General features: G+C 60.6%; 47 protein-coding genes (1 of these 47 running past the window's edge). 23 read left to right on the forward strand and 24 right to left on the reverse strand.

All coding sequences use genetic code 11. From position 1 onward, the window contains the following. Nucleotides 1–39: 39 nt before the first annotated feature. A complete protein-coding gene (locus ACM64M_RS12750) occupies nt 40–429 on the reverse strand; it encodes a hypothetical protein (protein ID WP_416229084.1) in 390 nt (129 codons plus the stop codon). A gap of 228 nt (nt 430–657) precedes the next feature. Here ACM64M_RS12750 and ACM64M_RS12755 point away from each other — a divergent pair, with 228 nt between their 5' ends. Genes ACM64M_RS12755 through kynU form a run of 3 tightly spaced genes read left to right on the forward strand, consistent with a single transcriptional unit; the run spans nt 658 to nt 3,478 of the window. Then, entirely contained in the window at nt 658–1,611 is a 954-nt protein-coding gene (locus ACM64M_RS12755; RefSeq protein WP_416229085.1) for a tryptophan 2,3-dioxygenase, read from the forward strand. Continuing rightward, nucleotides 1,608–2,255 carry an arylformamidase gene (gene kynB / locus ACM64M_RS12760; RefSeq protein ID WP_416229086.1) on the forward strand — a complete coding sequence of 216 codons (648 nt, stop codon included), beginning with the start codon at nt 1,608–1,610 and terminating at the stop codon, nt 2,253–2,255. Before ACM64M_RS12755 ends, kynB begins: the two co-directional genes overlap by 4 nt. Beyond that, entirely contained in the window at nt 2,243–3,478 is a 1,236-nt protein-coding gene (kynU, locus tag ACM64M_RS12765) for a kynureninase (protein ID WP_416229087.1), read from the forward strand. Before kynB ends, kynU begins: the two co-directional genes overlap by 13 nt. On the opposite strand, the gene ACM64M_RS12770 is transcribed toward kynU, so the two are convergent. Next, nucleotides 3,471–3,884, reverse strand: coding sequence for an ATP-binding protein (locus tag ACM64M_RS12770; protein ID WP_416229088.1), 414 nt, complete (start codon nt 3,882–3,884; stop codon nt 3,471–3,473). The two genes, kynU and ACM64M_RS12770, sit on opposite strands and share 8 nt — an antisense overlap. 37 nt (nt 3,885–3,921) lie before the next feature. Here ACM64M_RS12770 and ACM64M_RS12775 point away from each other — a divergent pair, with 37 nt between their 5' ends. Both ACM64M_RS12775 and ACM64M_RS12780 read left to right on the forward strand, forming a co-directional pair. Continuing rightward, complete coding sequence (locus tag ACM64M_RS12775) at nt 3,922–4,356, forward strand: FecR family protein (RefSeq protein WP_416229089.1); 435 nt, start codon at nt 3,922–3,924, stop codon at nt 4,354–4,356. Beyond that, nucleotides 4,353–4,955: an OmpA family protein gene (locus ACM64M_RS12780; protein WP_416229090.1), complete on the forward strand. Its 603-nt coding sequence runs from the start codon at nt 4,353–4,355 to the stop codon at nt 4,953–4,955. The genes ACM64M_RS12775 and ACM64M_RS12780 overlap by 4 nt, the downstream gene beginning before the upstream one ends. A gap of 19 nt (nt 4,956–4,974) precedes the next feature. Here the strand turns inward: ACM64M_RS12780 and ACM64M_RS12785 are convergent, their stop codons facing one another. The 3 genes from ACM64M_RS12785 to ACM64M_RS12795 are packed head-to-tail and all read right to left on the reverse strand — an operon-like array spanning nt 4,975 to nt 8,396. Further along, nucleotides 4,975–7,089 (reverse strand): CHASE2 domain-containing protein, encoded by a 2,115-nt coding sequence (locus ACM64M_RS12785; RefSeq protein ID WP_416229091.1) that lies wholly within the window; start codon nt 7,087–7,089, stop codon nt 4,975–4,977. Continuing rightward, nucleotides 7,064–8,029, reverse strand: a complete 966-nt coding sequence (locus tag ACM64M_RS12790) for an MBL fold metallo-hydrolase (protein ID WP_416229092.1) — start codon at nt 8,027–8,029, stop codon at nt 7,064–7,066. The genes ACM64M_RS12785 and ACM64M_RS12790 overlap by 26 nt, the downstream gene beginning before the upstream one ends. Before the next feature lie 22 nt (nt 8,030–8,051). Next, a complete protein-coding gene (locus ACM64M_RS12795) occupies nt 8,052–8,396 on the reverse strand; it encodes an STAS domain-containing protein (RefSeq protein WP_416229093.1) in 345 nt (114 codons plus the stop codon). 515 nt (nt 8,397–8,911) lie between these two features. Here ACM64M_RS12795 and ACM64M_RS12800 point away from each other — a divergent pair. From ACM64M_RS12800 to ACM64M_RS12825, 6 genes are all read left to right on the forward strand, one after another. Next, nucleotides 8,912–10,699: a ShlB/FhaC/HecB family hemolysin secretion/activation protein gene (locus tag ACM64M_RS12800; RefSeq protein ID WP_416229094.1), complete on the forward strand. Its 1,788-nt coding sequence runs from the start codon at nt 8,912–8,914 to the stop codon at nt 10,697–10,699. Nucleotide 10,700: 1 nt separating this feature from the next. After that, a complete protein-coding gene (locus ACM64M_RS12805) occupies nt 10,701–18,410 on the forward strand; it encodes a hypothetical protein (RefSeq protein WP_416229095.1) in 7,710 nt (2,569 codons plus the stop codon). A gap of 16 nt (nt 18,411–18,426) precedes the next feature. Further along, entirely contained in the window at nt 18,427–21,474 is a 3,048-nt protein-coding gene (locus tag ACM64M_RS12810; protein ID WP_416229096.1) for a CHAT domain-containing protein, read from the forward strand. 78 nt (nt 21,475–21,552) lie between these two features. After that, on the forward strand, nt 21,553–23,655 hold the full coding sequence (locus ACM64M_RS12815) for a CHASE2 domain-containing protein (RefSeq protein ID WP_416229097.1): 2,103 nt from the start codon (nt 21,553–21,555) through the stop codon (nt 23,653–23,655). Between the two features lie 43 nt (nt 23,656–23,698). After that, nucleotides 23,699–24,400, forward strand: a complete 702-nt coding sequence (locus ACM64M_RS12820) for a hypothetical protein (RefSeq protein WP_416229098.1) — start codon at nt 23,699–23,701, stop codon at nt 24,398–24,400. A gap of 276 nt (nt 24,401–24,676) precedes the next feature. Then, nucleotides 24,677–25,840 carry an alpha-hydroxy-acid oxidizing protein gene (locus tag ACM64M_RS12825; RefSeq protein ID WP_416229099.1) on the forward strand — a complete coding sequence of 388 codons (1,164 nt, stop codon included), beginning with the start codon at nt 24,677–24,679 and terminating at the stop codon, nt 25,838–25,840. Nucleotides 25,841–26,147: 307 nt separating this feature from the next. Here ACM64M_RS12825 and ACM64M_RS12830 read toward each other — a convergent pair whose 3' ends face one another. Beyond that, complete coding sequence (locus ACM64M_RS12830) at nt 26,148–27,599, reverse strand: NAD-dependent succinate-semialdehyde dehydrogenase (RefSeq protein WP_416229100.1); 1,452 nt, start codon at nt 27,597–27,599, stop codon at nt 26,148–26,150. Nucleotides 27,600–27,896: 297 nt separating this feature from the next. Between ACM64M_RS12830 and ald the strand changes: the two genes are divergently transcribed. Further along, a complete protein-coding gene (gene ald, locus ACM64M_RS12835; RefSeq protein ID WP_416229101.1) occupies nt 27,897–28,979 on the forward strand; it encodes an alanine dehydrogenase in 1,083 nt (360 codons plus the stop codon). Here ald and ACM64M_RS12840 read toward each other — a convergent pair. From ACM64M_RS12840 to tsaD, 8 genes are all read right to left on the reverse strand, one after another. Beyond that, nucleotides 28,976–29,986: a fumarylacetoacetate hydrolase family protein gene (locus ACM64M_RS12840; protein WP_416229102.1), complete on the reverse strand. Its 1,011-nt coding sequence runs from the start codon at nt 29,984–29,986 to the stop codon at nt 28,976–28,978. The two genes, ald and ACM64M_RS12840, sit on opposite strands and share 4 nt — an antisense overlap. Further along, complete coding sequence (gene maiA / locus ACM64M_RS12845; RefSeq protein ID WP_416229103.1) at nt 29,983–30,627, reverse strand: maleylacetoacetate isomerase; 645 nt, start codon at nt 30,625–30,627, stop codon at nt 29,983–29,985. Before maiA ends, ACM64M_RS12840 begins: the two co-directional genes overlap by 4 nt. A gap of 13 nt (nt 30,628–30,640) precedes the next feature. Further along, nucleotides 30,641–31,816, reverse strand: a complete 1,176-nt coding sequence (locus ACM64M_RS12850) for an acyl-CoA dehydrogenase (RefSeq protein WP_416229148.1) — start codon at nt 31,814–31,816, stop codon at nt 30,641–30,643. A gap of 132 nt (nt 31,817–31,948) precedes the next feature. Then, on the reverse strand, nt 31,949–32,482 hold the full coding sequence (locus ACM64M_RS12855; protein ID WP_416229104.1) for a helix-hairpin-helix domain-containing protein: 534 nt from the start codon (nt 32,480–32,482) through the stop codon (nt 31,949–31,951). A gap of 101 nt (nt 32,483–32,583) precedes the next feature. After that, nucleotides 32,584–34,314, reverse strand: coding sequence for a vWA domain-containing protein (locus tag ACM64M_RS12860; protein WP_416229105.1), 1,731 nt, complete (start codon nt 34,312–34,314; stop codon nt 32,584–32,586). Nucleotides 34,315–34,416: 102 nt separating this feature from the next. Further along, nucleotides 34,417–35,997, reverse strand: a complete 1,581-nt coding sequence (locus tag ACM64M_RS12865) for a lipopolysaccharide biosynthesis protein (protein ID WP_416229106.1) — start codon at nt 35,995–35,997, stop codon at nt 34,417–34,419. Continuing rightward, the gene (locus ACM64M_RS12870) at nt 35,994–36,983 is read right to left on the reverse strand and encodes an NAD(P)H-dependent glycerol-3-phosphate dehydrogenase (protein WP_416229107.1); all 990 of its coding nucleotides are present in this window, start codon (nt 36,981–36,983) and stop codon (nt 35,994–35,996) included. The genes ACM64M_RS12865 and ACM64M_RS12870 overlap by 4 nt, the downstream gene beginning before the upstream one ends. After that, the gene (tsaD, locus tag ACM64M_RS12875; protein ID WP_416229108.1) at nt 36,980–38,062 is read right to left on the reverse strand and encodes a tRNA (adenosine(37)-N6)-threonylcarbamoyltransferase complex transferase subunit TsaD; all 1,083 of its coding nucleotides are present in this window, start codon (nt 38,060–38,062) and stop codon (nt 36,980–36,982) included. The genes ACM64M_RS12870 and tsaD overlap by 4 nt, the downstream gene beginning before the upstream one ends. A 44-nt stretch (nt 38,063–38,106) precedes the next feature. Between tsaD and hemC the strand changes: the two genes are divergently transcribed. The 3 genes from hemC to ACM64M_RS12890 are packed head-to-tail and all read left to right on the forward strand — an operon-like array spanning nt 38,107 to nt 40,755. After that, nucleotides 38,107–39,057, forward strand: coding sequence for a hydroxymethylbilane synthase (gene hemC / locus ACM64M_RS12880; protein ID WP_416229109.1), 951 nt, complete (start codon nt 38,107–38,109; stop codon nt 39,055–39,057). Further along, nucleotides 39,058–39,735, forward strand: a complete 678-nt coding sequence (locus tag ACM64M_RS12885) for a uroporphyrinogen-III synthase (RefSeq protein ID WP_416229110.1) — start codon at nt 39,058–39,060, stop codon at nt 39,733–39,735. 48 nt (nt 39,736–39,783) lie between these two features. Beyond that, nucleotides 39,784–40,755: a hypothetical protein gene (locus tag ACM64M_RS12890; RefSeq protein WP_416229111.1), complete on the forward strand. Its 972-nt coding sequence runs from the start codon at nt 39,784–39,786 to the stop codon at nt 40,753–40,755. 15 nt (nt 40,756–40,770) lie between these two features. Here the strand turns inward: ACM64M_RS12890 and ACM64M_RS12895 are convergent, their stop codons facing one another. Then, nucleotides 40,771–41,985, reverse strand: a complete 1,215-nt coding sequence (locus ACM64M_RS12895; protein ID WP_416229112.1) for an FAD-dependent monooxygenase — start codon at nt 41,983–41,985, stop codon at nt 40,771–40,773. A gap of 132 nt (nt 41,986–42,117) precedes the next feature. Here ACM64M_RS12895 and ACM64M_RS12900 point away from each other — a divergent pair, with 132 nt between their 5' ends. Then, the gene (locus ACM64M_RS12900) at nt 42,118–44,121 is read left to right on the forward strand and encodes a protein-disulfide reductase DsbD family protein (protein WP_416229149.1); all 2,004 of its coding nucleotides are present in this window, start codon (nt 42,118–42,120) and stop codon (nt 44,119–44,121) included. Here ACM64M_RS12900 and ACM64M_RS12905 read toward each other — a convergent pair. The 6 genes from ACM64M_RS12905 to uvrB all read right to left on the reverse strand — a co-directional run bounded on the left by ACM64M_RS12905 (nt 44,118) and on the right by uvrB (nt 48,990). Further along, the gene (locus ACM64M_RS12905) at nt 44,118–44,654 is read right to left on the reverse strand and encodes a hypothetical protein (RefSeq protein WP_416229113.1); all 537 of its coding nucleotides are present in this window, start codon (nt 44,652–44,654) and stop codon (nt 44,118–44,120) included. The two genes, ACM64M_RS12900 and ACM64M_RS12905, sit on opposite strands and share 4 nt — an antisense overlap. 65 nt (nt 44,655–44,719) lie before the next feature. Then, complete coding sequence (locus ACM64M_RS12910; RefSeq protein WP_416229114.1) at nt 44,720–45,538, reverse strand: class I SAM-dependent methyltransferase; 819 nt, start codon at nt 45,536–45,538, stop codon at nt 44,720–44,722. A gap of 103 nt (nt 45,539–45,641) precedes the next feature. Further along, nucleotides 45,642–45,926, reverse strand: a complete 285-nt coding sequence (locus ACM64M_RS12915) for an addiction module antidote protein (protein WP_416229115.1) — start codon at nt 45,924–45,926, stop codon at nt 45,642–45,644. Beyond that, a complete protein-coding gene (locus ACM64M_RS12920) occupies nt 45,907–46,272 on the reverse strand; it encodes a type II toxin-antitoxin system RelE/ParE family toxin (protein ID WP_416229116.1) in 366 nt (121 codons plus the stop codon). Before ACM64M_RS12920 ends, ACM64M_RS12915 begins: the two co-directional genes overlap by 20 nt. Next, a complete protein-coding gene (locus tag ACM64M_RS12925; protein WP_416229117.1) occupies nt 46,269–46,739 on the reverse strand; it encodes a hypothetical protein in 471 nt (156 codons plus the stop codon). The genes ACM64M_RS12920 and ACM64M_RS12925 overlap by 4 nt, the downstream gene beginning before the upstream one ends. A 58-nt stretch (nt 46,740–46,797) precedes the next feature. Beyond that, nucleotides 46,798–48,990, reverse strand: a complete 2,193-nt coding sequence (gene uvrB, locus ACM64M_RS12930; protein ID WP_416229118.1) for an excinuclease ABC subunit UvrB — start codon at nt 48,988–48,990, stop codon at nt 46,798–46,800. 98 nt (nt 48,991–49,088) lie between these two features. Here uvrB and ACM64M_RS12935 point away from each other — a divergent pair, with 98 nt between their 5' ends. The 7 genes from ACM64M_RS12935 (at nt 49,089) to ACM64M_RS12965 (ending at nt 55,503) form a co-directional block, all read left to right on the forward strand. Continuing rightward, a complete protein-coding gene (locus ACM64M_RS12935; RefSeq protein ID WP_416229119.1) occupies nt 49,089–49,646 on the forward strand; it encodes a DUF3617 domain-containing protein in 558 nt (185 codons plus the stop codon). 133 nt (nt 49,647–49,779) lie between these two features. Then, nucleotides 49,780–50,565, forward strand: coding sequence for an esterase/lipase family protein (locus ACM64M_RS12940; protein WP_416229120.1), 786 nt, complete (start codon nt 49,780–49,782; stop codon nt 50,563–50,565). 53 nt (nt 50,566–50,618) lie between these two features. After that, nucleotides 50,619–52,070 (forward strand): circularly permuted type 2 ATP-grasp protein, encoded by a 1,452-nt coding sequence (locus ACM64M_RS12945; protein WP_416229121.1) that lies wholly within the window; start codon nt 50,619–50,621, stop codon nt 52,068–52,070. A 16-nt stretch (nt 52,071–52,086) separates the two neighbouring features. Further along, nucleotides 52,087–53,031 (forward strand): alpha-E domain-containing protein, encoded by a 945-nt coding sequence (locus ACM64M_RS12950; RefSeq protein ID WP_416229122.1) that lies wholly within the window; start codon nt 52,087–52,089, stop codon nt 53,029–53,031. Next, nucleotides 53,028–53,879 carry a transglutaminase family protein gene (locus ACM64M_RS12955; RefSeq protein ID WP_416229123.1) on the forward strand — a complete coding sequence of 284 codons (852 nt, stop codon included), beginning with the start codon at nt 53,028–53,030 and terminating at the stop codon, nt 53,877–53,879. Before ACM64M_RS12950 ends, ACM64M_RS12955 begins: the two co-directional genes overlap by 4 nt. A 61-nt stretch (nt 53,880–53,940) precedes the next feature. Continuing rightward, complete coding sequence (locus tag ACM64M_RS12960; protein ID WP_416229124.1) at nt 53,941–54,708, forward strand: peptidase; 768 nt, start codon at nt 53,941–53,943, stop codon at nt 54,706–54,708. Nucleotides 54,709–54,879: 171 nt separating this feature from the next. Beyond that, nucleotides 54,880–55,503, forward strand: a complete 624-nt coding sequence (locus ACM64M_RS12965; RefSeq protein WP_416229125.1) for a response regulator transcription factor — start codon at nt 54,880–54,882, stop codon at nt 55,501–55,503. Nucleotides 55,504–55,639: 136 nt separating this feature from the next. Here the strand turns inward: ACM64M_RS12965 and ACM64M_RS12970 are convergent, their stop codons facing one another. From ACM64M_RS12970 to ACM64M_RS12980, 3 genes are all read right to left on the reverse strand, one after another. Beyond that, a complete protein-coding gene (locus ACM64M_RS12970) occupies nt 55,640–56,359 on the reverse strand; it encodes an extensin family protein (protein ID WP_416229126.1) in 720 nt (239 codons plus the stop codon). Between the two features lie 145 nt (nt 56,360–56,504). After that, nucleotides 56,505–56,894, reverse strand: a complete 390-nt coding sequence (locus ACM64M_RS12975) for a VOC family protein (protein ID WP_416229127.1) — start codon at nt 56,892–56,894, stop codon at nt 56,505–56,507. A 66-nt stretch (nt 56,895–56,960) separates the two neighbouring features. Next, nucleotides 56,961–57,671, reverse strand: the 3' portion of a protein-coding gene (locus ACM64M_RS12980; RefSeq protein WP_416229128.1) for a cytochrome c biogenesis CcdA family protein. The gene runs 9 nt beyond the window's last position; the window shows 711 of its 720 coding nt (coding positions 10–720); its start codon lies beyond the right edge, outside the window; its stop codon occupies nt 56,961–56,963.

Here is a 57,671-nt window from a genome sequence, read left to right on the forward strand (position 1 = left end):
ACTACGCCATGCTGGACGATACCGCCATGGCAGCATAACTTAAACCAAATGGCCTCCGGCAATCCCGGGGCGGTTCAGAGTGTGGTAGGCGGCATTGGTTAGGATACGCTTGGACTTCTTTGGATCTACGCCGGATGACTCGAGATGGCGAGACATCAAATAGAAGCAAGCGATCACCCAAAACGACACAGTATGGTCCAAAGCGACGCCATGTCGGGTTAGCACTTCGGCAACCTCGTGCTCGGTCACGAACCTGCTATCGTTTAGTTTGAGCGCAGCAAGCTCGCCATACATCCGGTATTCTTCGGCCCGTTCCAGCAATTCCCGCAAGTGAACATATGCGTTCCCATAACCCGGCGACAAAAGATCATATGGGAAAACAGGCCTCTCATCGGCGGGTTCCGGGGGTTCCTCATCAGACATTGCCATTGCAATTGGCAAAGAACAGGCAGTTTTCCCACTACTTTCCCATACCTATGGGAAATGGACGCGGAGAGCGGTTCGCAGCTGACTACCCGCTCCGCCAGCCGCCATTTTCCGATCCAAATTGCATTGCGGACGCGCGTCAGAAATCTGACGCCGGTTTACAAGAGCTTGGCTGACCTGCCATGGCAGGCCTTGGAATAAAGTGAGCGATTGCGGTGTATCGGATTGACGATGAAAGACCACACAGAAACTGAGAATCCGCCGATCCGGCGCTTTGTCGAACGCGGGGTCGAGACATTCGAGGCGACAATCGAAGGCGAGATAATCCGCTGGGATCGCGGTTTGACTTACAGCAGCCACCTGCAAACCGCTCAATTGCTGTCCAGCCAGACACCGGTTTCGGACAAGCCGGATGAGATGCTGTTCATCATCATGCATCAGACCATGGAACTGTGGATCAAGCTGATGCTGCATGAAGTGCGCGAAGCGATGGACGCACTGCGAGCGGACCGGCTGGATCAGGCGGGCAGGACGCTCGACCGGACCGCCACTATCATGCAGCACATGATCCATTCGTGGGAGGTGCTGGCGACGCTCAGCCCGCCCGAGTTTCTTTCCTTTCGCGGGTTCCTGAGCAAAGCATCGGGGTTTCAGTCGCAGCAATATCGGGAGCTGGAATTTCTGCTGGGACTGAAACGTGCCGACCTTATTCTGGTGCATGCCGGCGACGATGCCGCGACAGCGTCGCTGACCAAGGTATTGAACACGCCATCGCTTTACGATGAGGTGTTGAAAGTGCTGGCGCGGCACGGGGCGGCGATCCCGGCGCACAAACTTGAGCGCGACTGGGCACAGCCTTACACTCAGAGCGAGGAGGTGGAACATGCCTGGCGCGACATTTATGCAAATCCCGAGGCGCATTGGCCGCTTTACGCACTAGGAGAAAAGGTCACTGCGCTGGAATATTACTTTCAGGAATGGCGATTCAAACACATGAAGACGGTCGCGCGGGTCATCGGATACAAGCACGGGACGGGCGGATCGTCGGGTGTGGCCTATCTGGTGCGGGCGCTTGATTTGCAATTCTTCCCCGAATTGTGGTCGATGCGAACGCGCATGAAAGTAAAGGATGATAGTGGGGCTCACGCACAAGGCTCTGGCAGTCAGGCAGAGCCCGAAGCATGACCGAACCGCGAATCTGGGATATTACTCAGCGTGTCCATTCTGCTATTCCGCTCTGGCCGGGGGAGCCACCCGTCACACTATCCCGCCACGCTGCAATTGATGCAGACTGTCCGGTGAATGTTGGCGCGATTTCCATGCCGCTGCACACCGGCACTCATGCCGATGCGCCGCTGCATTATTCGAACGGCGGCCTTGCATCAGCGGATTGCGCGCTTGAACCCTATGTTGGGCGCTGCGTTCTGATCGATGTCACCGGCGCGAGGGAGCGGGTGGAGGTCAGTGATTGCGATTGGAAGGCGCTGGCTGGTCATACGCGCGTGTTGATGCGCAGCTATCGCCGGTTTCCGCACGATGTGTGGGATTCCAACTTTAAGGCCATCGCGCCCGAAGTTATCGAACGATTTGGCGCAGCGGGCGTGCGGCTGATCGGCGTGGATGCGCCCTCGCTCGACCCGGAAACGTCCAAGACGATGGATGCGCATCACCAAGTGCTGGCGGCAGATATGCGCATTCTCGAAGGTCTGGTGCTCGATGATGTGCCTGCCGGTGAATATGAGTTGATTGCACTGCCATTGAAGCTGGTTGGAGCCGATGCCAGCCCCGTGCGAGCCATCTTGAGAGAGGTGAGCCAATGCAAAACCTGATCGCCAAGGCGCAAGCGCTGGATGAAGGTGATCCGCTGGCACCATTCCGCAACCGATTTCACCAGCGAGACGGGCTGATCTATCTCGATGGCAATTCACTGGGCTGCATGCCTCTCGCCGCGTCCCAGCGGGTGAGACAAGTGTTGGAAGGCGAATGGGCTGAAGGGCTCATCACCTCATGGCTTGGCGCGCAATGGGCCACAGCGCCGCAACGTATTGGCGATAAAATCGCCCAGCTAATTGGCGCGCAGCCGGGCGAAGTGATCGCTGCGGATTCGACCTCGATTAACATCTTCAAGGCGCTCACCGCGGCCTTGTCTCTGCGCCCGGACCGGTCGGTTATCCTGACGGAAACCACCAATTTCCCGACTGATTCCTACATGATGCAGGGGATCGAGCAATTTTCCGATGGCCGGGTAAAAGCGCAAAAGGTCGCACCAGAGGACGTGGTGGATGCGGTTGACGAAAGCACCGCAGCGGTGCTGCTGACTCATGTGCATTACAAATCCGCTGCCGCGCGCGATCTGGCCGAGACCACGCGGCGGATTCAACAAGCGGGGGCCTTGGCGATCTGGGATCTCAGCCACAGCACCGGGGCGCTGGAGCTTGATCTGACTGCGGCCAATGTCGATTTTGCGGTCGGATGCGGGTATAAATTCCTCAACGGAGGGCCGGGCGCACCAGCATTTATCTACGTCGCGCGCCGCAATCAGCATGCGCAGAGCGTGCTGTCGGGTTGGTTCGGTCATGCGCAACCGTTTGCTTTTGATGAACAATATGAGCCTGCGAAGGGTGCCGACCGGTTCCTATGCGGCACGCCCTATGTGCTGGGTCTGGCGGCGCTCGAGGTTGGTGTGGACCTGATGCTTGAGGCCGACATGGCGCAGATCCGGGCAAAGTCCGTCGCGTTTGGCGACCTGTTGATCGATGCGATGGCACCGCTTTGCGATCACTACGGATTTGCTTTGACGAGCCCGTCAGAGGCCAAACACCGAGGTAGCCATGTAGCTTATGCTCATCCTCACGCTTATGCGATGGTACAGGCCCTGCGCGAATTGGATGTCATTGCCGATTTCCGCACTCCCGATGTGATCCGATTTGGCCTGACACCGCTGACATTGCGCTATGCAGACATTCCCGAGGCCGTCGTGCGGCTTGAGCAAGTGTGCCGCAAGCGCAGCTGGGACAAAGCGGAATATCGCACGCTGGCGGCGGTCACCTGATGGTCAGGCGCAGGTAATTGCGCGTGCCGTTGCGCGAATAGGAAATATCCTCGCCCCAGGCTCGCACGATCGCCAGACCTATACCGCCGCCGGTGATCGGGTCGGGTCCGGCAAAGCTGATGCCACTGGTAGGGTCGAAGGCGGCCCCTTCATCCTCCAGTTCCAGAACCATGGAGGCGCCTGTATCCTGCAGCATCAGGCACATGGACTGATCGCGTTCAGCTCCGCCATGACGTAAACAATTGGATACAAGCTCCTCAACGATGATTGCAGCCTTGACTCGAGCCCGTTCATCAAGGCAGCTTTGCGCCAGAAAGTCGCGCGCGAACTGAAGCGCCTCACGGATTGTGGAGCGAGGATCTCTTCCGCTTGCAACAAATGCTGAAAATCGTCTGCTTCGCTCCATAATTCTATGCTAACACAGGTTCCAACGGGGGGGACATATGAGAAAGTTGAGCATCCTTATCGCTGCGGTGGCTGCTTTTGCCGCGCAGCCTGCATTGGCCGAAATTGGCCGCATCAAAAACGTCACCGCAGGAGTCCAAGTGATCCGTGATGGCCAAACCATCACCGCGCGGTCGGGTCTTGTCCTTGAAGAAGGTGACATTGTGACGACGGGCCAGCGAGCCAGGGTCGGCATCACTATGGCCGATGATACGCGTATGGCGGTCGGACCGAATAGCCGGATTACATTGGATGAATACCAATATGATCGCCGCCGCCAGACGGGGCGTTCGGTCACCTCAGTCAATCGCGGGTCGCTGGGCGTGACCTCAGGCAATATCACCCGCACTGGCCGAGATGCTATGCGCGTGCGCACTCCGACATCCACGCTTGGCGTGCGCGGGACGACTTTTGTGGTTGAGGTCGCGGAATGATCCGGCCCGCAGGGGCCCGAATGGGTCTGGCATTGGGCGCTGCCTTGCTGATCGCAGGATGCGCGGGCGGTGACCGTGTCACCTTGCTGTCGCATTCGGACGGCGGCCCTGACGGTGCCATTGCGGTGCTGGGCGAGGGCGGAGAGGAAACTGTGCTCGACCGCGCCAATCTTCAAGCCACTCTGACCGGCGGAAGGCCGCGTTTGAGGGAGCTTGCCGAAGCCGATCCTAACCATGTTGCCTTGATGGCAGGCCTCCCGCCGCCGCCCGCCCCGCTGATACTGATGGATTTTCCTTTTGGAGAGTTCAGCCTGTCCGCCGCGCAGATCGCCTCCATTCGCGCACATCTTTCTGGGCTTGAAGGTCGACCCGGGTACCAGATCGAGATTCGCGGCTATACCGATTCGACTGGCGAAGAGCCCGGAAACCGCATCTTGTCGCAGGACCGGGCTGATCGGGTGGCGGAGATTGTTCGCAATGAAGGGTTCGTTGTCGCTCAGGAAGATGTCGTCGGCATGAGCGAATTCGAAGCCATACGGGAAAATGGCGACGGGCGGCCCGACCCCAGTTTCCGCAGGGTCGAAGTCGTCATTCGCTGACACGATCGTAACTGCGCTATCAGATGTCATTGCCGAGATAGCGCAGCGCAAAGATCGTGAGATCGTCGGTCGGGTCGTTGCTCCCCTCAAACATCCGGACCTCTTTGGCGAGGTGCATCGCGCGACTTTGTGCGGTACCATCGCTTTCGGTTTTCAATGCCGCTTCGACTCCGCCGAGACCGAACAGAATGCCTGCTTCGTTTGCTGCCTCTGTCGCGCCGTCGGTGATGATGACCAGTGTCTCGCCTTTGGCAAGCTGGAGTTGTTCGACCGGGTAAGGGAAGTCGGTCACACAAAATGGCGGCCCGCCGACCATTTCAATGGTTTTGAGCGTCCCGTCTGTATGCACCAGAATGGGGTTCTCGTGGCCAGCATTGACCATGTGCACTGCACCGGTAGAACAGTCGATTGTTCCCACCAACATGGTCAGTCCCATTTCAGGATCGGCTTCGTCCATCAGATCATGATTCAAGGCGGCAACAGGATCGGCTAGTCCATCGGCCGCGCGGGCGAGATTGCTCTTTGACAAGGTTTTGGACAAGGCCATGAACAGCGCTGCGGGTACGCCTTTGCCAGTCACATCACCCACCATGAACAGCAGCAGATCTTTGTTGATCTTGACCGCATCGAAGAAATCGCCGCCAACTGATTTTGCCGGTTCGAGAACCGCACTGATCTCGGTTCGGCTATCAAGACGCGACAGCGCCCGTTGCCCTGGCACCATGCTCATTTGAATTCTGCGGGCAGCGTCCAACTCGCCTTTCTGAACGGACGCTCGCACCCGTTCTTCGACCAATTCCGCTGCGAGTCGCTTTCGTTCCGCCCGTGCCAGTGCGTAGCGAATCAAAGTCAGCGCGGTTGCGGCGCAAATACCCACCAGCAGGGGGCGTACCGGATCGAACAGCAAGTTTGCCCGCGTAAAGGCCAGCCACGAAAAAACCGGCAACGCTAGCGCCAAACCAAATGCCGGCCACAACAACCAAGTTCGCAGCGTTATTCCAGCAGCAAGGATCAAAACGAGCAACGCCAGCGCCGCTGCTATTTCAGCGGCAAGCATCGACGGCGGGCGCGCGAGCCATTGTTCTTCAAGAATGGCATCGACCGCCTGCGCCTGCACCAGCACCCCTGCAAGCTCGCTTTTCAGCGGTGTGGCAACAATGTCGTATGTGCCCGTCGCGGATACACCCACCAGCACCACCTTGCCTTTAAATGCATCGGTTGGCACCGGTTTGCCTTGCCCCAGCACGTCGAGGGCTGAGTACTGAGCTGCTGCGGGAATTTCACCCATACGGAACTGCATTGTTCCGCGCTGGTCGGCGGTGATCCGTGCATCGCCCATGACCATCTTGCCATTTTCCCAGCGCAGGCCCGGTGTCCCGGTCGCAATCCGTGCCAGCTCCATTGCAAGTCCGGATGCCTGTATGTCCTGAATCAGCACCGAAAGCGGCACGCGCCTGACCACCCCGTCATCGTCCGGTGCGCCGTTGACCATTCCGTGACCCATAGCCAATTCATCGAGCTCAAAGATGCTCGCAAGTACATTTTCCGCTCTCAACGAACCGGGCGGAGGCGGGCCATCGACCACGGGGTCGAAGAAATATTCATCGGGACTTTTACCCCCGTCGCTGGTTGCAACCCGCGCCAGCACGCTTGGTACCTGACCGAGGATTGTGCCGAAATATTCGTCCATATCGGGTAGGGCGGTGATCTTTTCGCGTGTTTCGGCATCCATCTCGGTATCGAGATAACGCCCGGCGAATGCCTCCGGGCTAAGCCGGTCCGGTTCGGTAAAATAAATATCGATGCCGATTGCACTCGGCTCGCCTTGACCGATCAGCGCAATTAGCTGTGCTGTGACATAACGCGGCCAAGGCCATTCTCCGGCGGCCTGCACGCTGGCATCGTCGATCAGCACCACGGCAACATTGTCGGCGGTGATTTCGCGCGGCGACACTCGCTGCCAAGTATCGAACACCATTCGCCGCTCAAAATCGGCAGCCAGCACGCTGAGCAGTGCCCCGATCAGCCCGCCGATCAGAACCGAACGGATGATGATCGCTCGCCCGCCTTGTGCGGTGTTCGTGCCGGAATTGGCCGGGGCGTCAGTGTCAGAGATCGACACAGAGCCCGTCATACGAACACAGCACCGTCAATTCGGAATCACTGCGGGTCAATTCTTCATAACGGATCGTTTCGCGGTGCATCCGCTGAATATCCGCGTCGCTATAAGTGGGTTCGTGGTGAAACAGCGCCAGCCGTTTTGCGCGCCCTTCGTGGCAAAGATCGACTGCGACGATGTTGGAGGAATGCCCCCAATCTTCCTTCATCGAAACACTATCGGCCAGCGAATACATTGTGTCCGCGATAACCAGATCCGCGCCGGATATGAATTCGACCATGGCCGATTCGGCGTCCATATTCTCGATCTTATATTCCGCATCAGTTGAATAGACTGCGGTTCGGCTGTCGCCATCGCGGAAACGATAGCCATAGCTCGCATGGCTGTGCTCTTGCCGAATAAGGGCAACGGTCAGTTCGCCGATTTCATAGTCGCGGCCAGTTTCCAGAGTGCGGAATTCGATGTCCGCTTTCAGCCAATGGAACGGAACAGGAAACGAGATTTCTTCCTGCTGTCGCCGCAGGGCCTCTTCGGCGTCGCTATGGCCGGCGTGGATGATAATCTTTGCGCCGCCAACAAAGGCGGGAACGAAGAACGGGAAACCCATGATGTGGTCCCAGTGCAGATGCGACAGGAAAAAATGCCATTCCTTGGCCCGGTGGCCCTCAGAAAGTCGCCGCAATGTGTCCAGCCCGAATTCGCGCAGGCCCGATCCCATATCGCAAACAACGAAGGCACCTTTGCCCGCGTCAATCTCAACACAGCTCGTAGCGCCGCCGTAACCCTGACCTACGGCGAATTCCAATTCATCTCGGGCATAATTCAGCGCTGCGGTCTTGTCGGCAAAGCTCTTGCCATTGGCATGGAGCAGCGCATCAGCAATCTTGTCGGTAATTGTCGAGGCTCGCGGTGCTACTGGTAGCGACCCCCGCGTTCCCCAAAACCGGATCTGCATACGCCCCCCCCAATAAAATGCGTTAATGGCCGAGCGCGTCCTCAACCGTATCGGCCACGCGAAAGACCATATCATATCGGCTGATGCCAAGGATTTCTCGCATGGTTTCATTCGGGCGAGCCAGAACAATCGTTGTCCCTGCACCTTGTCCAGCGCGCTGCGCCAAAGTCAGAGCGCGCAATCCGCGGGATGACATGTAATCAACCCCTTCAAGGTCGATAATTGCGATTGCAGGTTCCTCGGCCATCGCCGCTAGAAGGAAATCCTTGAATGAATCGGCAGTCGATTCGTCGATTCGGCCACTGGGCGCAAGGACAGTAGCGCCTGCGCGCTGCTCGCTGTTCCAACCCAAGGCGTTAACCGTCATAAGGCTTGCATAGCGTGCCTTTTTCGGATTGCCAATCGCTCTGCGAGCCGCGTCGTAAACACCTAGGACGGGCGAAATATCTATCAAGTGCTGCACAGTATCTCCTGTATCAGTCTGCGACCAACCATAGTGCAGCAGGCAAACATGAATTTTTCCCTATTTTTCCGAGCATTTGCGGTACCCGCGCAGCGGTTCTTACCGGCGCACCCGGAGCATTGAGCCACTAAACTTGTGAGAACGCGACAACTTACGCAGTTTGCCTAGGGTTTTGCGCCGACACACTTGTTTTCGCTCCTGAACGGAGTATCACACAGACAAGCAATGGGTCGCCCGAAATGGGGCACGATAGTGGTAACAACCACGCTGCACCTTTCTTGAAAGTTTTTGCCGGGTTGCACTGCAGCCCGGGACACGTATCGTGTCGCATCAGGCGAATTCAGGGGGCAAGCTTGTCTAGCGTTGATAAAAATTGGCAAAGCGTCCGGCCGCAGCCGCGGACGTTGAGGGTTTCGCGCGTGTCGCATTTGGCATCCGCCTTTGCTTTGAGCGCGGCAATTCTGGTCCCGGCCGAGGGCGCTTCTGCGCAAGTCCAAGGGGCGCCGCAAATATCCCCGCCTACGCGCGGTCAGTTGACGCCGCCGGAACAGCGCCGCGAAGATCGCAGCGTTACATTGACGATCGACGGCGATCTTGAACGCGCACCCTGCGTCTTGGATCGCGCGGAATATTCCGACATCACCTTTACCCTGAACGGTGCCACTTTTGGCGGTCTGGGCGCGGTTCCCGGGCTGTCGCTTGATGCCGCCTATGATGGTTATGTAGGCCGTGAACTTCCTTTGGCGGTGCTTTGTGACATCCGGGCAAAGGCGAATTCGATCCTGCGCACCCAAGGTTTCCTGGCCACGGTCGAAATCCCTGAGCAAAATCTGAGCGACGGAGTTGCCGATTTCGGTGTGGTGTTCGGACGTTTGACTGGACTACGGGTGCGCGGCGACGCTGGCCCATCTGAGGCTGTGGTCGCGGGATATCTTGAAAAACTGACCCAGCAGCCAGTTTTCAACGTTAATGATGCCGAACGGTATCTGTTGCTTGCCGATGATTTGCCAGGCGTCGATGTTCGCCTGTCGCTTCGACCAGCCGCTGGGGGGCAGCCGGGCGATCTGACCGGCGAAATCGCGGTGGTGCAACGGTCGGGCATTGTCGATCTCAACGTTCAGAATTTTGGCTCAAAATCCATCGGACGATTTGGTGGATTGCTGCGCGTCGAAGCGTATGATTTGACTGGTCTGGGTGATCGCACTTCGATCGCGGTTTTCAGTACTCTTGAACTTACCGAACAGCAGACGGTTCAGCTTGGCCATGATTTTGCGATTGGTTCCGACGGTCTGCGGCTTGGCGGGCAACTCACCTACAGTGAAACCAGCCCTGATCTGAACTTGCCGGGTGTCGACCTTCAATCCGAGACGGTGCTGGCAACGCTACAGGCCAGTTATCCAGTCAAGCGCTCGCGCCAGTCAAACATCTTCGCCTTTGCCGGGCTCGACGTCGTCGATCAGAATGTCGATTTCAACAATGTGCAATTGACCCGCGACCGGGTGCGCACAGTCTTTGCGCGCGTCGCAGGGGATTGGACCGATGAACGCAGCATTCAGCGGCTTGACGGCTATTCCCCATTTGAGCCCAAGTTTCGAGCGCGCTACGCCGTTGAGGCGCGCAAGGGTCTGGATGTGTTTGAGGCGAGTCCGGATTGCAGGGGAAACCCTCTTAGCTGCTTTGCCGGGGGCGCCGTTCCGCCTAGCCGGGTTGAGGCGAACCCGACACCGTTCCTGATGCGATATGAAGCGAGCGCTGAATATCGCCCCGATCCGCTGTTGAAATTTTCGCTAGAGGCGACGGCACAGGTTTCAAGCGATCCCTTGCCTGCGTTTGAGGAATTTGCAGCGGGCAGTTTCTCGATCGGGCGCGGATTTGATCCGGGTGCGGTTCTGGGCGACAATGGTGTCGCTGCCTCGCTTGAAGTGAGTTACGGATCGCTCGCCCCGGCCGGACCAGAAGCAGTTGCAATCCAGCCGTTCGTGTTCACCGATGTGGCCTTTGCCTGGAATGAAGACCCTAGCCGCCGCCCACTTAATCCCGACCGGCTTTGGTCGGCTGGTGGCGGATTGCGCGCGGCTTGGGGTTCTAAACTGCAAGCTGATGCTTTTATCGCTGTCCCGCTGGAGCGCCCCGATCTGGCGCCGCAGCTTGGCGACGTGCGCCTGATGGTCTCTGTGACCGCCCGACTTTTCCCGTGGAGATACTAAAATGGCTCATCTGAACCAGAACCGCTCGAAATTGCTGCTTGGAAGCGGCGCTGCGGCCTTGGCAATGGGGCTGGTCATGGCTCCCGAGCGTGCACAGGCGCAGGCGTTTCAGGCCAGCGAAGTGATTGTCAGTGGCAATGCAACCCGCATCCTTGGTTCTAACACAGAGACGATTCTGGTTGAGAGCCCGACTGCGGTGATCGAATGGACGCCGGATGAAGATGGGCTGGGCAATGCGCTTGATTTTCTCCCCAACGGCAACACGGCGACGTTCCAGAACGGTTCGATCGTAAACGACTTTGCGGTGCTCAACATCGTGCTTCCGGCTGCAAATGGCAATGTAACGGTGTTCAACGGGACTGTCATCTCACAGCTGATTGATTTGGGAACTGGCGCGGCGACGCCTGGCGGGACCGTCGCGTTCTATTCGCCGTCGGGAATATTCGTGGGCGGCTCCGCCGTTTTCGATGTTGGCAATTTGATCTTGACGACCCTCGACCCGGATCTTGCAAGCTTTGATGACTTCGCGTTGAATGGCGGACAATTGCAGCTTACCAGTCTCGACCCTCTTGGCGCGAACATTGTCATTGCTCCCGGGGCCCAGATTGTTGCGAGCGCGGAGAATTCTTACTTTGCGGTCGTAAGCGCCGAAATCCAGATGTTTGGCACAGCCAATATCAATGGCAGCCATGCATACGTCGCCGGTGAAGCGGTAAACATAACCGTTTCCAACGGGCTGTTCGATATTCAGATTCCGGTCGGTTCTACCTCGCCCACTCCAATTGTTCTGGGTGGCGATGTAGGTGGCCCATCGAGCACGGGTGTCACGGGCGACAACCATCTCATTTACGCGGTCGCTCGCGCGGAAACTGATCCAATTTCGATGCTTTTTAGCGGAAATCTCGGTTTCGACACTGCAGCCAGCGCTGGCATCGTGAATGGCGAGATCATCCTATCGGCAAATTACAATGTCAGCGGCCGGACAGTTGATGGCGGCTCGATCACCGATGGTAACAATGCGATTTTCAATGCCGACAGCGCCCTGACCGACATAGCGGGCAGCATTTTCATCGAGGACTTCACCTCGACCAGCAGCATTCTCGCAATCGCCAATGAAGAAGTTCAGGTTGCCGCAGTCAACGGGCCAAGTTCAATCGACGGCAACCTTATCATGGTTGGCCGCAATTTTGCAGAACTGACCGCCAGCAATGGTCAGGTCTTTGATATTTCCGGCAATGTGTTTGTATCTTCGGACGATTTTGGCGCTGTTGGTTTCGATCTTACGTCAGCCGATCTCGATGTCACGGGTGGTCAGGCGTTTGTTGACGCATTCGATCTGGGCATTCTCAATATTGGCGGAGATGTGCTGGTCAGCGCGAGCGGGATAGCCGGTGCTGATATTGGCGGTGGGACTGGCATATCTGGGCAGGCCAATGGCGGCCGGGCAACGATTGCCTCCAATGGCGGGACCTTGACGATTGCCGGAACCGCACAGGCGGTTGCAAATGCCAGCGGTGCGCCGATTGGGCAGGATTTCGTGTTCGGGAACACCTTTACCGCTGGCACTGCGGATATGTTCACGACCGAAGGCGGTGCGATCATTGTCGATGGGGATGTGTCGCTGGAAGCGAACGCATTTGGCGTCAATGGTTCGACAACGCTTGATTCCGTTGCTTCGGACACATTTGGCGGTTTGGCCTTGCTTAATGCATTGGGCAACAGTTCAATCACGCTCAACGGAAACTTTACTGCATCTGCAGGGGCAAACGCCGGGTTTGCCAATACTGCAGATTTTCCAGGTGGGCTTGCCGACGGTGGCAGGGCCGACATCTTTATCGACGCTGCTGGCACGATTTCGGTGGCGGACAATGTCATCCTTTTGTCTCAGGCTCGGGGTGGAACCAATCAGGCAGGACAGGGCGGCGGCGCACAGGGTGGAACCGCGCGGGTATTCCTGCCCAATGGCGGCACATTCACGGTTGGGGGCGATTTTTCCGCAGCCGCCAATGGCTTCGGCGGAAACGGCGTAAGCGGCGGCGATGCGTTTGGCGGGGCAGCCGGGGCGCAGGTGCTTTCCGGGTTGATCGGTATTCAAGGCAATGCGTCCGCTTTCACCGATTCGTTGGGCGGCAATGCCGTGTCCGGCTTTGGCGGTGACGGCGGCGATGGGGTTGGCGGCAATTCCTTCTTCCAGGCCGATGGTACTCTGACCGCTGTTGCGACCATGAACATTGGCGGCGATGCGACGGTCAATTCATCGGGCACAGGCGGCGCGGGCGGTGCCGGCGATGGTAGCGATTTTGCGCCTGGTAATGGCGGTGACGGCACGGGCGGCCAAATTGGCGTCCCCAATCAGGCTGATCCCAATTTCGGCAGCGGCGCGTTCGTTCTGGCCGGGGGCGACAACGGGAATCTGTCGATCGGCGGTCTGACATCTGTCGACAATTTCGGTATCGGCGGTGATGGCGGCTTTGGCGGGTTCAATCAGGGCGGCGGCGATGGCGGCATCGGCACGGGCGGCACTGCGCAAGCAGGGATGACGTTCTTGGGCAATGATGGATCAGTCGCGGCGGGCACTGCTAGTTTCGGCGACGTCATCATCTTTGCTAACGGTGAAGGCGGCAACGGCGGCTTTGGAGGCTCTACAGGCGATCCGCGCGGCGATGGCGGCGACGGGAACGGATTCGGAGCCTTTTTCACTGCTCGCGTGGGGACTGTAACGGCTGGTCAGGTTGATATTAACGCCGATGGTGCAGGTGGATTGGGTCATGTCGCCGGCGCTGGTAACGGCGGCGCGGCGCAGCTATTGGGCGGCGCGGGTGCCACAGCGAATATCGCAGGGCTGCAGGCGTTTGCGATTGGCCGGGGCGGTTCGGGTCAAGTCCTCGGCGGCGCGAGTACGGGCGGTTTGGTCGCGCTGGGCTTTGTCGATGGCCTGACGTTGAACGTCAATGGATCGGTGCTGCTCGATGCCGGGGCATTCGGAGGCTTTTCGTCCGGCGGAGCAGGCGGCGATGGCATTGGCGGGATGGTGGATATCACCATGCTCGACGACATCAGCGAGTTGGACGTGCTCGGCAATCTGACTGCTCGTGCTTCAGGTGCCGGGGGCAATGGCAATACTCCGAACGCAGGCGCGCAGGGCGATGGCGGATCTGCGGTCATCAATATCGAAGGTTTGTCCGGCGTCAACGTCGATGGAATTCTGTCGGTTTCGGCCGAAGGAATTGGCGGAAACAATCAAAGCGGCATTGGCGGTTTGGCCACGGGCGGTGACGCACGCTTGCGAGTGCTCACGGGCGGATCAATCACTGTCGGAAATGGCTTCAACGCTTCAGCCGTCGCACTGGGCGGCGACGGAACCGGCGGCGGCGCTGCCTTTGGCGGGGTGGCCGGCGCGCAAGCTCTTGTTGGTTTGATCGATATTCAAGGCTCAGCCTTTGTGAGCGCATCGGCCAACGCTGGCAGTTCGACGTCGGTCTTTGATTCTGGCGATGGCGGATTCGCTCAGGGCGGCACGGCGATACTCGATGCGCTGGGTTCGCAAACAGAAACCGGCACAATGAATATCGGGGGCAATGTAACATTGCTGGCCAATGCGACTGGCGGCAATGGCGGCGGTGGCACGTCCGATTTCTTGCCGGGCCGCGGCGGCGATGCGCAAGCTGGTGAAGCAAACACCGTCAACCAGGCCAATGAAAACTTTTTCGGCGGGGCTAGATTGTTCGCCGGAGGTGACAATGGCGACTTAAGCATTGGCGGCACTTCGCTTCTCAATGCAGTCGGCACGGGCGGCATTGGCGGCACCGGTGACATTGGTCAGGCTGGCGGCGACGGCGGCAATGGTCTGGGCGGATCGACGCTCGCAGGGATTGGTTTAACGCCTTCGACCGACGGCTCGGTCGGAGCAGGTACTGCCGATTTTGCCGATCTCATCTTGATCTCAGACGGGCGTGGCGGCGCGGGCGGTTCGGGCGGTGAAACCACCGATCCGTTCGGGAATGGCGGCAACGGCACCGGGTTCCGGGCGCTTATTTCCGGCGCGGTCGGCGACCTCACGGCAAATTCGGTAACGACAGTGTCAAATGGTATCGGCGGTGACGGCGCCATTGGCGGTATTGGCACTGGCGGCCAACGTAGCGGAATTTTCACCAGTTCTGACGGCACCGTCACCATCAATGGGTTTTCTGGCTTTGCGCTGGGTATTGGTGGAGTTGGACTGAATGGAATTGGCGGCGACGGTATTGGTGGCCAAGCCTTCATGGGCTTCCAGGGCGGCACCACTCTGGTCAATGGCGATATCACGGTGGACGCCACTGGGACGGGCGGCGAATCGCAGAATGGCGATGGAGCCAACGGCATAGGCGGGACTGCGGATATCGCCGTCTTCACTGCGGTGCCGGGCAGCGGAACTGTGACCGGAAATGCATCGGTAATTGCCAATGGTGTTGGCGGCGCAGCCAGCACTGGCGCCACGGGCGGCAACGGGACAGGCGGCGAAGCCTTCGTACAGGCACAGGCTGGCGGAAGTGTGACGATTGGCTCTGGACTAATTGTCGCCAGCGGGCAGGGCGGTAGCGGAGTCGATGCCAATGGTGGCGTAGGCCTTGGCGGGTTCGCCGAAATTTTTAGTTTTGATACCGGCAGCGTGGTCACGGTGCAGAGAGGCACCCCATTCGGGCTTCCGGGAAGTTCAACTCTGTCGCAAGGCGCATCTCTGCTGTCGGCAACCGGGGTTGGCGGAGTGACGACAGGGGGCCTTGGCATCGGCGGTGCCGGCATTGGCGGCGAGGCGGTGGTTTCAGCCCAAAATGGCGGAACAATCACGCTTCCGGCTGATCCAGCGAACGATCCGAATGGCAGCTTCAACAGGATTAACGCGCGCGGGATTGGCGGCGGTTCGTCGGTCGATGGCGGTGCAGGCGGTGTTGGAACCGGTGGGCTTGGCTTGATCAATGCTGATGCTGGTACGATCAGCATGGGGGCGACCGTTTTCTCGGTTTTCGGTCAAGGTGGATTTGGCCTCACGGTTGATGAGAATATTGATGGCGGTGACGGCATTGGTGGTGAGCGGGTTGTCGAAGTAAGGAATGGCGGCGTTATCACGGCTGAGCTGACCGGCGGAGTGAGTGCTGGTATTGGTGGCGATGCGACCGGCACCGGCACCGGCGGCGACGGGATTGGCGGGACCAATTCGGTTATCGTCGAAGGTTCGACACTGAACTTGGTCGGACGCTCAATCTTCGTCGATCAGGCATTTGGCGGCGCGGGCGCGACTGGAGGCAATGCTTCAGGCGGTGATGTGACCTTCAACGTCCTGGGCGGCACAATCAACATGTCGGCAAACGCAGAAGGCGTATCTGAGCTTTCCATTGGCGGCACCAATTTTGGCGGCTTGGGCGTTTCGCAAGGGGGCGATGCAGAGGGCTCAGCGGTATCTGTCAGTATCGCCGAAAGCACCGTATCCGGAGGCACGCTTTTCGTATCCTCGGCTGCGAATGGCGGAGATGCTAGTGATCCGAACGGCAATGGCGGCGACGCCGTAGGCGGTTCTTTGCTGTTTTCTGCTGTAGACTCTGAGATGTTCTTCGTCGGGCAGAATATGATCTCGGCAGCGGGAACCGGCGGAGCAGGATTCAACGGTGGCACGGGTAGGGGCGGCTTTGCCAATGTCAGCATATCGCAAACGACGTTGATAATTGGCGACGATCTGAATTTTGGCGGCCTCACGATCACGACTGACGGAAAAGGTGGTATTGGACAGTCGGTTGAAGGCGATGCCTTTGGCGGCAACACAACTCTATTCACTGACGACGGGATCATTGATGGTGATGATATCATCGTCAGCGCCAACGCATTTGCCGGTACGGATATGAGCACCGTGGCAGGTGGGTTTGCTTTCGGCGGTGACGTGACAGTTCAATTCGATACCGATTCTGTCGTTGATCTAGATGCGCTTTCGCTCTTGGCTCAGGGTGTGAGTTCGATTGCCGGCGAAACATTTGGCGGCCAAGTTGAGCTCATCCTCACCGATCCTAACCAACTTTCGCCCGATGTTGACATCGTTGATCTGACCTTGGCCGCCGACGCTATCGGTGCCTTTGACGATGCTGGCCCAACCAATCGTGCTGGGCAGTTCTCGATCAGCGCGGTCGCTGGCGAATTGAATGTGCAGAACCTAACCGCGACAGCAATCGGTGATTCTCTTCCGGGAGAACAGGGTCCATCGTTCCTCTCCGCTGTTGGCGGGAGCATATTGGTCTCGGGTGAACTGTTCGTCGATGTGATCGATAATTTCAACGTCACCACTGGCTTGGGTAGCATCATCGGCGGCCCGAGTGTAATCAATCCCTCGGCGAATATCAGCGTCACGTCACAAGGCACGATCTCGTTCTTCGGCGACAATGATAATGTGATCGGCTTCGGCGGCGCCGAGATGGATCTGACTTCCCGCGATATTCAGATCAACAACGGCGCGCGTATTGGCGCATTTACGATGCGCCTGACATCGATCAACAGCGATGGGCCCGCTATCCTCGGAGGCGACAGCGGAACGGCTCCTCCGGCAACAGGCGAGGGTTATACTCTGAGCCAGGATGAAGCAGCGCGAATTGATGTGTCTGACTTCACTTTTTCGCAGGGCGTGCTGTTCGACAATTTGGTAAACGATCCTGACATCATCTTCCGTGATTTGACGATTATCGGATCACTGGATGACGGCGTGTCGATTGCTAGAGCTGAGGTGGTCGGCAACGGAGGAATCATTCGCGTCGACGGCACGGTTGCAATGATCGGTGCAGGTGCAACTGATCGGTTTCAGCTGTTTGCAGGCGAGCGGATCGAGATTGCAACTCCGGGCGGTATCGGCTTAATCGACAATGAAGGTCTCCCATCTGGCAATGTATTCCTTAGTTCCGACAACATCTGGATCGCCGATTCCAATCTGCTCGCCTTGCTGCGTGATGATCCGTTCTTTGTGGGCCGCAATGATCAGCTCGCTGTATCAGCACCCGGCAGTGATGACCCACTTGGTTTCCTGCGGAGCGGCACAGTTCAGCTGGAAATCGGGCAGTCATTGCTGGTGCGCAACACCGGTACACCTGAAGAACAGGGCGGCATTCTGGTCGGGGCCGGCGGCCTTTCGATCTTCCCCAATGAAGCCGCATCAGGAACCGGCGGGCTGGACGTCTTTGCCTATGGCGCGCGGATCGACGGAACCGGGGCGATCATCACCGGCGAATCGTTCTTCAACGAAGTCGATTTCAACAATAACAGCGGCAGCGGCGCGGCAACTTATACCGATGAGTCGGAGTTCAATGACTGCGTGATCAATGCGGGTGAGTGCAACACTGCGGCCCCGCCACCGCCGCCACCACCGCCACCGCCGCCACCGCCGCCGCCACCTCCGCCGCCGCCACCTCCGCCGCCACCTCCGCCGCCTCCACCTCCACCTCCACCTCCGCCGATTGAGGATGAGGGAGTTGCTGTGGTGAACAACCCGGCGGTCGTCGAAGCGGCAATCACATCTGTCCAGCCGGTGACGACCACCGAACAGGAGAGCAATGACGATTTCGGCATCGACTTCCCCGGACTGGTCGGAGAGCAGGAGTTGGAAGAGGAAACCGAAGTTGACGATCCGGTTGCAAGTGGCGGCGACAGTTCGCTCTACGGGGCAGGCAACACTGGCAACGTTGAAATAGAGGGCAATTGACATGACAGCCAAGCCATTGAAATCGCTCCTTTCGATTTGCACCTTTGCAGCTGTTGGGATGGCCGCCATGTGGGCCGCCCCGAACACTGCGCAGATGGCGCAGCAACGTTCGATCAGCCTGCGGGACACTTTCCCGGTAGGTTCGAATGGATTGTGCGAAGCACAAATTCAGGCACCAGAGGCAGGTGCGGGATTGTTTGACCGCAAATACACAATCCTGTGCCGCGATGCGGCAGCATCGATAGGGACGATGTGGGTTGTTCGCGGGCGAGAGGCAGATTCTGCGGCGGCGCGCTTTGTTGGCCCCGATGCCAGCTGCACGGAGCGGCAAGGCGCGGAAATGCCGATCGGGCTCAAAGACGGGAAACGCCTGATTTGCACCCGCGAAGGAAGCATAATTCGCACCGAATTGCTGGTCGGCGAGGTCGGCAACCGCACCTATGCGGCGACCGGTCTGTCAGCCTATGGCAAAGCGCTTGAACTCGGCGTTGCATCTCTGGCGACCGATCAGATCGTGCCCGGTACGGTCGACATTCCGCTCACCCAGACAACAGATTCGCTCGCTTTTGTGCGCCAGCAGGCTGAGGCGATTACCGCGGATCAGGCACTGGTGGAGGCCTATCGCAGGGCGAATAGCGGCGAATTTGCAGAAGCTGCGGAATTCTTTGCTGCTTCCGCAGCGACATTGACCGGCAACAGCGAAGTCGAAGCGCGCCTAAACGAAGGCTTGCTGCAATCCAACATTGGCAATTTTGCCGAGGCCCAGCGGCGTTTTTCACAGACCCGCCAGGGTGCGGCCACAAGTCCAGTGCTTTCTCGGTTGCAACGCAATTACGAAGCGATCGACGCACTCAATCGCGGGGAGCCGCAGCAGGCGATCTCAATCCTTAATGCCCCGCTGGGCACCGAATTTAACGATACGAGCGCGCTGCGCAGCCTGCAAATCGGACCAGCCATGGCCCAGCGGCTGTCTGCCGAGAGTGAGTCGGTGGCAAGTTCAGGCATTTCGATGACGCTAACTGCCCTCGAGCGGGCGCAATTGCTCGATGGACAGGCAGAATTTCTGCGGGCCACGGGCCAGCGGCTGCTGGGCAACAATGCCGAAGCGCGAGCCAGCATGACGCGCGCCAATGCCACGCTGGCCGAAGTTCGCGGTGGCCGTGTGCTTTCGATTGTCTGGCTGCGCGCGCAGGTTCTGGGCGAGCTTGCTGAATTGTCTGAAATTGCAGGGCAAACTGCTGAAGCAGAGCAACTGCACCAGAGCGGCATCGCACTGCTGCGGGCGGCGTATCCAGATTCTCCGGCGCTCTACAGCGCGCAGGCGCAGCTTGCCGGACTCTTCTCGCGCACTGGCCGCACTGGGGAGGCGATTGAGCTCTACCGCAAAATTGTGGCTGAGGCAGAAGGACGTCCCGCACCCTCGCTGCGCAGTTACATGTCCAATTACTTTGGCCTGTTGCTGCAAGACGGGGCCAGCGCTGCGGCGGCCAATGATATTTTCTCGGCCAGCCAATTGTTGCTTCGTCCGGGTCTGGCGCAGACCCAAGCGGTGCTTGCCCGCGAGCTTTCCGGCGGCAGCGATGAGGCATCTGCATTGTTCCGACGCAGCGTGAATTTGGGTCGCTCGATTGAACAGATGCGCGGATCAATTGTCCAGATCGAAGGCGAAGTTGCCATCAACCCACAAGCCGAGGTGGTTCTGGCTGAGCGTCAGCAGCGGCTCGAGGCGTTGCTAGAACAACAGGCGGAAGTGCTTCAAAAACTAGCTGAATACCCGCGGTTCCGCGCGGTATCGGGTAGCGCCATCGACCTTGCCGGAATGCAATCTATCCTGCGCGATGACGAAGCCTATGTAAAAATGATCGCGCTCGATAATGAAGCTTTCATGGTCTATATCACGCCCGGCGAAGCGCTGGCGTATAAGGTCAACGGTACACCGGAAGAGCTGGAGCAGATTGTTGCGGGCATTCGGGAAAGCATCGCTGTAGCAGACGGCGGCCAAGTCCTGACATTCCCCTTCGATCTCGCCGCCTCGCGTGACCTTTATGTTCGTCTGTTTGAACCGGTTGCGGATCGTTTGACCACCCGCCGCCACATTGTGTTTGAACCCGATGGCGCCATGCTCAAGCTTCCTATCAACCTGTTGGTAACCGATAATGCCAGCCTCGAACGTTATCAGGCGCAGCTTGCAACGCCCGAGGGCGATGATTACGACTTCCGCGGTGTGGCATGGCTGGGGCGTGGATCGCAGATCAGCACTTCGGTTGCCCCGACTGCGTTCCGCGATGTTCGGGCCGCCCCGGCGAGCTCTGCTAGCAAATCCTACCTTGGGTTGGGCGAAAACACTCCAATTGGCGATGGCCCGGTTGGCACGGCTTCGACCCGTTCCGCGCTTGCCGGCGGCGAAAACTGTTTGTGGTCGGAGAATATCTGGTCAAACCCGATCAAGTCCGATGAATTGTATGATGCAGCTTCGCGGTTTGGCGGCGCACAGGCTGGAGCAACGACTGTCCTGACCCAGACGGGCTTTACTGACACGGCGATTAAGGCGCGCGAGGATTTGGCCGAATACCGTATCCTCCACTTTGCGACGCATGGTCTGGTAACAGCTCCCCAGCCTGAGTGCCCGCCGCGCCCGGCACTGCTGACTTCGTTTGGCGGTGAGGATTCCGACGGTCTGCTCAGCTTTGCAGAAATCTTTGCTCTGCGGATCGATGCCGACCTGGTAATCCTTTCGGCCTGTGACACAGCGGGCAGTGCGACTGTAGGTGCCACGCTTGAAGCGGGGATCACGTCGGGCGGCGATTTCGCGCTGGACGGTCTGGTTCGCGCCTTTGTCGGGGCAGGGGGGCGCACTGTGCTGGCGAGTCATTGGCCCGTGCCGGACGATTTTGACGCGACCAAGCGATTGATTGGCGGATTGTTCGAAGAGGCCGATAGCGAGACAGCTGGCGCGCTGCGCCGCTCGCAGCTTGAACTGATGGACGACCTCAACACCTCACACCCGTTCTATTGGTCAGCGTTTGCAGTTGTCGGCGATGGATCGGTGAAAGTTACCCGCTGATCGCATCCTCCTCAACCAATCCCGCTTGCGTAGAGCCGTGAAAGCGGCTTTGGTCGCGGCTTGCGGGGGGATGGGAAAATGCCTGACGAATCGACAAAGAGGAAGAAAGGCAGCCTGCTTGCTCGCGGGTGGCGCAGTGTGCGTGAAGCTGGAAAAATTCAGCTAGCGGCCACCTGCTTTATGCTGCTCCTCGCGTTGTTCATCGCCCGGTTCAGCTGGGTCTTGCCCGGTGGTGGAGAGCCGACGCCGCTGACCAACGATGCCGAACGTGCGCTGTATGACACGCGCGCCTATCTCGCCGCCGATCTCGTAGAACAGGACGACCGCATCGTGCTCGTCGTTTATGACGATCAGGCGCTCATCAATCTTGAGCAACGGTCGCCTTTGCCGCGCGATGCGCTGGCAGAGGCGCTGGCCAATCTCGATCAGATGGGCGCAAAGGCGATCGGGATCGATATTCTTTTCGACCAACCGCAATCCGACGATGCGCTGCTGATCGAAACCTTGCGCAATATGCAGACGCCCACGGCGGTCGGCTATGCCAATGTTGCCACCAATGCGAGCGACATTGTCTATGAACAACAGGTCTTCCTTGAAGAATTCATGGCACAACTGGAGGGCAGCAATGCGCGTCCGGCCAGCATTCGGCTCGACAACACCTTTGGCGCAACCCGGATCTGGCCGACGATTGAGCCGGGTCTACCTCCCTTGCTGGGCCGCGCCATGCTTGAGGATGCAGGCGGTCCGGTTGAGCCATTCGAAGGCTATGAAGGCTCGATTGAATACCGCCGTGCGCTTCGCGCCGGGCTGGAAGAAGGGGCTGAAACCGACAACACCGAGCAGGCCAATATTGAAGAGCCGCTATTCCAGTCGCTTTCAATCGAGCTGTTCCTCGACCTTGATCCAGCTGTCGCCGAATTCGTCGCGCAAGAGATCGCGGGCAAATATGTCCTGATCGGCGGGGACATTGTTGATTATGACCGGGTCGAGACATCTTTTACCTCGTGGACCGGGTTTGAACCGGCGGGGCTGTCTGTGCATGGTGAAATCATTGCGCAGATGCTCGACGGAAAGGTTATGCCCGCGATCCCGGTTTGGATGTTGTGGGCGATGGCGGTGCTGGTCGTTGCCACTGCGATGTTGACAGCGCTGCTGGAATGGCCCGCTCCCAAGCTCGTTCCGCTGCTGTTGTTGTTGTTCGCGATGTTTGTCGGTATTCCATTCGTGCTCCATTTCCAGGGTATCGATACTTATGGCCTGCCTGCCGTGGGTTGGCTGGTTGCCTGGATCATCGCCTTCACCGCCGTTACCGCCGCTGCCCGGTCTGCCGGAGCTGCGCAGCGCAGCTTTGCGCAAGGGGCGCTGGGCAAATACATTCCGCGCGACATCGCACAGCAGATTATCGACAATCCCGATCTGCTTTCGCTCGGCGGGGAAAAGCGCGAGATCTTCGTACTGTTCAGCGACCTCGAAGGCTTCACCAAGATGAGCCACGCGATCGAGCCGGAAATGGTCGCCAAACTCCTCAACCGATATCTCGAAATGCTCAGCCAAGTGGTGCTGGACAATGGCGGGGTGATCGACAAATTCGTGGGCGACGCCGTGGTTGCGTTTTGGGGTGCTCCGATCTCACGGCCCGATGACGCGGAGCGCGCGACCAAGGCGGGATATGAGATGTGGCAAGCGGGCGAAGATTTCCGCAATGAAGTCGCCGCGATGGATCCCGACCTTCCAAAAATCGGCAAGACCCGCGTGGGCCTGCATTTCGGTGAAGCGGTCATTGGCAATTTTGGCGGCGACACGCGCATCCAATACACCGCCTTGGGCGATAGCATGAACACGGCCGCGCGGCTGGAAGCGGCCAACAAGGCGCTGGATTCGAGCGTTACGGCAAGCCGCGAATTCATCGAAAAATCCTCTCCTGACTGGTGGGTGCCGATGGGGCGGATCGTCCTGCGTGGCAGGGCACAGCCGGTGGATATTTATCAGCCGAGGCCTGACTTGCCGCCAGGACACCGGGCCAAACTTGTCGAGGCCGCTCAGCTTAGCGAAAGCAATCATGACGTAGCGATACAATTAATCGACGCGGTTGCTGCTATGCATCCCGACGATCAGGCGCTACGTAACTACGGCAGTCGCATTCGAAATTTGAATGATGGGGGAGCATATGTTCTCGGATAAATTGAAGACCCGCCTCGCGGGGATCGCGCTCTCAGGAGCAATGATGGCAATTCCCGCCGCGGCCTTTGCCGGGGTGGTTGTGAAGTCCTCTGGTCCATCGGCCGGAGATTTTCCGGTCGGTCGGCAGGTCAATGATGCTGCCAGCATCACCCTGCGTGCAGGGGACAAGATCACGGTGCTGACCGATGATGGAACCCGCGTCATGCAGGGTCCCGGAACCTTCCGCGTTGGCGAAGGCGCGACGCAGACGCGCGCGCGCTTTTCCAATCTGACCCGCCGCAATGCCGCGCGCCAGGTGCGCACCGGAGCCGTGCGCGGCACCGGAGACGGCGTCGCCCGCAATCCCAACCTTTGGTTCGTCAATGTTGCGGCATCGGGCACAATGTGTCTGTATGATCTGGATGCGGTGCGTCTGTGGCGTCCCGATGCGGCCAGTGCACAGACTTTCAAGATCACCGATCAGGCAACCAATGCCTCGGTCGACGTGGCCTTTGTCGAAACGGAGGCGGTTCGCGCGCTCGATCCTCAAGGTTTGATGCTTTCGAACGGTGGAAGCTACACGATCACAGCACCGGCTCCCGCTGAAGGCGCGGGTGAGGACGGAGCTTCCTCGGTCAATGTCAAATTTGTGGCGCTGACCGAAGAATATGCCGCACCTGATCAGCTCGCGCAGGCGCTGATCTCGAACGGCTGCACCTCGCAGCTTGGCCTGTTGGCCGACACGCTTGAGGCGTCCGCTCAATAACAAGCAACATCGGGCGCGCTCGGGCTCGGCCTTGCTGGCACGGCGCGCCTCGATTTCGGGCACATAGTTACGCAAGCCATCCCGGATGGCATGTGGATTGAAGGTGGGTAGCCGCCGCGACGTAGTGCGCGACGATTGTTCAATAGCGCCCCGCACCAATGCTGACTTTATCACCCGGTGAAAATGCGCGCGCTGGATTGGCAGATTAGCGCTTGCGATAGCGGGCCGTATCGTCTCTCTTCTGGTCAAGCAGACCATCAAGAGAGGTTTACCGCGATGCACAATTTCGGCGGGATGCAGAACGAGATTTATAATGCCGGACTGCACGGCATACTGCCCGATTATCCGGTCGATTTTGCCACACTCGCAGCGCGCGCGCATGAAGCCTTGGGGCCGATGCTGACCAATTACGTCGCTGGCGGCTGCGGCGATGAACACACGCAGGACACCAATGCATCCGCGTTTCGCCATTGGGGCATGGTGCCGCGGATGATGGTCGATTGCACCACGCGCGACCTGTCGATCGATCTGTTCGGCATGCATCTTCCCACGCCCTTGTTCATGGCCCCGATTGGCCTCAATGGTGAAGCCTCGCAAGACCGCCACGGGGACATGGCCGCCGCCCGTGCCTCCGCGATGACGGGCGTTCCCTTCTGCGCGTCCACCTTGTCCAACGATCCGCTGGAGGATGTGTTCGCAGCGACGGGCGACACGCCGGCGTTCTTTCAGCTTTACACCCCGCGCAACCGGGAGCTTGCGACCAGCCTGATCAAACGGGCCGAAGCCGCCGGTTACAAAGCGATTGTCGTCACGCTCGACACCTGGCTCACCGGATGGCGTCCGCGCGATCTCAATGCGTCCAATTTTCCGCAATTGCGCGGCAAAGTGATGCAAAACTATTTCTCCGATCCGGTCTTTCGTTCGCTCTTGGCCAAGCCGCCTGAGGAAGACCCGCGTGCGGCGATCATGCTGTTCGCGGCGATCTTTGGTCAGGTGCTGACCTGGGACGATGTGGCGTGGTTCAAATCGGTCACCGACCTGCCGATCGTGCTCAAAGGGATTTGCCACGGCGATGATGCGCGCCGCGCGGCGGATCATGGGGCGGATGCGGTGTATTGCTCCAACCACGGCGGGCGTCAGGCCAATGGCGGAATTGCAACGATCGATCTCCTTGATGAAGTGGTTAAGGCGAGCGGCGATCTGCCGGTTTTGTTTGACAGCGGGGTCCGGTCGGGAACCGATGCGGTCAAGGCGCTGGCGATGGGGGCCACCGCGGTCGGGATTGGTCGCCCCTACACTTACGGCCTGGCGATTGGCGGAGCAGAAGGGGCGGCGTGGGTGCTGCGCTCCATTCTGGCGGAGGCCGATTTGCTGATGGCGGTCAACGGCTATCCAACATTGGCCGATGTTCGCAAAGCGGGCGTGCGCCGCACCGATTGAAAAAATTTGCCAATCGGTCAGATTTGGACTCAGTTTTCCACAGGTTAAATGTTAGTTACCCCGGATAACGAATCGCGAATCGGGGACGCGACGCATGGAACGACCGACAATTATCTCATCCGGACCGGATGCAATGGGCCGCACCGTTTGCTTTGGTGACGAAAGCTCGCGCCGGGCGCGTTATGGTCGGATCCGCCCGATGCCTGAAAAAAGCTCCCTCTTGCGCGTTTTTTCACGGTTCATTCCGTTTCGTTGAACCAGCCGGCCCTCTCGGCCTGCGCTTGTTCCTGACCTGAGAAACGCCGCGTCACGGCGCGGCCTTGGCGACTGTGACCAGCTTGGTTTCGGTGTAGCCAAGATACCCCTCGACCCCGCTTTCCGATCCGAACCCGCTGTCGCCGGTGCCGCCAAACGGAGTTTCGGGCGATCCCACGGCGAAGTGATTGATCGCCACCATCCCGGCGCGCAGCGACCGTCCCAGATAATGGCTTTCATCAAGGCTCGCGGTAAAGGCGTAGGCAGCAAGACCATAGCGCAGCGAATTGGCGATACGCACGGCCTCTGCAATATCGTCATAGGGAACGATCCCGGCGACCGGGCCAAAGGGCTCCTCTGTCATAAGCCGGCTGCTGAGGGTCGGCGCGGCGATCACTGTCGGCTGAAAGAAATGCCCCGGTCCGGCTATCGCTGATCCGCCAGTAACGACCTCGCCTGCGCCGCCGCCCATGCTCTCCATCAGGCTCTGCATCGCCGCGACCCGGCCGCCATGCGCCAGCGGGCCCATGCCAACGCTGTCATCGGCGCTGGCATCGCCGACCACAATGTCCTGCGAGCGCCGGGCAAATTCGCCGACGAATTTGTCGTAAATTCCGCGAGCCACCAGGAACCGCGTGGGGGAGACGCAAACCTGACCGGCGTTGCGAAACTTGGTCGCCACACAGGCCGCGACGGTCCTTTCGAAATCGGCGCTTTCGCCAATCACGACCGGCGCGTGGCCGCCCAATTCGGGGGTGAAGCGCTTCATATACTGCGCCGCCAGCGCGCCGAGTTGCTTGCCCACCGCGGTCGATCCGGTGAAGCTGACCTTGCGCGTTATCGGCGAAGTGACGAGATGTTCTGAAATCATCGCCGGATCGCCGAACACCAGATTGATGACGCCCGCTGGCACCCCGCCATCGACGAAACATTCGGTTAGCATTTGCACACAGCCCGGCGTCGATTCGGCGGGCTTGAGGATCACCGAACACCCCGCCGCCAGCGCACCGCCGAGTTTCTTGGCCGACAGGTTGATCGGGAAATTCCACGGGGTGAGCAGCACCGCAGGACCCACCGGTTCCTGCGTTACGCGCTGTTCGAGCAGGTCCGCCGAACGCACCGGGACCAGCCGCCCGCCCTGCCGCTTCGCTTCTTCGGCGAGAAAGTCGATGATGTCGGCGGCGCTGGCCGTTTCGCCAAGCGCCTGCGCATGGGGCTTGCCCATTTCCAGCGTCACGATCCGGGCAATCGTGGGGGCGCGTTCGCGCAGCAGATCAGCGGCCCGGCGCAGCGCGCGATAGCGTTCGATGCCGGGCGTGTTGCTCCATAGGGTAAATCCAGCATCCGCCGCGACCAGAGCGACATCGAGTTGTTCTTTCGATGCTTTTGGACAGTGGCCCAGCACGGTTTCATTGGCAGGGTTCACCACCGCCATCTGGCCATCGCCGCCATCGCCAACCCATTCGCCGCCGATGAACATTCTGAGAGTGGGATATTGGGTCATGCAGGGCCTCCGGGGTGGTTGACGCTTGACACATCTGACAGGGTGTCAACCGGGTTTTTTGCCTGTTTATTGTTCAATAACAGTTGGATGAGCGGCAAAGAGCAGCTTGACACTTCTCCAACAGGTTTCGCGTTCCCATTGATCAACATATCCATCTCCCTTGCATAGATATAGGGGTGTAGGAAAGCCGCGCGTGGGAATTTGGCGGGCGGCATGCGTGGATATGCTTGCGCGCGATTGAAATTTTGTTACGCATTAATTTGCACAATACCTTCCCCCATGTGGCAGGAGAATATCATGCTCGTCGGTGTCCCCAAGGAAATCAAGAATCACGAATATCGCGTCGGCCTTACTCCAGAGGCGGTGCGCGAATATGTCACCAATGGTCACGCGGTCATCGTGCAAAGCGGGGCGGGGCTGGGCATCAGCAAGACCGACGATGATTACCGCGCCATCGGGGCGGAGATCGTTGACAGCGCCGAGGAAGTCTTTGCCCGCGCCGAAATGGTGGTGAAGGTCAAGGAACCGCAGCCGAACGAATGGGTGCAATTGCGCGAAGGGCAGATCCTGTTCACCTATCTCCACCTCGCCCCCGATCCCGATCAGGCGCGTGGATTGATGGCAAGCGGTGTCTCAGCGGTTGCTTATGAAACCGTGACCGATGCCGGTGGCGGTTTGCCGTTGCTTGCCCCGATGAGCGAGGTCGCGGGCCGTCTGTCGATTGAGGCCAGCGCCCATTCGAGCCACAAGAACAACGGCGGGCGCGGCATATTGATGGGCGGAGTGCCCGGCGTGCTCCCGGCCAAGGTCGTGGTGATTGGCGGCGGCGTGGTCGGCACACAGGCCGCGCGCATGGCGGTGGGGCTGGGCGCGAATGTCGAGATTCTCGACCGTTCGCTGCCGCGAATCCGTCAGCTGGACGACATGTTTCAAGGGCGCGCCACCACCCGCTATTCCAACGCCGGGACAATCGAAAACGCCATTACCCAGGCCGATGTGGTGATCGGCGCGGTGCTGGTCCCCGGCGCGAGCGCGCCGCGGCTGGTGTCGCGTGACATGCTGAGTCTGATGAAACATCGCGCGGTGCTGGTTGATGTCGCAATCGATCAGGGCGGGTGCTTTGAAACGTCAAAGCCAACGACGCATGAGGACCCGACCTATATCGTTGACGACATAATCCATTACTGCGTGGCCAATATGCCCGGCGCGGTTCCGCATACGTCAAGCTATGCGCTGGGCAATGCGACGCTGCCGTTCGGCCTAGCGCTGGCCCGCCACGGTATCGAAGCGTGCGAGCGCGACCCGCACCTCGCGCCCGGCCTGAATGTGCATCAGGGCAAGATCGTAAATGCAGCAGTGGCGGAGAGTCTGGGGTTTTAAGCCGCCACCACTTCCTGTTCGATCGCGCCAAAGATCGAATGGTTGTCGGCGTCGCGCATCTCCACCTTTACCGTGTCGCCGGCTGACATGAAGGGGGTGGAAGGTTTGCCGTCTCTGATTGTCTCGATCATGCGAATTTCGGCGATGCAGGAATAGCCAAGCCCGCCCTCGGCGACTGGCTGGCCGGGTCCGCCATCGGCACCCTTGTTGCTGACCGTGCCTGATCCGATGATCGAACCGGCGCTCAGGTTGCGCGTCTTGGCCGCATGCGCCACCAATTGCGCCATGGTGAAGGTTGCATCCTTGCCCGCATTGGCGCGCCCAAACGGCGCTCCGTTGTAATCCACCATCAACGGCAGGTGGATAAGGGAGCCGTTCCACGCATCGCCCAATTCGTCCGGTGTGACCGCTACCGGAGAAAAGGCGCTGGCGGGCTTGGACTGGAAGAAGCCGAAACCCTTGGCCAGTTCGCCGGGGATCAACCCGCGCAGGGATACGTCATTGACCAGCATTATCAGCTTGATGTGGCCGGCGGCATCTTCGGCGCTGACGCCCATCGGCACGTCATCGATGATGATCGCAATCTCGCCCTCCATGTCGCATCCCCATGCGGGGTCGACCAGCGGGATCGGGCTGCGCGGCGACAAGAAGCCGTCGCTGCCGCCCTGATACATCAACGGATCGTGATAAAAGCTGTCGGGAACTTCGGCATCGCGCGCTTTGCGCACCAGTTCGACGTGGTTGATATAGGCGCTGCCGTCGGCCCATTGGTATGCGCGCGGGAGCGGGGAATGGGCCTGACGTTCGTGAAACCGCTCGCACGGGACCGCTTCGTGTTCGACATCGCGCGCCAGCACTTCCAATTCGGGGGCAACGCGCGCCCAATTGTCGAGCGCGGCCTGCATCGTGGGCGCGATATAGCCCGCCGCGCAGCAGCGCGTGAGGTCTTTGGACACGACCACCAATCTGCCGTCGCGGGTGCCATCGTTGAGCGTTGCGAGTTTCATGTGTTTCTCTCCGGAGAGTCGATCTGTTTGTCGGGATGGGCACGCTGAAAGGCGGGCAGGGCAAGGCACGCCGCCTCGATCCGGGTGATGCGCGGATGCAGCGTCAGATCGTAATGAAACCGCCGCGCGTTGTGCACCTGCGGGATCAGCACGCATTCGAAAATGCCCGGCGCATCAAACAGGAAACTGCCGGTGTTCAGCTGCTTCAGCCGCGCCTCCACCGGATCAAGCGTGCGTTTGAGCCAGCGCCGATACCAGGTGTCTATCACGGCCTGCGAGTGGCCCAATGGGTCTTTCAGATATTTGAGCACAGCAAGATTGAGCGGGGCGTGGAGTTCGGTGGCGATGGCGTAGGTCAACTCGCGCGCGGTGTAACGGTCCTCCACGTCAGCAGGCAGCAGCGGGCGTTCGGGATAGGCTTCATCCAGCCATTCGATCATCGCCATCGATTGCGCACGGTCGCGGCCCTTGGCCTCCAGCATCGGCACTGATCCGAATGGATTGCGGCTGATATAGGCCGGGTCTTTCTGCCCGTCTTCGAGCAGATTGACCGGCACATTCTCATATTCGAGGCGCTTAAGCTCAAGCGCGATGCGCAGGCGGTAACTCGTCGAACTGCGGTAATATCCATGCAGTTTCATCAATGATGCCCCATTAAAACGCCGCGATCCCGGTTATTCCGCGCCCCAGAATCAGCGCGTGCACATCATGCGTGCCTTCGTAAGTGTTGACCGTTTCAAGGTTCACCGCGTGGCGGATCACCTGATACTCTTCGGAAATACCGTTGCCGCCGTGCATGTCGCGCGCGGCGCGGGCGATGTCCAAAGCCTTGCCGACATTGTTGCGCTTGACGATGGAGATCATGTCGGGCGCGAACCGCCCTTCGTCCATCAGCCGCCCGATGCGCAAGCTCGCTTGCAGCCCCAACGCAATGTCGGTCAGCATGTCGGCGAGTTTCTTCTGGTACAGCTGCGTCCCGGCCAGCGGGCGGCCAAACTGCTTGCGGTCAAGCCCATATTGCCGCGCGGCGTGGAGGCAGAATTCTGCCGCGCCCATCGCGCCCCAGCTGATCCCGTAACGCGCGCGGTTGAGGCAGCCGAACGGCCCCTTCAGTCCCTGAACATTGGGCAGCAGCGCGTCGGCCGGCAGTTTCACATCGTCCATCACGATCATGCCGGTGGTGGAGGCACGCAAGGAAATCTTGCCTTCGATCTTGGGCGCGGAGAGACCAGCCATTCCTTTTTCAAGGACAAAGCCGCGAATGCCGCCGCCGTGCTCCTCGCTCTTGGCCCAGACCACAAAGACATCGGCAAAGGGAGAGTTGGAAATCCACGTCTTGCTGCCTGAGATCACGTAACCGTCGCCGTCCTTTTTGGCGTAGGTTTTCATCCCCGCCGGGTCCGATCCGGCATCGGGTTCGGTCAGGCCGAAACAGCCGATGAGTTCGCCCGAAGCCAGGCCGGGGAGGTATTTGCGCCGCTGTTCTTCTGAACCATAGGCATAGATCGGGTGCATCACGAGGCTCGATTGCACGCTCGCCATGGAACGGTATCCGCTGTCCACCCGCTCTATCTCGCGCGCGATCAGACCATAGGCGACATAGCCCGCATCGGCGCCGCCATAGGTTTCGGGAATGGTCGCGCCCAGCAATCCGGCGCGGCCCATCAGCGGGAAGATTTCGGGGGCGGAAACCTCATTGCGGAACGCTTCGATCACGCGCGGTTGCAGCTCGCTTTGCGCAAAGCCATGCGCGGCGTCGCGGATCATCCGTTCGTCTTCGGTCAGTTGGCTTTCTAGGTCGAGCGGGTCTTCCCAATTGAACGGGATGATCCCTTTGTTGGCGAGGTCCGGGCTGGCGGGGGCGTGCACTGCTTGCTCCTGAAACTGAACTGTCCGCCTGCTTTCGCAGGCTTGGACAAATCCCGCAAGACCAGCCGCATCCAGCCCGCTCCGCCGGAACCTTTACTTAGTGGAGCCGAACTTGGCGGCAAACCCGGCTTCGTCGCCTGCGCTCAGCAGTTTGGCCTGCTCGGTCCATTGATCGCGGGTGATCCGCCCGGCAAAGCGGCCCAGCACCGCGTCAACCCGTTCGATGTCGGCGGCATCCCACGCGGCAATCTGGACAAAGCTGGTGATGCCCTGTTCGTTCAGCAGCGTGGCCAGTTTGGGACCGACGCCCTTGATCCGGCGCAGATCGTCCGGCGTATTGGATGCTAGGGTTGCAGTTGGGGCTGGGGCTGTAGTTGGGGCTGGGGGCGGTGCCGGAATCGGAGCAGCGGGCGCAGCGCTGTCCGTTGCGGTGGCGACCGGCGCATCGATCAGCGCCTGATTGCGCGCCGCGCGCGCTGCGCCTTCGTCGAGCACATCCTTGCGCACACTGCCATCGCCCACCACCCGCGTCTTGCGATTGGCGCGCATCAAGAACCAGATAGCGAGGATTACAAGGACAACGCCGAGCGCGATCAGAACGCCAGCCTGAAGGGTTTGCGGGGACATGGGGAAAGGCTCCTGCGGAATCGAAAACGGGGGCGATCCTTAGCAGGACCGCTCCCCATTTCCCAAGCATTCAAATGTTACCTTATGGCGGCGCGGGACCCCTAGCCGCCGCTGCGAGCCCCTGAAGCTGAACTCGTCATGCCCGCAGCCAGCGCGTTCAGCTCAAGAAATTCCTGCCGCCAGAAATTGTTCTGCCGCCCCGCCAGCGCGCCGACATCATCGTGTGAAAAGCCCATCATCAATTCATCCCCGCGCAGCAACTGGCCAAAGGCGGCGACCGATGCGGCAAAGGCGAAATCACCGCCCGGCGCGCGTGCCTGAGTGAAGGCGTCGCGGGTCACCACCGTATCAATCAGCCGCGAGGTGTCGCCATCGGGCAGCTTGAAACGCAGTTTGACATGCGCGGCCTCGGCCATGCGGCGTTCGGCGGCGGCGGCGGGCTGGTCCTCATAACGCCGGGGAGCAATCCAGCCGCGCGATCCGGCGGGCACAATTTCGTAAATCGCCGTGACCTGATGCCCTGCACCAATGTCGCCGGCATCGACCGCATCATTGTCGAAATCCTGTTCGCGCAGCGCCCGGTTCTCATAGCCGACCAGCCTGTACTGGCTGATGACGGCGGGATTGAATTCGACCTGGATTTTCACGTCCTTGGCAATGGTGAACAGCGTCGACGACATTTCGTCGCTCAGCACCTTTTTCGCCTCCAGCGCGGTGTCGATATAGGCGTAATTGCCGTTACCCTTGTTGGCGATCTGCTCCATCATGGCTTCGTTGTAATTGCCCTGACCAAAGCCCAGGGTGGTCAGCGTGATGTCGCGGTCACGGTAGTTTTCGATCATTTCAATCAGCGTCTGATTATCCGACACGCCGACGTTGAAATCGCCATCAGTCGCCAGGATCACGCGATTGACGCCGCCTTGGATGAAGTTGTCCTCGGCGATGTTATAGGCCAGTTGCAGGCCAGCGCCCCCTGCGGTCGATCCCCCGGCGGACAATTCATCCAGCGCGCGGCGGATGGCGCGGGTGTCGTTGGTCGGTTCCAGCACCAGGCCCGCTGCACCGGCATAAACCACGATCGAAACCTTGTCCTGCGGCCCCAATTCCCCGGCCAACCCGGAAAGCGCGGTTTTGACCAGCGGGAGTTTGTCCGGGCTGTTCATCGATCCCGAAACGTCCATCAGGAACACGAGGTTGGCGGGCGGGCGTTCATCGCTGGCAATGTCATAACCGCGCAGACCGATGCGCATCAGATAGGTGCCTTCGTTCCACGGCGTGCGCGCCACGTCGGTGGTGACGCTGAACGGCACATCGCGGCTTTGCGGGCGCGGGTAATCATAGCGGAAATAATTGACCATTTCCTCGGTCCGCACCGCAGCTTGCGGTGGCAACTGGCCTTGCGACAGAAACCGCCGGGTGTTGGCATAGGCGCCCGTGTCGACATCCACGCTGAAAGTGCTGACCGGTTCGGCGGAGACAAGTTTGACGGGTGAGACTTCCTCGCCGTCATATTGCTCGCGCCCCGGATCGGTGGGCACCATCACCGGCGGGACGATATAGCCAGGAGAGGGAGCAGCGCGCACCATCTCGTTGCCGCGCAGCGCACCGCTGCGGATGCGCGAACCGGTGACCATGAGGGCGTCGGCTTCCGACATCGCTTGCGACGGAGGCGGAGGCGGAGGGGGCGGGGGAGGCGGCGGCGCTCCGGCGATTTTGCCCGGCGCATCACCCGTGCTGGCCATATCTGCGGCCCCATCGGCGCAGGCGGCGATGACAAGGCAGAGCGCAAGCACGGCCCCGAATTTCAGATGAAAAGGCGTAAAGTTGCGCATAATCGGTCCCCGCGATTGCTGTGCCCTCGAAATCTGCTGCACGGGGTTAATCGTGACTGAATGCGGCTGTAAGCAAGCCGTAATGATGCGTCGCAGCAGCAATCATACCTTTGTTTGCGGGGATTTTTCCAGTTCAGGCAGGGCGTCAGCGGGGACGACATTCTTGCGGAACAGCACCTTGTCCTCCTCGCCGAATCCGCGTTTCCAGATGACCCACATGTAAACCGCGAGGATCGCCGGTCCGCCAAACACGATCTCCATCCATTCGGGCAGATAGGTCGCCGCAAAGCCGACCACCACCGCCGGAGCCGCAGCATAGACCAGCGCCCAGCGCCAGTTGGAAACGGGAGCCTTGAGCAGCGTCTTGAGCACCAGCGCCTTGACCAGGCTCGACACCGCCAATGCGGCAAACAACGCAGCCGCTGCGCCCGCCGCCTGAAACCCTTCGCCATAGCCAAGATGCTGCACCAGCAGGATCAGGCCCACCGTCAGCACCGCTTGCAGCGTGATGACACCCAGCGAGATTGCGAGGTTCCGCTTGCGCGCGATATACACCAGCACGCTTTCAGACACGACCGCCATCGATGCCACCACTTCTGCTGCCAGCAGGATCGCCAGCGCTCCCGTGCCGCCAACGATGGCAGGGCCGCCAAGCCCCATCACCGCTTCGCCCGGTATTCCCAGCATCAAGGCGGTCCCGGCTTGCAGCGCAATGATCCAGAACCCGACCTGCCGCACTTGTGCGGCGATCGCGCTCATATTGCCGATCTTGAGGTTCTTGGTGATGACCGGCGAGAGGATCGGCTCGAAACTGGATTTCAATTTCTGCGGCAGGCTAACGACTTCCTTGGCGAACCAGTAGATCCCGACCGTCCCGGCGGACGTGAACTGGCCCAGCAGGAACACATCGAGCAGCCGCGTTCCGCGCTCAATCACGTCCGCGCCTATCAATGGCAAAGCGCGCGCGGTCATTTTCAGAAGGTAGCGCGGGCGCGGCCGCCAGCCCTTGGGCCAGCCATAGGTCTTCACGAATGACCATGCAGCGGTGAACAGTGCGGCATAGATCGAAGCAACAAAGGCCAGCGCTATCCCGCCGCTGGCCAGCGCGGGCACGAAAAATAGACCCGCAACCAGCAGGGATTTGGTCCATGGCTCCACCACCGCGCGGGCGCGCACCGTGGTGGCGATGTCATAGCGATAGGCCTGCGCGGCGAGCAGGATTTCGGTCAGCGCGAAACCCGGAATCGCCGCGATCATCCACATGTCGTATTCGGAATTGGTTCCGCTCGGAAAGATAATCATTGGAAACGCGAACAGCAGCGCGCAGGCGGCAAGCGAAAACAGCAGCGAGGTCAGCATCCCATCGAACACGAGGTTGGTGGGAGAGCCCTCCGCGCCATCGCCGTCCTCCTCCGCGCCTTCGCTCAGCCGCTGCGCCAGCCCGCGTTTTTCGCCGAGCGCGCAGATCAGCGCGAAAATCTCGATGACGACGAAGGCGGCGGCGAAACGCCCCATTTCATCGACGCCGTAGAGCCGGAAGCCAACGAACAGAAATGGTATTCCGCCCAGCAGCCGGAGAAAAAACCCAAGCGTGTTGATGCGCCCGCCCTTGGCCAGCGTCGCCATGTCGTCTCCGCCTTTATCCGGACGCAGAGTTTCTGTGGAAGGCGGCGGGATGCTCATGCGCCTTGTTCAGCCGTCAGTGGGCGGGCGAGCAACTGAGCGACCACATCGCGCGGCGATGCCCCTGCAAGAATGGCGGTCACGGCGGCGGTGATCGGCATGGCAATACCGCGCTGCTTGGCCATTTCGGCGAGCACCGGGGCGGTGTGCGCACCCTCCGCAACAGTGGTGCGATCGGCCATCAGTTCGGCGGCGCTCCGGCCCTCTCCCAGCGCCTTTCCGAGTGAAAAATTGCGGCTGGAGGTGGAGGAGCAAGTGAGCACGAGGTCGCCCAATCCGCACAGGCCCGCCAGCGTTACCGGCTGCGCGCCCAAAGCCTCACCAAAGCGCAGCATTTCGGCATAGCCGCGCGCGATCAAAGCGGCGCGGGCGTTCTGGCCAAGCCTCAACCCATCGACCACGCCGCAGGCAATCGCCAGCACGTTCTTGATCGATCCACCGACCTCTGCGCCGGTGACATCGTCGGAAAAATAGGGGCGAAAGGCCGGGCGTGCGATGACCGGGGCGAGCCGTTCCCATTGCGCGTGGCCGCCTTCGCAGGCGAGCGTTACGGCGGTCGGCAGACCGGCGGCGACCTCATGCGCGAAAGTCGGACCGGACAGCACTGCGATCCCGCTGCCCGGTGCAGCGGCGCGCGCGGCTTCGTTCATCAGCCGCCCGGTGCCCGCCTCGATCCCTTTGGAACACAGCACCAGATCGCGTGGGGGCGCGGTGAGACCGGACAGCACCTTACCCAGAACCTGCGCCGGGGTGACCACCAGCACAGTGTCGATCCCCGCCAGATCGCCAAGATCGCCGGTTGCGCGGATATGCTCCGATAGCCGGGCATCGGGCAGATATTGCGGGTTTCGGTGTTCGGAATTGATCGCTGCGACCACTTCGCTTTCATAGGCCCACAGCACCACGCCGCGCCCGTCGCTGCTGAGCATTTGCGCGAGCGCGGTGCCCCATGCGCCAGCGCCGATCACTCCGACAATCGCCGTCATGCCTTAACCCCCGCGCCGCGCACCGTCTCTGCTTCCGGATCGAGCGGCCAGCGCGGGCGCGCTTTTGTATCCAGAGGGTCGCCCGCGAAACCCGGATCGAGCGCCAATCGCTCGCAGCCCGCCCAGGCGATCATCGCCGCATTGTCGGTGCACAGCGCCAGCGGCGGCGCTACAAAGCGCATTGCACGGCGCTGCGCCAACATTTCGAGCGCGCCGCGCACGCTGTGATTGGCGGCAACCCCTCCGGCGACCACCAGCGCCGGGAACGGGCCTGACCGGCTGAGCGCGCGTTCCAGCCGGTCGAGCAGGCAATCAATCGCGGCCTGCTGAAAACTTGCTGCAATATCGGCGTTCGTATGTTTGCCGCTGTCATGTGCGCGCAGCACCGCGCTTTTCAGGCCTGCAAACGAGAAATGCGGCTCCTTCGATCCCTTGAGAGGACGCGGCAACGGCACGGCCCCCGCGTCTCCCTCGCGCGCCAACCGCTCAACCGCAGGCCCGCCGGGATAGCCGAGGCCGAGAATCTTGGCGGTCTTGTCAAACGCCTCACCCAGCGCATCGTCGATGGTGGTGGCAAGGCGGCGATATTGGCCAACGCCTTCAACCGACAGGATCTGGCAATGCCCGCCTGATACCAGCAGCAACAGATAGGGAAATCCCAGCGCGCCATCGGCCAGACGCGGGGACAGGGCGTGCCCTTCGAGATGATTGACCGCGATCAGCGGCTTTTGCGCCGCCATCGCCAGCGCCTTGCCGCTGACCAACCCGACCATGACCCCGCCGATCAGTCCTGGCCCGGCGGTCGCGGCAATCGCGTCCACTTGATCCAAACGCAATCCGGCGTCCTCCATCACACCTTCGATCATCGGTGCGAGCCGCTGCGCATGGGCGCGCGCGGCGATTTCGGGCACAACCCCGCCATAGGGCGCGTGCTCGGCCTCTTGCGACGCAATCCGCTGCGCCAGGATGCGGCGATCCCCGGTGACGAGCGCCACCGCCGTTTCGTCGCAGCTCGACTCAATGCCCAGCACGATTGCGGGCGCGATCACTGCGTCAGACTTGTGCGATACCGATCCCATCGCGCTTCCATCTAGTCCTTGTGCGGGCTAGGGCAAGCTTGACCATGAATAACGCATCCCGCTCTGCCGCCCGGATCCGCCTTGGAACCCGCAATTCACCGCTTGCCATGGCGCAGGCTATCGAAACCCGTCAGCGCCTGTGCGCGGCGCATGGCTGGGCCGAGGACGCGGTTGAATTGGTCCCCGTGCTCGCCAGCGGAGACAAGGTCCTCGACCGGCCGCTGGCGGAGATTGGCGGCAAGGCGCTGTGGACCAAGGAACTGGATCAATGGCTGGCCGAAGGGCGCATCGACGCGGCGGTGCATTCGGCCAAGGATGTCGAGACCATTCGCCCCGATGTGTTTCATTTTGCCGCATTCCTGCCGCGCGCGGATCGCCGGGATGCTCTGGTCGGTGCGGCCAGCATCGCGGCGATTCCGCGAGGCGCGGTGGTGGGCACGTCGGCACCGCGCCGCGCCGCGCAATTGCTCAACCTGCGCCCCGATTGCCGGGTTGTGACGTTTCGCGGCAATGTCGCCACGCGGCTGGGCAAGCTGGCTGCGGGAGAGGCGGACGTGACCTTTCTGGCGGCGGCGGGGCTTGAGCGTTTGGGCCAAAGCGAGGTCGGGTCACCGCTCGATGCGGCGGACTGGATACCAGCGGCGGCACAGGGCGTGATAGCGCTGGAATGCCGCGCCGATGATGCCGGGGCCACGGCAGCGCTGGCGGCGCTCGATCATGCGGGCACTCGCGCCGAACTCGAAGCGGAACGCGCGTTGCTCGCGGCACTTGGCGGGACGTGCCATTCGCCGGTTGCAGTGCTGTGCCAACCGGGCGGCGCGGGCCTCGTGATGCGCGCGGCGCTGTTCAGTCCCGATGGGACGCAGCGGATTGAGGGCGAGACGGACTTTGCCGAAGGCGATCATGCACCGGTCCGCGCGCTCGCCGCCGATCTGCTGGGGCGCGCTGCGCCGGGAATTGCGGCGCATTTCGGCGGTTCCAGAACGGGAGGCTGAATGCCCGGCACCGTCCTAATCGTGCGGCCAGAGCCGGGATTGTCGGCCAGCCTCGCGGCTGCCAACGCATTAGGGCTGAACGCTGTCGGCTATCCCATGTTCGAAATCCGCGCCGCTGCGTGGCACTGCCCTGATCCGGCTGAAATCGACGCGCTGATTATCGGCAGCGCCAATGCCATCCGGCACGGCGGAGCAGGGCTCGACTTGCTCAAGGGCAAGCCGGTTTACGCGGTTGGAGAATCCACCGCGGATGCCGCGCGCGCGGTAGGGTTTACGGTCGCTGCGACCGGCAGCGGGGGCTTGCAGAATGTGCTGGACGCCGTGCCTGTTCCGCTGCGGTTGTTGCGGATTGCCGGGGCGGACCATGTCGCCTTGCGCGTGCCGGAAGGGGTGCAGATGCAGACGGTGATCGCCTATGAAGCATTTGCCTGCGAGTTGCCCGAACCCTTGCGCGCCTTGCAGGATCTTGAGCTGACGGTGATGCTTCATTCGGCGGCGGCGGCGGAGCAGTTTGACCGCGAAAGCAGGCGCTTGGCACTGCATCGGAGCCGCATTGTGTTGACGGTGATCGGACCGCGCGTGGCAGCGGCAGCGGGCGCAGGATGGCGCGCTGTCCACGTTTCCCCGGCCCCCAATGACTATGCCTTGTTGGAATTGACCCGGCAGGTGTGCATATAGTGCACCATTCCCGGTGATAATGGGCCGCAAGAAACGGAAAAAAACCCGATGGAATCGAAATATGGCAGCCGGAGGAAGCCGACCTCGATGAGGCGATTTGTGCTGGCTGCGCTTGCTTCTTTCCTCGCTGGCGGTGCGCTGGTGGGATATGTGGTGTGGTACAATCTCAGCCCCGCTGAAACGGAGACCAGCGCTGCGGCGGACACTGCGCCCGCGCTGCCCGACGCGCCGGTTGTTGCTGGCGAACAAGGGGACGCTGCCGGTGATGCGCCCGGCGATGCAATTGCGGCCTCGCCCAGCCCGCTGGCCGAGGTGCGCGCCGCGCTTGAAGAAGGCGACACTGAAGGCGCTGCACAAGCGGTCAACCGTGTGGTCGATCAACAAGGCGGCCTCGATCAACGGCTGGCTGCGGCGGAGCAGCGGCTCGCCCGGCTTGATCTTCAGGCGCAAGCGGCGGCGGGCAATGCTGCGCGCGCCGAAGGGCTGCTGATCGCCTTTGCCACCCGCCGCGCGATCGAACGCGGGGCAGAACTTGGCTACCTTGCGGATCAATTGCGGCTGCGGTTTTCCGACCAATGGCCCAATGCGGTCAGCACCATTATCAATTTCTCGCGCGAGCCGATCCGGATCGACAATCTGACCGCGCGGCTGGATGGTCTGGGGCCGCAATTGGTCGCCCGCAACGAAGGGATGAGCTGGAACAGGCTGCAACGCGAGGTTTCGGAATTGTTTGTGATTCGCCGCGAAAACACGCCTTCCCCTCAGCCCGAGCGGCGGCTCGACCGCGCGCGGATCGCGCTGGAGCAGGGGCGCTATCAAAATGCGATTGACGAAATTCGCGGTTTGCCCGGTGCCGAACAGGCGGAAAGCTGGATCGCCGATGCCGAACGCTTCCGCGATGTGATGGCGGCGCTTGAAGTGATCGAAACCGCCGCTGTGCTCGATCAGAGCGGGCTGCGCGACGGGGCCGGAAATGCGGTGCGTCAGCCCAGCCCGGTGGAACCGGCGGGCGGCGAGTAGCGGCTGATCCTTCGCTTAGGCCTTGAGCAATTCGGGTAAAGCCCCCGATACGCCGCGGGCCTCGTCCATGAAAAACGATTTGAGCATTGGTGTGCGCTGCACTGCCGCCATGCCGAACCGCCGCATAGCGCTGGCGGTTTTACCGGGGACGCCAAACAGCCGGGTCAGCCCGTCGGTGGCCAGCGCGACCATGAAACTGTCGAGCCCGCGCCAATTTTCATAGCGTTTGAGCAATTGCGCATCGCCGGGGTCCAGCCCGATCCGCGCGCCATCGGCCAGCACCTCGACCAGCGCCGCCGCATCGCGCAGACCCAGGTTCAATCCCTGTCCCGCAATCGGGTGAATCCCATGCGCCGCATCGCCGATCAGCGCGAGTCGTTCGCCGGTGATCTTTGCCGTGTGGTGAAAGCCCAGCGGCCAGCTTGACCGCGCACCGACGCTGGTAACCTCGCCCAGAATATCGCCCATCCGTTTCTGCACTTCGGCCAGAAGCGCCCGGTCGCCCAGTTTCGTTACCGCCTTGCCGTCGGCCTCCGATACGGTCCACACCAGCGAGGATCGGTGCGTGCCATCGGCATCGTCGCGCATCGGCAATAGGGCAAAGGGGCCAGCGGGATAGAATATCTCCCACGCGACATTGTCATGTGGGCGCGAATGGGTCAGCCCGGCGATCACCGCGCGGTGTTTGTAATCCCATTTGGCAATCGTGATCCCCGCCTGATCGCGGGTCGGCGATGCGCGCCCTTCGGCGGCGACCATCAACCGGCCCTTAAGCTTGCGCCCATCGGTGAGCACGGCGGCGACGCCGAATTCGCTGCGCTGACGTTCGGCGATCTCGGCCTTGGGCACCCAATTGATCAGCGGCTCTTCTCCTGCTGCCTCAAACAAGGCCAGCCGCAGGCGGCGGTTGGGGAACATCCGCCCCAGCGTCCCTTCGTCAGGGCCGGGGGTAAAATCGAGCCTGCCGGGGCGGTTCTGATCGGTCACCGCGATGCTGGCGATGTCGCAGGCGAATTGTTCGAGGCTGTCTGCGATCCCGATATTGGTGAACAAATGCCAGCTTGCGGTGGAGATCGCGGTGGCGCGGTCGTCAAACCCCTCTGCGGTCAGCTCGGCGGGATCGGCGCGGTCGATCACATGGCTGGAAAGCCCCTGACGCGCGGCCGCCAGCGCCAGCGTCATGCCAACCAGCCCGCCGCCAAGGATCAGAAGATCGCGTGTGTCGTCCATATAATTTCCGTAACCTCTATCGCGCCGTTTGCGAATATTGCCATGCATGCCTAGAGGTTCTGGCGTGTTCGAGGCAAGAATGTTCCCTATCTGATGCGTCATTTCCTTGCATGGTTGATTGCGTGCGCTGCAATGCTGGCGTTGGGCACTCCTGCTGCGGCGCAGGATATTCCCGCATCGCCGCGCTATGGCAGCGCGAATATCGCCGCCGAATTGTTCGCGGAAGGAGATTTGCGCGCGGGCGAGACGCTCTGGCTGGCGCTGCGGTTTACCCCTTCGAGCGAGGAATGGCACGGCTATTGGTCGAACCCCGGTGATGCCGGGCAGGGAATGCAACTGGTCATTCCCGTCCCGGAGGGATGGACAGTGGGAGAGCCGGTCTATCCCGTCCCCGAAAGGCTGCTGATCAGCGGCCTGATGAACCACATTTACAAGGGCAGCTACACCGTGCTGGTCCCAGTTGAGGTCGGGGCGAGTGCTGGCACATTCGATATGGACGCGTTGACCGTCTATGCCGAATATCTTGCCTGCACGGACCGGATTTGTGTGCCGCAGGATGCGATCCTGACCGCGCAGCCGGGCGGCGATTTTGCACGCTGGCGGGCCGAAATTGCGCCGTTGATCGATGCGCGGGCGCGGTTTGAAATTGCGGGCGATACTATGCGCATCGCGGTGCCGCTTCCCGTTAGTGTAGTCCTTCCGCAGCCGCATGTGTTTGTCGCCAATCCGCAGCTGGCCGATTACGCCGTTCCGCAGACCTTTCGGCGGTCGGGCGACCTTTTGATCGCAGAGATTCCGCTCGATCAATATGGCACGGGTCAGGCAGATGCGCTGGCAGGTATTCTGGCCTTTGGCGATGGTCCGGGCGTGCGCTTTGTTGCGGGTCCGGGAGCGGTCCCGGCGGGTGGTGAGATTATTGCGGGGCCGGTGGGCGCAGTTACCCCGCCGCTATGGACGCTGATCCTGGGCGCGCTGGCGGGCGGATTGCTGCTCAACATTATGCCCTGCGTGTTCCCGATCCTGAGCCTGAAAGCCTTGAGCCTCGCGCGGGCAGGCGGCAGCGAGTCGCAGGCGCGTTCCGAAGGGTTGGCCTATACCGCTGGGGTTGTGTTGGCCTGCGTGGCGCTGGGCGCGATCATGCTGGCCCTGCGTGCGGCGGGTGAGCAGGTCGGTTGGGCGTTTCAGTTGCAGGAACCGGGCGTGGTGGTCGCGCTGCTGGTGCTTGCAGTCCTGATAACCGCCAATTTCGCAGGCGTGTTTGAATTGCCCTCGTTCAGCGTGACGAGCGGAGGCAAACCCGCCGGAGCCTTTGCCACCGGTCTGCTCGCCGCTTTTGTCGCCACGCCGTGCACGGGGCCGTTCATGGCGGCGGCGCTAGGCGCAGCGTTGCTGCTGCCGGTGGGACAAGCGTTGCTGCTGTTTGCATTGCTGGGACTGGGGCTGGCCCTGCCGTTCCTATTGCTTGGCTTTATCCCGGCCTTGCGGCGGATGCTGCCCCGGCCCGGTGCATGGATGGAAAAGTTCAGGCGGATCATGGCGATCCCGATGGGCCTGACCGCGCTCGCGCTGATCTGGCTCACCGTGCAGATTGGCGGGCGCGGCTTTGCGCTGTTTGCGCTGGTTATGGTGTTCGGGATTGTGCTCGCGCTGTTCGTTGTGGGGCGCCTGCAACGTGCGGGGAAGCTGGCGTGGCCGGCCTTTGGCCTGATCGCGGCGCCGTTCCTGATTTTTGGAGCCTTTGCGCTCCCGTCCAGCTATAGTGCGGGCGGCGATGCCTCTCCCGCACAAAGCCTGCTTGCACCGCAGGAATTCTCTCGTGATGCGCTGGCCGCGGCGCGCGCGAGCGGTAAGCCGGTGTTCGTCTGGTTCACTGCCGATTGGTGCGTCACTTGCAAAGTCAATGAAAGCGTGGCGATCGAGCGCGAGGTGACCGCGCAGGCGTTTACGGATGCCGGTGTCATCGCCATGGTCGCCGACTGGACCTTGCGCGATGAGGAAATCACTGGGTTCCTGACGCAGCAGGGCGTCGCTGGAGTGCCGCTCTACCTGTGGTACGAACCGGGAGCAGAAGGCGAGCAATTGCCGCAGGTGCTCACCGCAGACATGCTGATTGAGCGGGCTTCGGCACCGCGTTAGGCGCCCCGGCAGCGTTCGATCAATTCCATTGGCAATGTGCTGGGGTTGACGGTCACCATACCCGCGCCCGGCACCGTCACGGTCAATTGGCGCGGCCCGGCCAGCGGTTCCCACAAGGTCATGCCCGCAGGCGCGCGGCCCTGCCAGACGCTTGCGCCATTGACCTTTACAGCATCGACCGCGATCCGCCCGATATGGCCATTGCCCACCAGCGCCAGCAGCGCGCCCGCGCCGCTGTCGGCGGGACTGATCCGGGTGATTTGTAGCGCGGGAAGCTCCCCCGGTTCATCCAAACATTCCAGCGCGAGCAGCGCCGGATTGCCGGGGATGCCGTAAATCAGCCGCCCTGCATGCGCCGGGCTGTGGGCCCACACGGCCCCTTTGGTATCCGGCGAAGGCAGCGGCGCAGAGGCGAATGTCGGCTCAGCAGCGGGCGTCGCGCGGCGCAAATCCGCATCGGTGGGCGGCGGCTTGCAGGCGGCGATCGTTGCAGTCAGGGCGCATATTACAGCAGCAGCAATTGTCCGGTTCATAGCCGCGCCATGGCACAGTTGCAGATGCAGGAACATGCGGCAGCGCTGGGCTATCCGCAATCCGATCAGTCTGCGGCGGGCTTTACGAACTTCATGACAAATCGATCAGTGTTGCCGCGAATGCCCGGAGCGAACACGCTGACCGAAAGATCATCATCGGGATTGGCCAACAGGTCGCTTTGATCCGCCAGCACGAAACCGGCGCGTTCGAAATCGGCGCGCACCACGGCTGGGTCGATCCGGTGGGTCTTGTCCACCCCTTCGCGTGTGTCGCCGGGCGCGCCCGTGTGGTCGATAATTCCGACAATCCCGCCCAGTTTCATCGACGTATAGAGCGCTGCGACAAAGGTGTCAGGATCGGTAAAGGGCACGCTGTATTGCTCGGAAACCCAGTAGAGGTCATGGTAATTGAGGCTCATGATCGCGAAGTCGAAACTGCTCGCCTGATAGGTGAAGGCTTCGAAAGGATAGTGAACCAACGAGACACCCGGCGCTCGTTCGCTCAGAGCGTTCCAAGCTGCGTCTGCTGCTTCTCCGCCGCGAAATTGCTGCGGTTGCAACGCCGCGACCGAACCGGATGGTGCGACAACATGCGCCATGATTTCGGACCAGTATCCTTCGCCGGGGATCAGGTCAGCTGCTGCCATGCCGGGTTTGAGGCCGAGGAATGCGAGCACTTCGGCAGGCTTGCGCCCTTCGTCCAACGCGCGCGCCTCTGCGGGCCGGTCAGGCGCGGCGACAGCGGCGTGTATGGCGTGGACTTGCGGGGTGTGTTCGGCGTGTGCGGAGTGCGCAGAGTGATCGGCTTGGCTCTGCGCCAATACGGCCCCGCCGCCAAGAGCGAGGGCGGATCCGGTGAAAAGTGCGAGCATGGTGCGGTTCATGGCTGATTCTCCCCTTTTCACAGACAAAACGCGCGCGCGGCAAGCGAGACAAGTAGCCTACGATGAAGAACTTTGGCGCTCGACCAACGGCCTTGGTGGGCGTTCAGGCGGCGCGGGGTTGCACGGTTAATTGCAGGCCCAGCGCGTCCAACACACCTAGTAGGGTTTCCAGAGTTGGGTTCCCATCTTCCGATAAAGCGCGATAGAGAGCCTGACGACCGAGGCCCGATTTTTGAGCGATCTCGCTCATGCCCTTCGACCGCGCGACATCACCCAGCGCTCGAGCTATGTACTTGGGATCATTCCCCTCCATCGCTGCTTCGAGATAATAGAGGATATCCTCCTCCGTCTCGAGGTAATTGGCTGGGTCAAACGGGCGAAGCTCCATCGGCGCTCTCGATCTCTTCCTTTAGCCGCTTTGCCTTGGCAATGTCGGCATTCTGCGTTCGCTTGTCGCCTCCGCACAGGAGAATGACAAGCTCTTTGCCTCGCTGGAAGAGATGCACCCGGTAGCCTGGCCCATAGTCGATGCGAAGTTCGAAGACCCCGTCCTTTACAGACTTGTGATCGCCGGAATTTCCATCGGCGAGGCGGACAAGGCGCATCACGATCTTCGCGCGCGCCCGCCGGTCTCGCAAAGAGTCAAGCCAATCCGAGAAGACCGGGGTTTCCACCAGCTCGTAGGCTTGTCCCTTATGGGGGACATTTGACGTCCCGTCAACTTGGCCCGTCACCTGAGTTCATCCAATCGAACCCAATCGTCGCTATCGGGTAATTTGCCGAACCAAAAGCGCCACCCATTTACGTTCGTACCGGAAATCGCGCTTGCCGCATCTGACGGGCTGGAGCGCACAACGCCATTCTGATCAACCCAACGACCGTCTCTGATTTCCGATTTGTACTGCACGCCTTTATATGTGGCTCGAAATAACGTACCCTCAGGAAAAATGAACCCGTTGAAAATAGCGGACGTTCCAGAGACGGAAGAGGCACCGCTATTACTGCCAGAAAGACTGCGAGCGGCAGAACGGCTGCCTGACCGACTCTTCTGCCGATTGGGCGAGCCTCCGTACCGCTCCGGGCCACTGCTATCCATGGGCAGCCGCAAGATACTGCGTAGCACGTCATTGTAGCTGTCCGCTTCTGATGTTCTTAGTGCGGTGAGAGCCTTGAAAACCTCAAAATCAATATCAATCTGCATTTGCGCACCTATCTATCTTAGATAGATTAGATAGAACACGACCCAGAAAGAGTCAACCCTAAGCCTTCCCACCCATACGCTTCGCCCGCACCTTCCCATACCGCGTCTTGCGCGTCCCCGGCTTGCCCTCGTTGCTCCGCCCGACAATCGGCGCACGTTTCTCGCCATCCGGGATGCCGAGTTCATCCGCCTCCAGCCGCCGGATTTCATCGCGCAATCTGCCGGCTTCCTCGAATTCGAGGTTGGCCGCCGCGTCGCGCATGCGTTTTTCGAGGTCTTCGATATAGGCCCGCAGATTGTGGCCAACCAGATTGTTGACCCCATCCTCGATCTCGACCGTCACGCTGTCCTGCGAAGCGGTGTGGGCGACGATGTCCTGAATATTGCGCTTGATCGTGGTCGGGGTGATGCCGTTTGCCTCGTTATAGGCTTGCTGCTTTTCACGGCGGCGGTCGGTTTCGGCCATTGCGCGTTCCATGCTGCCGGTGATCCGGTCGGCATATAGGATCACGCGGCCATCGACATTGCGCGCGGCGCGCCCGATGGTTTGCACCAGCGAGGTTTCGCTGCGCAGAAAGCCTTCCTTGTCCGCGTCCAGAATGCACACCAGCCCGCATTCGGGAATGTCGAGCCCCTCGCGCAGCAGGTTGATCCCCACCAGCACATCATAGACGCCCATCCGCAGGTCGCGGATCAGCTCGATGCGTTCCAGCGTTTCGACGTCTGAGTGCATATATCGCACCCGCACTCCCGCCTCGTGCATGAATTCGGTGAGGTCTTCGGCCATGCGCTTGGTCAAAGTGGTGACCAGCGTGCGGTAACCCTGCTTTGCGGTGGCGAGGCATTGCTGGATGCAATCCTGCACCTGATCCTCGACCGGGCGGATTTCGACCGGCGGGTCGATCAGGCCGGTGGGGCGGATAACCTGTTCGGCGAACACGCCGCCGGTCTGCTCCATTTCCCAATTGCCCGGCGTGGCGCTGACCGCAAAAGTCTGCGGGCGCATCGCGTCCCATTCGTTGAAACGCAAAGGGCGGTTGTCGATGCACGAGGGCAGGCGAAAGCCATATTCCGCCAGCGTGATCTTGCGGCGGTGGTCGCCTTTGGACATGGCACCGATCTGCGGCACGGTCTGGTGGCTTTCATCGACAAACAGCAGCGCGTTTTCGGGGAGATATTCGAACAAGGTTGGCGGCGGTTCGCCGGGCAAGCGTCCGGTGAGGAAGCGCGAATAATTCTCGATCCCCGCGCAGCTGCCGGTTGCGGCGATCATTTCTAGGTCAAAGTGGGTGCGCTGCTCCAGCCGTTGATGTTCCAGCAGCTTGCCTTCGGCTTCGAGCTCCTTCAGTCGCTCGGCCAGCTCGAATTTGATCGCTTCGGCGGCCTGTTTCATGGTCGGGCCGGGGGTGACATAATGCGAATTGGCATAGACGCGCACCTTGTCCAGCACCGCGCCTTTCTTGCCCGTCAGCGGATCAAATTCGGCGATTTCTTCGATCTCGTCGCCGAAAAACCCGATCCGCCACGCCATGTCCTCGTAATGGCTGGGGAACACCTCCAGGCTGTCGCCGCGCACACGAAAACACCCGCGTGTAAAGGCGGTGTCGTTGCGCTTATATTGCAACGCGACCAGCTTGCGTATCAATTCGCGCTGATCGACTACGTCGCCCATCTTGATGTCGAAAATCATCGCGGAATAGGTCTCAACCGATCCGATGCCATACAGACATGACACCGAAGCCACGATAATCACGTCGTCGCGTTCGAGCAGCGCGCGGGTGGCCGAATGGCGCATCCGGTCGATCGCCTCGTTCACGCTCGACTCCTTCTCGATATAAGTGTCGGAGCGCGGGACATAGGCCTCGGGCTGGTAATAGTCGTAATAGCTCACGAAATATTCGACCGCGTTTTCGGGAAAGAAGCTTTTGAATTCGCCATAGAGCTGCGCGGCGAGGATCTTGTTGGGGGCAAGGATCAGCGCGGGGCGCTGCAATGTGTCAATCACCTTGGCCATGGTGAAAGTCTTGCCCGAGCCGGTCACGCCGAGCAGCGTCTGGGTCTTTTCTCCAGCCTGCGCGCCTGCAACCAATTCGGCGATTGCGGTTGGCTGATCGCCTGCAGGCTCATATTCGGACACCAGTTTGAACGGTCGCCCCGGCATGGATTTTTCCGGGCGGTGGGGGCGGTGCGGGACGAAATCTTCGCCGGTCTCTGGCTCTGCCAGTCCGCGCCTGATGATTAGCTCTGACATGTTGCGGGATATGGCGTGATGATTGGCGGTTGTGAAGCACCGCTGCTGTGTTTAGCCTGAGCGCGGGTTCATGGGAGATATTTGCGATGAAGATTTGTTTGACAAATTCCGCGACGGCGCTCGGGCTGGCGCTGGCGCTCTCCGCTTGTGGCGGCGGCACCGGTGACGCCGATGCTGACGGCGACGGCACAATCACTCAGGATGAGGTCAACGCGGCGGTTGCCGATGTCAGCATCAATCCGGGCAATTGGGAAAACACGGTCGAATTTGTCGATGTGGAACTCGACGAAGCGGCGCTGCCGCCAGAGGCACGCGGGTTTATCGGGCCAGTGCTTGAATCGATGAAGGGTCAGGTCAACACCACGCAAAGCTGCGTCACACCTGAACAGGCGGCCCGGCCCGAAGCCGAGATGTTTTCAGGCAACGATAACGCCAATTGCGAATATGATCGCTTTTCGTTTTCAGGCGGCACTATCGACATGGCGATGACCTGCAACGATCCTGCCTCGGGTAAGGCCACGATCACCAGCACCGGGACCTACACGGCAGATGATTATGCGATGGATATGACCATCGCCATGGAAGGGACGGAAATGGGCGCAATGAAAATCACCGCCAGCAGCAAGGGCAAACGCACGGGCGAATGCGCCAACTAGGCAACGAGGCTATAATCGGCAGTGAAGGGCGGCAAGGGGTTTGCCCCGGTCGCCCTTTTGCTATCGCGCTGCAATCATTTGGAACCTTGGCGCTTCACCGCGCATTCACTCTGCGAAGGTAAGGAAAGGTTCGATGTCCAGCCGCGAAACCCTGTTTGAATATCCCAAGGCCGCCTTTGCGGAGACTGAACTCGCGCGGCGCATCGCGCTGGCGGCAGAGGATTATCCTGAACAGGAAAAGGGCAAGCCGCACCTGCTCCGGCTGCTGGGCGAGTTGGACCTGTTGATCGAACCGGCGCGGCGGGTGGTCCGTAGGCTGGATATACCGCAGGCGAAGCGGCCGCAGACGATCATTCTGATGCCGGGATTTGCCACCGGACCAACGCGGATGCGCTATATGGCGCGCAATCTGGAAAAAGCCGGGCACCGGACCAAGCGCTGGGGATTGGGGCGCAATTGGGGCGTGGCGGCGGATTCGCTGACCCGGCTTGAACAGCGGTTGGATGAAATCTGCACCCGCTATGATGCGCCGGTCGCGCTGGTGGGATGGAGTCTGGGCGGGCTGTATGCGCGCGAACTGGCTAAGCGGCGGCCCGAATGCATATCCCGCGTGATCACAATGGGTTCACCCTTTTCCGGCTCTCCGCGCGCCAACAATGTCTGGCGCGTGTATCAGGCGATTGCCGGTCACCGCGTGGATCAGGTGCCGATTGATGCCAATGTCTCGGTCAAACCGCCGGTGGAAACCATCGCCCTATGGAGTCCGAGCGATGGGGCGATTGCGCCCCGCAGCGCGGCAGGCCTGCCCGGTGAGCGCGACCGCGCCATTGCGCTGCGCTGCACCCATGCCGGTTTCACCTATTCCCCCGAAGCGATCCTGACGGTGCTGGCTGAACTCGACCGCGCGCAAAGCAATTAGAATGCTTTCCTTTTGTCCTTGCCGCGCTAGGATGAGCTTCACGGTTTTGTGCAATGCGGGGATCGATGGGGGATCACACCCAACAATTTGACGAGATGTTTGATGCGGGCGGCAACACGCGCCCCGCGTACACGGATTACTGCCGCTGGTACAATGAGCAGAACCCCGCCCTGTTAAGGCGCAAGAACTCCGAAGCGGATGAAAGCTTTCGCCGAACGGGGATCACTTTCAACGTCTATGGCGAAGATGAGGCGGAAGAACGCCTGATCCCGTTCGACATGGTCCCGCGGATCATCACCGCGGGCGAATGGCGGCGGCTGACGCGCGGCATCGAACAACGGGTCCGGGCGCTCAACGCGTTTTTGTATGATCTGTATCACCGGCAGGAGATTATTCGCGCCGGCCGGGTGCCCGAACGGCTGTTTCGGCAGAACGCCGCGTGGCTGCCCAATATGGTCGGCATGACCCCACCGGGCGGAATTTACACACATATTGTCGGGATCGATCTGGTGCGCACCGGGCCTGACGATTTCTTTGTGCTCGAAGACAACGCCCGCACGCCTTCGGGCGTTTCCTACATGCTGGAAAACCGCGAAACGATGATGGCAATGTTCCCGGATGTGTTCAGCCGGGTCGCGGTGGAAAGCGTGTCCAACTATCCGCGCCGCCTCGCGCGTAGTCTTGCTGCCTGCGCTCCCCCGGCATTTTCCGCGTCAGGCGGTGCCAAACCGATGGTCGCGGTGCTGACCCCGGGGATCTACAATTCGGCCTATTTCGAACACGCTTTCCTCGCCGATCAGATGGGCGCTGAACTGGTCGAGGGCAGCGATTTGCGCGTCGTTGATGGCCGGGTGCAGATGCGCACGACGCGCGGCTATACCCCGATTGACGTGCTGTATCGCCGGGTCGATGACGATTATCTCGACCCGCTGACATTTGAACCTGACAGCGTTCTGGGTGTGCCCGGCATCATGGATGTCTATCGCGCTGGCGGGATCACCATCGCCAATGCACCGGGAACGGGTGTGTCGGATGATAAGGCGATTTATTCCTTCATGCCCGAAATCGTTGAGTTCTATACTGGCGAGAAGCCGCTGCTGCCCAATGTCGAAACCTGGCGCTGCGCTGATAGCGATAGCCTCGCCTACGTGCTCGACAATATTGCCGATCTGGTGGTGAAGGAAGTGCATGGTTCGGGCGGTTACGGGATGTTGATCGGGCCAACCGCGACCAAGAAGGAGATCAGGGAGTTTCGCGCCAAGCTGGAGGCAAATCCTGAAAACTACATCGCCCAGCCGACTTTGGCGCTTTCGACCTGCCCGATTTACACCAACAAGGGGTTGGCCCCGCGCCATGTCGATCTGCGTCCCTATGTGCTGGTCTCGCCCGAAGGGATCGACATCACCCCCGGCGGATTGACCCGCGTGGCGCTCAAGAAAGGATCGCTGGTGGTCAATTCATCGCAAGGCGGCGGCACCAAAGACACTTGGGTGCTGAAAGACTAATGCCCGGAGCCCCCCCATGCTAGGCCGGACCGCCAATGGGATGTTCTGGATGTTCCGCTATCTGGAGCGGGCGGAGAACACCGCGCGGCTGCTTGATGCAGGACTGCGCATGGCGCTGACCCGTGATCTCGAAACGGCGGAGGAGGAATGGCGTTCGGTCATTGCGACGCTGGGGCAAAAGCCGCTCTACGAAGCGACGCATGACAGTTATGAAGGGTCTTCGGTTTGGAATTTTGTCCTGCGCGACAAATCCAACCCCGGCAATGTGCGCCAAATGTTTGCCGCCATGCGCAACAATGCCCGCACCGCGCGCACCAATATTTCCAGCCAAGTGTGGGAAGCGGTCAATGAAAACTGGATGAAGCTCGACACATTGCTGGCCCGCCCGGTCACTCAGGGGCAAGTCGGCGGAGTGGTGACGCGGTTGCGCCGCACGGGAACGCAGGTGCACGGCGCGCTCGACGGCACGATGCTGCGCGACGAAGGCTATCATTTTGCCCGCGCGGGCACCTTTATCGAACGCGCGGAAAGCACCGCGCGCATCCTTGACATGAAATATTATCTGCTGCTCCCTTCGCTGTCCTATGTCGGGTCGAGCCTCGACAGCGGGCAGTGGGATCAGGTGCTGCGATCAGTTGCCGGGGCCAGCGCCTACACCTGGCTCAACGCCGGAAGGATTGATGCGCGCGGGATCGTTGAATTTCTGGTGCTGGACGACCGGTTCCCGCGCAGTCTCGCTTTTTGCCGCAGTGCGCAGCGCGAACATCTCGCCGCGCTGTCGCGGATGCACGGGGTGGAGGGCCATTCCAACGCGCTGCTGCGGGAGGCCGACCGTGACATTGCCGGGATTACGGTCGAACAGATATTTGAACGCGGTCTGCATCAATTCCTGATCGATTTCACGGCGCGCAATGCGGCCATCGCGCAGGCCATCGGAGAAGATTACAGGTTTCTTGCATGAGGTTGTCCATCCGTCACACGACCCGCTATTCGTTCAAACAACCGGTGATCCACGCGCTGCAACGGCTGCGCTTGACGCCGAAGGAGACGCAGGGGCAGAAAATTCTCGATTGGACGATGATTTACGAGAATGCCCGGGCAGAGCTTGAATATGACGACCAGAATTTCAACACGGTAACGCTGGTCGGGGTCGATCCCGGGGCAAGTGAGGTCACCGTGACCTGCCGGGGCACAGTCGAAACGCAGGACAATGCCGGTGTCATCGGACGTCACGCAGGGCATATGCCCTTATGGAGTTTTCTCAGTCAGACCCCTTTGACGCGGCCGGGACCAAAACTTCGTGCCTTGATCCGGGACATTGGCGATCCATCCAAAGGGGCGGGAGCCAAATCGGCTGACGATGCGGCACGGCTCGATTACTTGCACGCATTGTCCGCGCGTATCCGCGAAAGCGTGGCGTATCAGACGGGTATGACCGGGGTGACGACCACGGCAGAGGAATCCACCGCACATGGCGCAGGCGTGTGTCAGGATCACGCGCATATCTTCATCGGTGCGGCGCGCGCGGCTGATATTCCGGCGCGTTATGTCAGCGGCTATCTGATGATGAACGACCGGATCGAACAGGAGGCCACGCACGCCTGGGCTGAGGCGCATATTGACGGGCTGGGCTGGGTCGGGTTCGATATTTCCAACGGCATCAGCCCCGATCCCCGCTATGTCCGCGTCGCCACCGGGCGCGATTACCGCGATGCCGCACCGGTCACCGGGATCAGCTTTGGCACGACCGAGCAGGTGTTAACCGTGGATGTCGCGGTGGAGCAGCAACAGGAAACCCAGCAGCAATAGGGCTTCCCGATGGGCTGCGCCTGCTCTAATCGCTCGGCTCTGACCTTTCGGAGAGACTCCAATGACCTACTGTGTTGGCATGATCGTCGATCAGGGCATTGTCCTGATGAGCGACACACGCACCAATTCGGGCGTCGATAACATTTCGGTGTTTCGCAAAATGTTCCATTGGCAGGTGCCGGGTGAACGGATGATTGCGGTCATGACCGCTGGAAATCTGGCAACCACTCAGGCGGTCATCAGCCAGCTTGAGGAACGCACCAAGCAGCCGGAAGAGCGGGAGACCACGCTGCTCAATGGGCCGACAATGTTCAGCGTGGTGAGCGAGATCGGCAAATTGCTGCACACGACGATCGATACTCAGCAGAAGGTCAATGGCGACCGGGGCAAGGGGCGCTTTACCGCCTCAATGATCGTCGCGGGACAGATCGCCGGAATGGAACCGCGACTGTTCATGATCTATCCCGAGGGCAATTTTATCGAGGCCAGCTGGGATACGCCGTTCTTTCAGATCGGAGAGACCAAATATGGCCGCCCGATCCTGATCCGCGGCTATGACCGCAACATGAGTTTCGAAAACGCTGTCAAATTGTTGATGGTGTCGTTCGATTCCACTTTGAAAGCGAACCTGTCGGTGGGACTGCCGCTCGATCTGTTGGTGATTGGCAAAGACAGCTTTGCCCCCACGCATCAGCACCGCGTAACCGCCGAAGATCCCTATTTCGACACGATATCTTCCAACTGGGGCGATGCCCTGCGTTCGGCATTCCATTCGCTGCCCGATTACAGTTTTGGTCCGGAAACAGGAACAGAGTCTGGTGGGGGCTGACGTTGGCCTGCTAACTTCTACCTAAAGGCGATTACATAGGGATAATATGGTTCGTTCCGGAGTAAATATTTGTAAGATTTCCGGGCTTTGACGTAAGGGTGAACCGCAGTTTGATCCAAAATGGGTTAGGTCAGGCGTGAATAAAATCCGGGGTGCGCGCAACACCCTGGCATGACCAGCAAAGCATCGCTTCACTTCATTGACTCCAACAGCCGCCACCGCGCGGAACTGGCAAGGGTTGGTTTCGCTCTGGGTCACCATGCCGAGGTGTATGGCGACCTATCCGAACTGTCGGTCCATCCACCGCGAGAGGGCATTATCATTGCTCGCGACGCACCGGAGGAAGGGGGCGTGGCGGTTATCCTCGAACGGCTCAGCCGGCTCGGCATCTGGTTGCCGTTGATCGCGGTCGATACGGACCCGAGGCCAGGTAGGATCGTCTCTGCGATCAAGGCAGGGGCGCTTGATTATCTGTCGCTGCCGCTGGAAACCGAGCGGTTCGAACGCTGCCTGCAACGCATCGAGAAAGAGGCCGAGGTGTTCGGCGCTGCCCGCCGCCGCATGATCGAAGCGCGCGACCTTATCTCCAGCCTTTCGGCGCGCGAACGCGAAGTGCTCGACTGGCTATCCGAAGGCAGCAGCAACAAGACCATCGCCCGCGAACTCGAGATCAGCCCGCGCACGGTTGAAATCCACCGCGCCAATATGATGCAGAAACTGGGCGCGCGCCATGCGGCAGAGGCTGTGCGGTTGAAACTCGAAGCAAAACTGGAGCCGAAGATAGAGCTGAATTGAAACAGATTTCGACCCCCCGATAGGGTAGCACCTGATCCCCTTTCGGTACCCACGCGGCTCTCGGCATCCATTTGCTGCCGGGGGCCGTGTTTGGTTTGCGAGTGCCTGATTCTGGATATGGCCGGCTTTCGGCACCCTAGCGGCAGAAACTTGATCCTGTGCCCTCAAGATGGAAATGGTCGGCGTGAGCGCGATTGTAATCCGGGCCCAGCACCGTGCCAAACCGTTTGCATGCGCTGGAATGGACCACGCGCAAGAATTCGCGCTCTGCCGCAGTGCCGCCGTCCCAGTCTTCGGTTAGCGAAATCCGCCTCCCGTCTTCGAGCACAAAGGCAGACACGTCGATCGCTTCTGCGCTGGCATGGGCAGAACGGCGCTGCGACCCGGCGACGTTGCGGCAGGAATAGCTGCCCATCGTCTCAATCCGGGCAAGCGGGCTGCCCAGCAACTGGCGCGCGGCACGGTCAACGCCAAAGCGCGCCCAATCGCCAAACGCGCTGGCCACGCGGCATTGCACTGCGCCGATATTACTGATGCCGAATTGCGAGGTGTCGCCCGCCAATGCGGACAGCTGCACGGTGCCCAATTTGTTGCATCCCGGCGCAGCATAGGTGTCTGGCAGGGGGTTGAACCGCGCCCCGGCGTTGCTGAGATTGGTTAGGCAAGCGGCATCTTCGGCGCGCGGCGCGACGCTCTGCGGGGCTGAGGCCATACGCGGCGGCGCGGTGCGTGTGTAGGTCTGGCTGGTGCCAGAAGGAGAGCTGGCAGCGGACCCGCCGCCTATTCCGCCGCTGTTGCCAGTCGGAATGATCGATCCGCATCCCGCCAATGCGAGTGCCGCAATCGCGGGCGTCATGGCCCTTAGAAATGCCCGGTGGTTCATACCTAAGGATGATTACCGGGAAAAGGTTAACGCCGCGGAAAGGCCTTATGCTAACCAAACCCTATTGCGCGGATCCGGGATTGTCCGTGGCAATAGTCGGATGGATGGTGGTCGTTGTTCAAGGCAACTCCTCGGCAATCTGCTCCCACAGCTCAATCTTGATTCCATTAGGGTCGAGTATCCAAGCAAACTTTCCGTAGCCTTCATCGGCACTGCCATGCATTTCAACCCCGCGCGATTTTAGAACTTCGACAAAACCATCGAGATCATTGACACGCAGATTGATCATGAAACTGCCAGTGCCTGGCTTGATATATTGATCGTCGGGAAAGTGGCTGATGAGCGAATAGGGATTGGGTTTGGGTTCATCTGCCCAGGCGAGCTGCGGCCCATATTCGCCGTCAATGCCCAGCTTGTCCCGATACCATGCGCGGGTCGCTTCGGGATCGGCAGCCACATAGAAAATACCGCCAAGGCCGGTCACGCGCGGTCCCGTTTTTTCGTTCATTGGATTGCCTCCCCAATTGATGTCTCTGAGTCCTCCTGCGCAGTGTGGACCAAGCTGAGGCGCAAATCAAAACCTTGTGGTGAAAGCAATCACGCTGTCAGGCAGCAGATCGAGCAAAGCGCTTTCGATGACCTTGTCAAATCCTGTCAGCACCATGACCCCGACCAGCATCAACGCGCCGCCAAACAGCGGCTTTGCATAGTGCGCCAGCCTGCCCAGAACCTTGCGCCGCTCGCCCATGGCGGCGCGCGATCCATAGGCAAAGGCGAGAATCGATACGGCCACGCCGAGGGCAAAGGTCAGAAAGATCAGGAAGCTCGCCGTCAGGTCCTTTCCCTGGCTGGCCGCTGCGATCGCCACGCCCAATGTCGGCCCCACACACGGTGCCCAGACCAGTCCAAGCAACATACCGATGGCGAATTGGCCCTGCCAGCCTGCGCCTCCGACCCGCTCAAGCCGCCGATTGCCGAAATTGGCGAGAGGGGCGGCGGCGGCAGAGAGCGCCGCCTGAGCTTGCGGCACGATCAGCACAATTCCCGCCGCCGTCAGCAGCGCGCCTGCCATCGAACGGACCAGTTGTTCGTCAATCCCGAGCGAATAGCCAAACGCGATCACAGTGAAGCCGAACAGCGTAAAGCTGACCACCAATCCGGCGGCCAGCGCGAGCGGTCCAAACCGGCTCTTGCCCAACGCCGAGGCGACAAGGATCGGCACCAGCGGCAGCACGCAGGGGTTCAGAATTGTCACCAAGCCCGCGACAAAGGAGATCAGCGCGCT

The sequence above is a fragment of the Qipengyuania sp. ASV99 genome, assembly GCF_047872805.1.
Classification (GTDB): Bacteria; Pseudomonadota; Alphaproteobacteria; order Sphingomonadales; family Sphingomonadaceae; genus Erythrobacter.

What these genes read in the sequence shown, in the direction of transcription:
- ACM64M_RS12750 (WP_416229084.1), bottom strand. Translation starts at nt 429, where the DNA reads ATGGCAATGTCTGATGAGGAACCCCCGGAACCCGCCGATGAGAGGCCT.
- ACM64M_RS12755 (WP_416229085.1), top strand. Translation starts at nt 658, where the DNA reads ATGAAAGACCACACAGAAACTGAGAATCCGCCGATCCGGCGCTTTGTC.
- kynB (WP_416229086.1), top strand. Translation starts at nt 1,608, where the DNA reads ATGACCGAACCGCGAATCTGGGATATTACTCAGCGTGTCCATTCTGCT.
- kynU (WP_416229087.1), top strand. Translation starts at nt 2,243, where the DNA reads ATGCAAAACCTGATCGCCAAGGCGCAAGCGCTGGATGAAGGTGATCCG.
- ACM64M_RS12770 (WP_416229088.1), bottom strand. Translation starts at nt 3,884, where the DNA reads ATGGAGCGAAGCAGACGATTTTCAGCATTTGTTGCAAGCGGAAGAGAT.
- ACM64M_RS12775 (WP_416229089.1), top strand. Translation starts at nt 3,922, where the DNA reads ATGAGAAAGTTGAGCATCCTTATCGCTGCGGTGGCTGCTTTTGCCGCG.
- ACM64M_RS12780 (WP_416229090.1), top strand. Translation starts at nt 4,353, where the DNA reads ATGATCCGGCCCGCAGGGGCCCGAATGGGTCTGGCATTGGGCGCTGCC.
- ACM64M_RS12785 (WP_416229091.1), bottom strand. Translation starts at nt 7,089, where the DNA reads ATGACGGGCTCTGTGTCGATCTCTGACACTGACGCCCCGGCCAATTCC.
- ACM64M_RS12790 (WP_416229092.1), bottom strand. Translation starts at nt 8,029, where the DNA reads ATGCAGATCCGGTTTTGGGGAACGCGGGGGTCGCTACCAGTAGCACCG.
- ACM64M_RS12795 (WP_416229093.1), bottom strand. Translation starts at nt 8,396, where the DNA reads ATGACGGTTAACGCCTTGGGTTGGAACAGCGAGCAGCGCGCAGGCGCT.
- ACM64M_RS12805 (WP_416229095.1), top strand. Translation starts at nt 10,701, where the DNA reads ATGGCTCATCTGAACCAGAACCGCTCGAAATTGCTGCTTGGAAGCGGC.
- ACM64M_RS12815 (WP_416229097.1), top strand. Translation starts at nt 21,553, where the DNA reads ATGCCTGACGAATCGACAAAGAGGAAGAAAGGCAGCCTGCTTGCTCGC.
- ACM64M_RS12820 (WP_416229098.1), top strand. Translation starts at nt 23,699, where the DNA reads ATGGCAATTCCCGCCGCGGCCTTTGCCGGGGTGGTTGTGAAGTCCTCT.
- ACM64M_RS12825 (WP_416229099.1), top strand. Translation starts at nt 24,677, where the DNA reads ATGCACAATTTCGGCGGGATGCAGAACGAGATTTATAATGCCGGACTG.
- ACM64M_RS12830 (WP_416229100.1), bottom strand. Translation starts at nt 27,599, where the DNA reads ATGACCCAATATCCCACTCTCAGAATGTTCATCGGCGGCGAATGGGTT.
- ald (WP_416229101.1), top strand. Translation starts at nt 27,897, where the DNA reads ATGCTCGTCGGTGTCCCCAAGGAAATCAAGAATCACGAATATCGCGTC.
- ACM64M_RS12840 (WP_416229102.1), bottom strand. Translation starts at nt 29,986, where the DNA reads ATGAAACTCGCAACGCTCAACGATGGCACCCGCGACGGCAGATTGGTG.
- maiA (WP_416229103.1), bottom strand. Translation starts at nt 30,627, where the DNA reads ATGAAACTGCATGGATATTACCGCAGTTCGACGAGTTACCGCCTGCGC.
- ACM64M_RS12855 (WP_416229104.1), bottom strand. Translation starts at nt 32,482, where the DNA reads ATGTCCCCGCAAACCCTTCAGGCTGGCGTTCTGATCGCGCTCGGCGTT.
- ACM64M_RS12860 (WP_416229105.1), bottom strand. Translation starts at nt 34,314, where the DNA reads ATGCGCAACTTTACGCCTTTTCATCTGAAATTCGGGGCCGTGCTTGCG.
- ACM64M_RS12865 (WP_416229106.1), bottom strand. Translation starts at nt 35,997, where the DNA reads ATGAGCATCCCGCCGCCTTCCACAGAAACTCTGCGTCCGGATAAAGGC.
- ACM64M_RS12870 (WP_416229107.1), bottom strand. Translation starts at nt 36,983, where the DNA reads ATGACGGCGATTGTCGGAGTGATCGGCGCTGGCGCATGGGGCACCGCG.
- tsaD (WP_416229108.1), bottom strand. Translation starts at nt 38,062, where the DNA reads ATGGGATCGGTATCGCACAAGTCTGACGCAGTGATCGCGCCCGCAATC.
- hemC (WP_416229109.1), top strand. Translation starts at nt 38,107, where the DNA reads ATGAATAACGCATCCCGCTCTGCCGCCCGGATCCGCCTTGGAACCCGC.
- ACM64M_RS12885 (WP_416229110.1), top strand. Translation starts at nt 39,058, where the DNA reads ATGCCCGGCACCGTCCTAATCGTGCGGCCAGAGCCGGGATTGTCGGCC.
- ACM64M_RS12890 (WP_416229111.1), top strand. Translation starts at nt 39,784, where the DNA reads ATGGAATCGAAATATGGCAGCCGGAGGAAGCCGACCTCGATGAGGCGA.
- ACM64M_RS12895 (WP_416229112.1), bottom strand. Translation starts at nt 41,985, where the DNA reads ATGGACGACACACGCGATCTTCTGATCCTTGGCGGCGGGCTGGTTGGC.
- ACM64M_RS12900 (WP_416229149.1), top strand. Translation starts at nt 42,118, where the DNA reads ATGCTGGCGTTGGGCACTCCTGCTGCGGCGCAGGATATTCCCGCATCG.
- ACM64M_RS12905 (WP_416229113.1), bottom strand. Translation starts at nt 44,654, where the DNA reads ATGAACCGGACAATTGCTGCTGCTGTAATATGCGCCCTGACTGCAACG.
- ACM64M_RS12910 (WP_416229114.1), bottom strand. Translation starts at nt 45,538, where the DNA reads ATGAACCGCACCATGCTCGCACTTTTCACCGGATCCGCCCTCGCTCTT.
- ACM64M_RS12915 (WP_416229115.1), bottom strand. Translation starts at nt 45,926, where the DNA reads ATGGAGCTTCGCCCGTTTGACCCAGCCAATTACCTCGAGACGGAGGAG.
- ACM64M_RS12925 (WP_416229117.1), bottom strand. Translation starts at nt 46,739, where the DNA reads ATGCAGATTGATATTGATTTTGAGGTTTTCAAGGCTCTCACCGCACTA.
- uvrB (WP_416229118.1), bottom strand. Translation starts at nt 48,990, where the DNA reads ATGTCAGAGCTAATCATCAGGCGCGGACTGGCAGAGCCAGAGACCGGC.
- ACM64M_RS12940 (WP_416229120.1), top strand. Translation starts at nt 49,780, where the DNA reads ATGTCCAGCCGCGAAACCCTGTTTGAATATCCCAAGGCCGCCTTTGCG.
- ACM64M_RS12945 (WP_416229121.1), top strand. Translation starts at nt 50,619, where the DNA reads ATGCGGGGATCGATGGGGGATCACACCCAACAATTTGACGAGATGTTT.
- ACM64M_RS12950 (WP_416229122.1), top strand. Translation starts at nt 52,087, where the DNA reads ATGCTAGGCCGGACCGCCAATGGGATGTTCTGGATGTTCCGCTATCTG.
- ACM64M_RS12955 (WP_416229123.1), top strand. Translation starts at nt 53,028, where the DNA reads ATGAGGTTGTCCATCCGTCACACGACCCGCTATTCGTTCAAACAACCG.
- ACM64M_RS12960 (WP_416229124.1), top strand. Translation starts at nt 53,941, where the DNA reads ATGACCTACTGTGTTGGCATGATCGTCGATCAGGGCATTGTCCTGATG.
- ACM64M_RS12965 (WP_416229125.1), top strand. Translation starts at nt 54,880, where the DNA reads ATGACCAGCAAAGCATCGCTTCACTTCATTGACTCCAACAGCCGCCAC.
- ACM64M_RS12970 (WP_416229126.1), bottom strand. Translation starts at nt 56,359, where the DNA reads ATGACGCCCGCGATTGCGGCACTCGCATTGGCGGGATGCGGATCGATC.
- ACM64M_RS12975 (WP_416229127.1), bottom strand. Translation starts at nt 56,894, where the DNA reads ATGAACGAAAAAACGGGACCGCGCGTGACCGGCCTTGGCGGTATTTTC.